55 protein-coding genes and 3 tRNA genes (1 of these 58 only partly in view) are annotated in these 55652 nt (G+C 61.6%); 35 read left to right on the top strand and 23 right to left on the bottom strand.

Features of this window, described 5'->3' with window-relative positions:
* On the top strand, positions 1–1345 hold the 3' portion of the coding sequence (locus ATN84_RS12460; protein WP_068881918.1) for a molybdopterin oxidoreductase family protein. The gene continues 761 nt to the left of window position 1, outside the view; the window shows 1345 of its 2106 coding nt (coding positions 762–2106); its start codon lies beyond the left edge, outside the window; it ends in the stop codon at positions 1343–1345.
* Positions 1346–1598: 253 nt separating this feature from the next.
* Here the strand turns inward: ATN84_RS12460 and ATN84_RS26845 are convergent, their stop codons facing one another.
* Positions 1599–1739: a helix-turn-helix domain-containing protein gene (locus ATN84_RS26845; RefSeq protein ID WP_201026360.1), complete on the bottom strand. Its 141-nt coding sequence runs from the start codon at positions 1737–1739 to the stop codon at positions 1599–1601.
* Between the two features lie 63 nt (positions 1740–1802).
* Between ATN84_RS26845 and ATN84_RS12455 the strand changes: the two genes are divergently transcribed.
* Positions 1803–2156, top strand: coding sequence for a PadR family transcriptional regulator (locus ATN84_RS12455; protein WP_068881917.1), 354 nt, complete (start codon positions 1803–1805; stop codon positions 2154–2156).
* Positions 2140–2829 carry a hypothetical protein gene (locus ATN84_RS12450; RefSeq protein ID WP_068881916.1) on the top strand — a complete coding sequence of 230 codons (690 nt, stop codon included), beginning with the start codon at positions 2140–2142 and terminating at the stop codon, positions 2827–2829. The genes ATN84_RS12455 and ATN84_RS12450 overlap by 17 nt, the downstream gene beginning before the upstream one ends.
* Positions 2830–2906: 77 nt before the next feature.
* Here the strand turns inward: ATN84_RS12450 and purN are convergent, their stop codons facing one another.
* Complete coding sequence (gene purN, locus ATN84_RS12445; protein WP_068881915.1) at positions 2907–3551, bottom strand: phosphoribosylglycinamide formyltransferase; 645 nt, start codon at positions 3549–3551, stop codon at positions 2907–2909.
* Positions 3552–3553: 2 nt separating this feature from the next.
* Positions 3554–4630, bottom strand: coding sequence for a phosphoribosylformylglycinamidine cyclo-ligase (gene purM, locus ATN84_RS12440; RefSeq protein WP_068881914.1), 1077 nt, complete (start codon positions 4628–4630; stop codon positions 3554–3556).
* A gap of 268 nt (positions 4631–4898) precedes the next feature.
* Here purM and ATN84_RS12435 point away from each other — a divergent pair, with 268 nt between their 5' ends.
* Positions 4899–6083, top strand: a complete 1185-nt coding sequence (locus tag ATN84_RS12435) for an AI-2E family transporter (RefSeq protein ID WP_201026359.1) — start codon at positions 4899–4901, stop codon at positions 6081–6083.
* 43 nt (positions 6084–6126) lie between these two features.
* Positions 6127–6822, top strand: a complete 696-nt coding sequence (gene hdaA, locus ATN84_RS12430) for a DnaA regulatory inactivator HdaA (RefSeq protein ID WP_068881913.1) — start codon at positions 6127–6129, stop codon at positions 6820–6822.
* A 95-nt stretch (positions 6823–6917) separates the two neighbouring features.
* Here hdaA and ATN84_RS12425 read toward each other — a convergent pair whose 3' ends face one another.
* From ATN84_RS12425 to ATN84_RS12410, 4 genes are all read right to left on the bottom strand, one after another.
* Complete coding sequence (locus ATN84_RS12425; protein WP_153020194.1) at positions 6918–7586, bottom strand: hypothetical protein; 669 nt, start codon at positions 7584–7586, stop codon at positions 6918–6920.
* Positions 7587–7814: 228 nt separating this feature from the next.
* Positions 7815–8525 carry a hypothetical protein gene (locus ATN84_RS12420; protein WP_068881911.1) on the bottom strand — a complete coding sequence of 237 codons (711 nt, stop codon included), beginning with the start codon at positions 8523–8525 and terminating at the stop codon, positions 7815–7817.
* A gap of 117 nt (positions 8526–8642) precedes the next feature.
* Positions 8643–8918: a hypothetical protein gene (locus ATN84_RS12415; protein ID WP_068881910.1), complete on the bottom strand. Its 276-nt coding sequence runs from the start codon at positions 8916–8918 to the stop codon at positions 8643–8645.
* A 124-nt stretch (positions 8919–9042) separates the two neighbouring features.
* Positions 9043–10203, bottom strand: a complete 1161-nt coding sequence (locus ATN84_RS12410; protein WP_082766262.1) for an acyl-CoA dehydrogenase family protein — start codon at positions 10201–10203, stop codon at positions 9043–9045.
* 147 nt (positions 10204–10350) lie between these two features.
* Here ATN84_RS12410 and ATN84_RS12405 point away from each other — a divergent pair, with 147 nt between their 5' ends.
* Positions 10351–11043, top strand: coding sequence for a winged helix-turn-helix transcriptional regulator (locus tag ATN84_RS12405; protein ID WP_068881909.1), 693 nt, complete (start codon positions 10351–10353; stop codon positions 11041–11043).
* 109 nt (positions 11044–11152) lie between these two features.
* Here the strand turns inward: ATN84_RS12405 and ATN84_RS12400 are convergent.
* The 4 genes from ATN84_RS12400 to ATN84_RS12385 all read right to left on the bottom strand — a co-directional run bounded on the left by ATN84_RS12400 (position 11153) and on the right by ATN84_RS12385 (position 13164).
* Positions 11153–11229: transfer RNA gene (locus ATN84_RS12400), tRNA-Arg, on the bottom strand.
* A 47-nt stretch (positions 11230–11276) separates the two neighbouring features.
* Positions 11277–11582: an ETC complex I subunit gene (locus tag ATN84_RS12395; RefSeq protein WP_068881908.1), complete on the bottom strand. Its 306-nt coding sequence runs from the start codon at positions 11580–11582 to the stop codon at positions 11277–11279.
* Positions 11583–11607: 25 nt separating this feature from the next.
* A tRNA-Pro gene (locus ATN84_RS12390) sits at positions 11608–11684 on the bottom strand.
* A 298-nt stretch (positions 11685–11982) separates the two neighbouring features.
* Positions 11983–13164 (bottom strand): cystathionine beta-lyase, encoded by a 1182-nt coding sequence (locus ATN84_RS12385; protein ID WP_068881907.1) that lies wholly within the window; start codon positions 13162–13164, stop codon positions 11983–11985.
* A 157-nt stretch (positions 13165–13321) separates the two neighbouring features.
* Between ATN84_RS12385 and ATN84_RS12380 the strand changes: the two genes are divergently transcribed.
* The 6 genes from ATN84_RS12380 to ATN84_RS12355 all read left to right on the top strand — a co-directional run bounded on the left by ATN84_RS12380 (position 13322) and on the right by ATN84_RS12355 (position 18778).
* Positions 13322–14110 carry a phosphatase PAP2 family protein gene (locus tag ATN84_RS12380; RefSeq protein WP_161939569.1) on the top strand — a complete coding sequence of 263 codons (789 nt, stop codon included), beginning with the start codon at positions 13322–13324 and terminating at the stop codon, positions 14108–14110.
* Complete coding sequence (locus tag ATN84_RS12375; RefSeq protein WP_068881905.1) at positions 14107–14424, top strand: hypothetical protein; 318 nt, start codon at positions 14107–14109, stop codon at positions 14422–14424. Before ATN84_RS12380 ends, ATN84_RS12375 begins: the two co-directional genes overlap by 4 nt.
* Positions 14425–14463: 39 nt before the next feature.
* Positions 14464–15495: an amino acid ABC transporter substrate-binding protein gene (locus tag ATN84_RS12370; protein ID WP_068881904.1), complete on the top strand. Its 1032-nt coding sequence runs from the start codon at positions 14464–14466 to the stop codon at positions 15493–15495.
* A gap of 111 nt (positions 15496–15606) precedes the next feature.
* Complete coding sequence (locus ATN84_RS12365) at positions 15607–16800, top strand: amino acid ABC transporter permease (protein ID WP_068881903.1); 1194 nt, start codon at positions 15607–15609, stop codon at positions 16798–16800.
* A 1-nt stretch (position 16801) separates the two neighbouring features.
* The gene (locus ATN84_RS12360; protein WP_068881902.1) at positions 16802–17959 is read left to right on the top strand and encodes an amino acid ABC transporter permease; all 1158 of its coding nucleotides are present in this window, start codon (positions 16802–16804) and stop codon (positions 17957–17959) included.
* A gap of 12 nt (positions 17960–17971) precedes the next feature.
* Complete coding sequence (locus tag ATN84_RS12355; protein WP_068881901.1) at positions 17972–18778, top strand: amino acid ABC transporter ATP-binding protein; 807 nt, start codon at positions 17972–17974, stop codon at positions 18776–18778.
* 126 nt (positions 18779–18904) lie between these two features.
* Here the strand turns inward: ATN84_RS12355 and ATN84_RS12350 are convergent, their stop codons facing one another.
* Positions 18905–20125, bottom strand: coding sequence for an FAD-dependent monooxygenase (locus ATN84_RS12350; protein ID WP_068881900.1), 1221 nt, complete (start codon positions 20123–20125; stop codon positions 18905–18907).
* Between the two features lie 65 nt (positions 20126–20190).
* The gene (locus ATN84_RS12345) at positions 20191–20445 is read right to left on the bottom strand and encodes a zinc-finger domain-containing protein (protein ID WP_068881899.1); all 255 of its coding nucleotides are present in this window, start codon (positions 20443–20445) and stop codon (positions 20191–20193) included.
* Positions 20446–20674: 229 nt separating this feature from the next.
* On the opposite strand from ATN84_RS12345, the gene ATN84_RS12340 reads away from it, so the two are divergent.
* On the top strand, positions 20675–22903 hold the full coding sequence (locus ATN84_RS12340) for an RNA degradosome polyphosphate kinase (RefSeq protein ID WP_201026358.1): 2229 nt from the start codon (positions 20675–20677) through the stop codon (positions 22901–22903).
* Positions 22900–24420 (top strand): exopolyphosphatase, encoded by a 1521-nt coding sequence (gene ppx / locus ATN84_RS12335; RefSeq protein ID WP_068881898.1) that lies wholly within the window; start codon positions 22900–22902, stop codon positions 24418–24420. The genes ATN84_RS12340 and ppx overlap by 4 nt, the downstream gene beginning before the upstream one ends.
* 62 nt (positions 24421–24482) lie before the next feature.
* Here the strand turns inward: ppx and ATN84_RS12330 are convergent, their stop codons facing one another.
* Both ATN84_RS12330 and rnd read right to left on the bottom strand, forming a co-directional pair.
* Positions 24483–24764 (bottom strand): CopG family antitoxin, encoded by a 282-nt coding sequence (locus ATN84_RS12330; RefSeq protein ID WP_068881897.1) that lies wholly within the window; start codon positions 24762–24764, stop codon positions 24483–24485.
* Between the two features lie 19 nt (positions 24765–24783).
* On the bottom strand, positions 24784–25938 hold the full coding sequence (gene rnd, locus ATN84_RS12325) for a ribonuclease D (RefSeq protein ID WP_068881896.1): 1155 nt from the start codon (positions 25936–25938) through the stop codon (positions 24784–24786).
* 250 nt (positions 25939–26188) lie between these two features.
* Here rnd and aspS point away from each other — a divergent pair, with 250 nt between their 5' ends.
* A complete protein-coding gene (aspS, locus tag ATN84_RS12320) occupies positions 26189–27979 on the top strand; it encodes an aspartate--tRNA ligase (RefSeq protein ID WP_068882026.1) in 1791 nt (596 codons plus the stop codon).
* A 171-nt stretch (positions 27980–28150) separates the two neighbouring features.
* Here aspS and ATN84_RS12315 read toward each other — a convergent pair whose 3' ends face one another.
* Entirely contained in the window at positions 28151–29353 is a 1203-nt protein-coding gene (locus ATN84_RS12315; RefSeq protein ID WP_068881895.1) for a hypothetical protein, read from the bottom strand.
* Between the two features lie 265 nt (positions 29354–29618).
* Here ATN84_RS12315 and parC point away from each other — a divergent pair, with 265 nt between their 5' ends.
* On the top strand, positions 29619–31871 hold the full coding sequence (parC, locus tag ATN84_RS12310) for a DNA topoisomerase IV subunit A (RefSeq protein ID WP_068881894.1): 2253 nt from the start codon (positions 29619–29621) through the stop codon (positions 31869–31871).
* A 210-nt stretch (positions 31872–32081) separates the two neighbouring features.
* Here parC and ATN84_RS12305 read toward each other — a convergent pair whose 3' ends face one another.
* From ATN84_RS12305 to hemB, 4 genes are all read right to left on the bottom strand, one after another.
* A complete protein-coding gene (locus tag ATN84_RS12305; RefSeq protein ID WP_068881893.1) occupies positions 32082–32981 on the bottom strand; it encodes a DMT family transporter in 900 nt (299 codons plus the stop codon).
* A gap of 105 nt (positions 32982–33086) precedes the next feature.
* The gene (locus tag ATN84_RS12300; protein ID WP_068881892.1) at positions 33087–33833 is read right to left on the bottom strand and encodes an arginyltransferase; all 747 of its coding nucleotides are present in this window, start codon (positions 33831–33833) and stop codon (positions 33087–33089) included.
* A gap of 125 nt (positions 33834–33958) precedes the next feature.
* Entirely contained in the window at positions 33959–34429 is a 471-nt protein-coding gene (locus tag ATN84_RS12295; protein WP_068881891.1) for an RDD family protein, read from the bottom strand.
* Between the two features lie 132 nt (positions 34430–34561).
* Positions 34562–35602, bottom strand: a complete 1041-nt coding sequence (gene hemB, locus ATN84_RS12290; protein WP_068881890.1) for a porphobilinogen synthase — start codon at positions 35600–35602, stop codon at positions 34562–34564.
* Between the two features lie 191 nt (positions 35603–35793).
* On the opposite strand from hemB, the gene ATN84_RS12285 reads away from it, so the two are divergent.
* The 12 genes from ATN84_RS12285 (at position 35794) to ATN84_RS12230 (ending at position 48390) form a co-directional block, all read left to right on the top strand.
* Positions 35794–36846, top strand: a complete 1053-nt coding sequence (locus tag ATN84_RS12285; protein ID WP_068881889.1) for an enoyl-CoA hydratase/isomerase family protein — start codon at positions 35794–35796, stop codon at positions 36844–36846.
* The gene (locus ATN84_RS12280) at positions 36843–37265 is read left to right on the top strand and encodes a DUF6163 family protein (protein WP_068881888.1); all 423 of its coding nucleotides are present in this window, start codon (positions 36843–36845) and stop codon (positions 37263–37265) included. The genes ATN84_RS12285 and ATN84_RS12280 overlap by 4 nt, the downstream gene beginning before the upstream one ends.
* A gap of 168 nt (positions 37266–37433) precedes the next feature.
* Complete coding sequence (ldtR, locus tag ATN84_RS12275) at positions 37434–37949, top strand: transcriptional regulator LdtR (RefSeq protein WP_153020213.1); 516 nt, start codon at positions 37434–37436, stop codon at positions 37947–37949.
* 350 nt (positions 37950–38299) lie between these two features.
* On the top strand, positions 38300–39583 hold the full coding sequence (locus ATN84_RS12270) for a L,D-transpeptidase family protein (RefSeq protein ID WP_068881886.1): 1284 nt from the start codon (positions 38300–38302) through the stop codon (positions 39581–39583).
* A 169-nt stretch (positions 39584–39752) separates the two neighbouring features.
* The gene (gene glyA / locus ATN84_RS12265; RefSeq protein WP_068881885.1) at positions 39753–41072 is read left to right on the top strand and encodes a serine hydroxymethyltransferase; all 1320 of its coding nucleotides are present in this window, start codon (positions 39753–39755) and stop codon (positions 41070–41072) included.
* Positions 41073–41321: 249 nt separating this feature from the next.
* Positions 41322–41804, top strand: a complete 483-nt coding sequence (gene nrdR / locus ATN84_RS12260) for a transcriptional regulator NrdR (protein ID WP_068881884.1) — start codon at positions 41322–41324, stop codon at positions 41802–41804.
* Positions 41805–41808: 4 nt separating this feature from the next.
* Positions 41809–42927, top strand: coding sequence for a bifunctional diaminohydroxyphosphoribosylaminopyrimidine deaminase/5-amino-6-(5-phosphoribosylamino)uracil reductase RibD (gene ribD, locus ATN84_RS12255; protein WP_068881883.1), 1119 nt, complete (start codon positions 41809–41811; stop codon positions 42925–42927).
* On the top strand, positions 42927–43541 hold the full coding sequence (locus ATN84_RS12250; RefSeq protein WP_068881882.1) for a riboflavin synthase: 615 nt from the start codon (positions 42927–42929) through the stop codon (positions 43539–43541). Before ribD ends, ATN84_RS12250 begins: the two co-directional genes overlap by 1 nt.
* A 204-nt stretch (positions 43542–43745) precedes the next feature.
* The gene (locus tag ATN84_RS12245; protein WP_068882025.1) at positions 43746–44207 is read left to right on the top strand and encodes a 6,7-dimethyl-8-ribityllumazine synthase; all 462 of its coding nucleotides are present in this window, start codon (positions 43746–43748) and stop codon (positions 44205–44207) included.
* A 4-nt stretch (positions 44208–44211) separates the two neighbouring features.
* Positions 44212–44715, top strand: coding sequence for a transcription antitermination factor NusB (gene nusB, locus ATN84_RS12240; protein ID WP_068881881.1), 504 nt, complete (start codon positions 44212–44214; stop codon positions 44713–44715).
* The gene (locus ATN84_RS12235) at positions 44712–45935 is read left to right on the top strand and encodes an MFS transporter (RefSeq protein ID WP_068881880.1); all 1224 of its coding nucleotides are present in this window, start codon (positions 44712–44714) and stop codon (positions 45933–45935) included. The genes nusB and ATN84_RS12235 overlap by 4 nt, the downstream gene beginning before the upstream one ends.
* A gap of 313 nt (positions 45936–46248) precedes the next feature.
* Positions 46249–48390 carry a sodium-translocating pyrophosphatase gene (locus ATN84_RS12230; protein ID WP_068881879.1) on the top strand — a complete coding sequence of 714 codons (2142 nt, stop codon included), beginning with the start codon at positions 46249–46251 and terminating at the stop codon, positions 48388–48390.
* A 99-nt stretch (positions 48391–48489) separates the two neighbouring features.
* Here ATN84_RS12230 and ATN84_RS12225 read toward each other — a convergent pair whose 3' ends face one another.
* The gene (locus ATN84_RS12225) at positions 48490–48993 is read right to left on the bottom strand and encodes an outer membrane protein assembly factor BamE (RefSeq protein WP_068882024.1); all 504 of its coding nucleotides are present in this window, start codon (positions 48991–48993) and stop codon (positions 48490–48492) included.
* A 100-nt stretch (positions 48994–49093) separates the two neighbouring features.
* Here ATN84_RS12225 and ATN84_RS12220 point away from each other — a divergent pair, with 100 nt between their 5' ends.
* From ATN84_RS12220 to ATN84_RS12195, 6 genes are all read left to right on the top strand, one after another.
* Positions 49094–49654 carry a ubiquinol-cytochrome C chaperone family protein gene (locus ATN84_RS12220; RefSeq protein ID WP_068881878.1) on the top strand — a complete coding sequence of 187 codons (561 nt, stop codon included), beginning with the start codon at positions 49094–49096 and terminating at the stop codon, positions 49652–49654.
* 26 nt (positions 49655–49680) lie between these two features.
* Entirely contained in the window at positions 49681–50235 is a 555-nt protein-coding gene (locus ATN84_RS12215; protein ID WP_068882023.1) for a YceD family protein, read from the top strand.
* A 200-nt stretch (positions 50236–50435) separates the two neighbouring features.
* The gene (gene plsX, locus ATN84_RS12210; RefSeq protein ID WP_068881877.1) at positions 50436–51506 is read left to right on the top strand and encodes a phosphate acyltransferase PlsX; all 1071 of its coding nucleotides are present in this window, start codon (positions 50436–50438) and stop codon (positions 51504–51506) included.
* A gap of 51 nt (positions 51507–51557) precedes the next feature.
* Positions 51558–52529 (top strand): beta-ketoacyl-ACP synthase III, encoded by a 972-nt coding sequence (locus ATN84_RS12205; protein ID WP_068881876.1) that lies wholly within the window; start codon positions 51558–51560, stop codon positions 52527–52529.
* A gap of 117 nt (positions 52530–52646) precedes the next feature.
* The gene (locus ATN84_RS12200; RefSeq protein WP_068881875.1) at positions 52647–52967 is read left to right on the top strand and encodes an integration host factor subunit alpha; all 321 of its coding nucleotides are present in this window, start codon (positions 52647–52649) and stop codon (positions 52965–52967) included.
* A gap of 227 nt (positions 52968–53194) precedes the next feature.
* Positions 53195–53734, top strand: coding sequence for a MerR family transcriptional regulator (locus ATN84_RS12195; RefSeq protein ID WP_068881874.1), 540 nt, complete (start codon positions 53195–53197; stop codon positions 53732–53734).
* A 16-nt stretch (positions 53735–53750) separates the two neighbouring features.
* Here the strand turns inward: ATN84_RS12195 and ATN84_RS12190 are convergent, their stop codons facing one another.
* The gene (locus ATN84_RS12190) at positions 53751–54038 is read right to left on the bottom strand and encodes a hypothetical protein (protein WP_068881873.1); all 288 of its coding nucleotides are present in this window, start codon (positions 54036–54038) and stop codon (positions 53751–53753) included.
* A 206-nt stretch (positions 54039–54244) separates the two neighbouring features.
* Here ATN84_RS12190 and ATN84_RS12185 point away from each other — a divergent pair.
* Positions 54245–54321: transfer RNA gene (locus tag ATN84_RS12185), tRNA-Pro, on the top strand.
* Between the two features lie 73 nt (positions 54322–54394).
* Here ATN84_RS12185 and ATN84_RS12180 read toward each other — a convergent pair.
* Entirely contained in the window at positions 54395–55516 is a 1122-nt protein-coding gene (locus tag ATN84_RS12180) for a helix-turn-helix transcriptional regulator (RefSeq protein ID WP_068881872.1), read from the bottom strand.
* Positions 55517–55652: the final 136 nt, after the last annotated feature.

Raw genomic sequence — 55652 nt, 5'->3', positions numbered from 1 at the left:
TCCGAAGGGGCTGGAGCGCCACCTGCAGACCCGCACGCCGGAATGGGCCTCCGCCATCACGGGTTTGCCGGTGGAGGAGATCGAGGCTTTCGCCCGTCTGGTTGGCACGACGAAGCGGACCTTCTTCCGGCTGGGCTATGGCTTCACGCGCCAGCGCAACGGCGCGGTCAATATGCACGCCGCATCCTGCATCCCCGCCGTCACCGGTGCATGGCTGCATGAGGGCGGCGGCGCTTTTCACTCCAATGCCGGCATTTTCCGCATGGACAAGTCGGAGATCGAGGGCAAGGCGTTCAAGGATCCTGATATCCGCTATCTCGACCAGTCAAAGATTGGCCGCGTGCTGACCGGTGACAAGGAAGCGTTGAACGGTGGGCCGCCTGTCACGGCCATGCTGATCCAGAACACCAATCCGGCCAATGTCGCACCGGAACAGCGCCTTATCCGCAAGGGCATGCTGCGCGAGGATCTGTTCATGGTTGTCCATGAGCAGTTCATGACCGACACGGCCAAGCTCGCCGATGTGGTGCTGCCGGCCACCATGTTCCTGGAGCATGACGATATCTATCGCGGCGGCGGCCAGCAGCACATCGTGCTGGGACCGAAGGTCGTCGACGCGCCGGGCGAGGCACGGCCCAATCTCTTCGTGCTCAACGAGCTGGCGAACCGCCTCGGCGTCGGCCATATGCCAGGCTTCGGCCTCGATGAGCGGACGCTGATCGACAACATGCTGCGCGTGAGCGGTCTGCCGGGCTTCGATGAATTGAAGGAGCGCCGCTGGCTCGACGTGCAGCCGGATTTCGACCGGGCGCATTATCTCAACGGCTTCAACTGGCCGGACCGCAAGTTCCGCTTCAAGCCGGACTGGACCGGCAGCCCGTCGCCCAACAAGCCGCCGCGCTCCATGGGCCCGCAGGGGCCTTACGCCGATCTGCCGGAATTCCCCGATTACTGGCAGGCGATCGAGGTGGCGGATGCGGAGCATCCCTTCCGGCTCGCCACATCGCCCGCGCATAATTTCCTGAATTCGACCTTCACCGAAACGCCGACCTCGCGCGCCAAGAACATACGCCCGGAGTTGCTGATTCATCCGGACGATGCGGCGTCGTTGGGCATCGCCGATGGCGATCGGGTGGAAATCGGCAACCAGCGCGGCGAGCTGGTGCTGTATGCCAAGATGCAGGACAGCCAGCGTCGGGGCGTGGTGATTTCCGAAGGCATATTCCCGAACTCAGCCTTCGAGCGCGGCGAGGGCATCAATATCCTCACCGGCGCAGACGCCGCCGCCCCCTATGGCGGCACGGCGTTTCACGACATCAAGGTCTGGGTGAGAAGGGCGAGGTAGGGTCTGCTGAAGCGGTGATCGCTTGTTCCCCCAGTGGCAGATGGGACCGTACAGACAGGATCCAGTGACAAGCACTGGGATGACGGAATGGTTGGCTGCTCAGCTAATCTCCAACCTTTCCGCAGGAGAGGTCGTTGTCGTTAGGTAAAGCACCTCCACCCGTCATCCCGGTGCTTGTCACTGGGATCCATTCCTCTACCTTTCCCCTATCGCAGCAGTTCAGAATGCAGGTCAAAATTGGCTGCGCTAAGAATTAGCCCACCAGATCGTCGAGAGTGATGTTCAGCGCAATCTTCCGCATCGTCTCGAGTGCACCCTCCCGCCTTACCGTCTCGATCTGCGAGAGATAGGCGGGTGCGATGCCGGCGGTGTGGTAAAGGGATAGGGCTTGCATACCTAGAACTAAATGGTATATACCTTGAACTGAAAGGTATGCAAAACCATGAGGTGAACATGCATGGCAAGTCCCAAAACCAACCCGAATTTCATGAACGGCGTTCCGGAACTCCTGATTCTGAAACTTATCGCGAAGCAGGAAATGTACGGCTATGAAGTCGTCCAGGCGATCCGCCTCCAGACCGAGGAGGCCATCCTGCTTGGAGAAGGTGTGATCTATCCGGTCCTGCACGCGCTTGAACGCGACGGGGCGTTGAAGTCGCGGCGTCAGACCGTGAACGGCCGCCGCCGCATCTATTACTCGATCACCCCGGAAGGGCAGCGCCGTCTGTCGGATCTCACATCGAACTGGGCCAGGCTGACCAAGGCCATCCAAACCGTCATCGTTGGAGGACAACATGCCGAAGCCGTTTGAACCCCTCAGGGAGCGCCTGCTGCGCGCCGGCGTCGCCCCTCATCATGTGCGGCGTTATATTCTGGAGCTTTCGCAGCACTTCGAGGATCTGCGCACCGATCTCGAGCAGGAGGGATATGCCAGGCCGAAAGCCGAGGCGGTAGCCCTGAACCGCATCGGGCGCATTGATGACCTGGCGCAAGCCATGATCGATCAGCCTCGCCTGCGCTCCTGGAACGTCCGGGCGCCTTGGGCGACGCTGGTTCTCGGATCATGCCTGGCGTTCGCCGCAGGCATCATGGCGGCGCTCATGCTGTTGGCGTCCTTCGGTCCTTCCGTGCCTTCGTCCTGGGCTCCGCAAGTTGCGAGCGGCACGGCCTTCTTCTGCAATTTCCTCCTGCCGCTTCTGTGTGGCTGGACGGTCGCCGTGGTCGCCATAAGGCAGCGCATGGATTCGTTCTGGCCCGTTGTCGCGCTTGGCGTTCTCGCGCTGGTGAGCAGCGCAATTCAGGTCGGCGTGACGATGTCCGGAGGCCATGGTGAAATCGGCGTTGGAGCCGGCGCAAGCCTGGATACCGTTGTCCTGCTGGCCCGAAACTTGGTCCTGACCTTGATCCCTTATCTCATCTGGCGCAAGTGGACGGAAACGGCCCGCGGCATCATGTGGGCAGATAGTAGCTCGCGCGGCGGATAATCTCCCGCACGCCTTCTCTCCCAAGCATCCGGGGCGCTCTGCATGCACATGCGGGGCGCTTCGGCTTTTCCGATGCTTTAAAATGCGCCGAAGGAGGTCTTGTCGTCCTCAATGAGCCCGGAATAGACGATTCCGCCGTTCACCATCCGCACTTTGCCCTCGGCCACCAGTTTTAGCGCCAGCGGATAGAGCTTGTGCTCCACTTTCAACACCCGTGCGGAAAGCGTGTCTTCCGTATCGCCCGGCTTCACCGGCACCACGCCTTGCGCGATGATCGGGCCGCCATCCATTTCGGCGGTGACGAAATGCACCGTGCAGCCATGGACGCGCATGCCGGATTCGAGCACGCGGGCGTGGCTGTCGAGGCCCTTGAAGAGCGGGAGGAGGGAAGGATGGATATTGATCATGCGCCCCTCCCATTTCCCGACGAATTCCGCCGACATCAGCCGCATATAGCCGGCGAGGCAGATGACATCGGGCGCGATGCGGGCGAGCGCGGCGTTGATCGCCTCCTCATGCGCGGCGCGGGATGGATAGTCCTTCTGCGGCACGGCGACAGCCTCGATGCCATGGCTTCGCGCCACCTCGAGCCCTGCAGCATCCGGCTTGTTGGAGATGACGGCGACGATTTCGGCGGGATAGGCCGGGTCCTTGCAGGCCTCGATCAGCGCGGTCATGTTCGACCCGCGCCCGGATATCAGCACGGCGACGCGTTTTTTCATGATCAGAGCGCCAGCGTGCCGCGATAGACGACGCCCGCGCCGTCGCGCGGGATCATTTTGCCTAATGTCATCACCGTTTCGCCTTCGGACGACAGGATCGCAGCGATTTCCGCCGCCTTTTCCGGTGCCGCGACCACGATCATGCCGATGCCGCAATTGAAGGTGCGCAGCATTTCATCGCGCTCGACCCCGCCCGTCTTGGCAAGCCAGGAGAACACAGCAGGCACGTTGATAGTCGAAAGATCGATTTCCGCCGCAAGGCCCGCGGGCAGGACGCGCGGGATATTGTCGGGGAAGCCACCGCCCGTGATATGCGCCAGTGCCTTGATACCATCACTGGAGCGGATCGCCGCGAGCAACAGTTTCACATAGATGCGCGTCGGCGTCAGCAGTGCTTCGCCCAGTGACTTGCCGGACGCAAACGGAGCATCGGCGTCCCAGCCGAGGCCGGAAAGTTCGACGATGCGGCGCACCAGCGAAAAACCGTTGGAATGCACGCCTGAGGAGGAAAGCCCGAGAATGACGTCTCCAGCCGCGATATCGCCGGCAGGAAGCAGGCGGTTGCGTTCCGCAGCACCTACCGCGAAGCCGGCGAGGTCATAGTCGCCATCGCGGTACATGCCCGGCATTTCCGCCGTCTCGCCGCCGATCAGCGCCGCGCCTGCCTGCCGGCAGCCCTCGGCGATGCCGGCGACGATCGCCGCGCCCTGATCGGGATCGAGCTTGCCCGTCGCGAAATAGTCGAGGAAGAAGAGGGGTTCCGCGCCCTGCACCACGAGATCGTTGACGCACATGGCGACGAGATCGATGCCGACCGTATCGTGCTTGCCCGCGTCGATGGCTATCTTCAGCTTGGTGCCGACGCCATCATTGGCCGCGACCAGCACCGGATCGGTGAAGCCCGCCGCCTTCAGGTCGAACAGGCCGCCGAAACCGCCGATCTCGCCATCGGCGCCGGGGCGGCGCGTCGAGCGGACGAGCGGCTTGATCTTCTCCACCAGGAGATTTCCGGCGTCGATATCGACGCCCGCCTCAGCATAGGTCAAACCATTCTTGCCGGTATTGCTCTGGCCAGTCATCGTTTAACTCCCGGTGCGCCATCCCGCTGGCAGGATATGCGAAAACGCATAAAACTTGTTCGGGGGCGCAATGGCACGAGTTTGCCCGTCCCGCAAGGCCGATATGGCCGCGCCCGCCAGAAAAGCACCGTTGATTTACCTGCGCGGTGCGACAAACGCCCGGCATGACCCCATATGTAACGGCGACAACTCTTGACCCCGGCTCCGGCAACAGCCTATCTCATCACATGGCCCGATTGAGGCTCAAACGAACGGTAGCTTTATCAGCATGGCGAAGACACCGGTAAAGACCAGGCCTGAGCGCGACATTCACGTTGACGTGCAGGTCAATACCCTTGCCGCCAATGTGCGCCGCCAGGCCGTGTTCTGGCTCGGCGCCATGGCGGTGTTCGTGCTGTTCCTGGTGGTGTTCAGTTCCATCCTCCTGCCTTTCGTGGCGGGGCTGGCGCTGGCCTATTTCCTCGATCCGGTCGCCGACCGCCTGGAGCGGCTCGGCCTGTCGCGTCTTGCTGCGACGGTGGTGATCCTGGTTCTCTTCCTGATCGTGCTGGTCCTGGCGGTGATGATCATCGTGCCGGTGCTCGCAACGCAGCTGACCGACTTCATCGCCCGGTTGCCGGGCTATATCACCCAGCTCCAGTCGCTGATCGCCGATCGGGATTCGCCATGGCTGAAGAAGGTCATCGGCGTCGACAGCTCCGTCATCCAGGACAATCTCAGCACGCTGCTTCAGCAGGGAGCGGGCTTCCTCTCGACGCTTTTCCAGTCCCTGTGGAATTCCGGCAAGGCGCTGATCGATATCGCAGCGCTTTTCGTCGTCACTCCGGTGGTCGCCTTCTACATGCTGCTCGACTGGGACCGCATGATCGAGCGCATCGATTCCTGGATCCCGCGTGATCATCTGCACGACGTGCGCCAGATCGCGCGCGAGATGGATGCCGCGATCGCCGGCTTCATCCGCGGGCAGGGCACCGTCTGCCTGATCCTCGGCACCATCTATGCCGTCGGCCTTACCATCGTGGGCTTGAATTTCGGCCTGCTGATCGGGCTTTTCGCCGGTCTCATCAGCTTCATCCCCTATATCGGCTCGCTCGTCGGCCTGGTGCTGGCGATTGGCGTGGCGCTGGTCCAGTTCTGGCCGGACTGGATCATGGTCAGCGCGGTCGCCATCGTCTTCTTCATCGGCCAGTTCATCGAGGGCAACATATTGCAGCCCAAGCTCGTCGGCTCGTCGGTCGGCCTGCATCCGGTCTGGCTGATGTTCGCGCTCTTCGCCTTCGGCTCCTTCCTCGGCTTCACCGGCATGCTGATCGCCGTTCCGGCGGCCGCCGCCGTCGGCGTGCTGGTGCGCTTCGCATTGGGCCGCTATCTGCAGTCGCCGATGTATCGCAGCCGCCACGCCGAGATCGAGCATGTCAAGCGGGTGAGGGAACCGGCCGGAGACGCCGAATGAGGAGATTTGCGTCCGTCCCGGCGGGCATTTTGGACGATAGCGCATGACCGCTCTGCCCCGTCAATTGCCGCTGGAGCTCGGCCATCAGCCGGGCTATGGCCGAGAGGACCTGATCGTCGCGGCATCGAACCGCGCCGCCGTCGATATCATCGACCGCTGGCCGAACTGGCTTTCGCCCGTCACCGTGCTCGCCGGACCGACCGGTTCCGGCAAGACGCATCTGGCTGCGATCTGGAAGGCCACCTCGGACGCCGCCATCCTCGATGCCGGCCGGATCGGGCCGGACGCCCTGGAAAAGGCGTCCGCCGGCCCGGTGCTGATCGATGATATCGGGGCGGCGCCTTTCGACGAAACCGGCCTCTTCCACCTGATCAACACGGTCCGCCAGTCCGGCACCTCGCTCTTGATGACATCGCGCCGCTGGCCGGCCAACTGGCCGGTGACGCTGCCGGATCTGGCGTCACGCCTGAAGGCTGCGACGGTGGTCGAGATTTCCGAGCCCGACGACGCGCTTCTCACGGCCGTCATCTACAAGCTCTTCGCTGACCGGCAGCTTCTGGTTGAGCCGCATATCGTCAGCTATCTCGTCAGCCGCATCGAGCGCTCGCTTGTCGCTGCCAACAGGATCGTCGACCGCCTCGACCGAGTGGCCCTTGAGCAGAAATCCCGCATCACCCGCCCGCTCGCCGCCGGCGTCATCGCCGCCTTCGAGGAAGGGCAGGGCGAGGGCGGGGATTAGGGCGCGCAGATAGCGGTGGAAAATAGCGCTTCTTCACACCCCCTCTGGCCTGCCGGCCAGAGGGGGTATTCAGCCAGAGCCGCCGGAACCTTAGATCACCACCTATGAGCGTAATTCGCTCCGAAGCTCTGGGTTCCGTTGTCGGAGGTGATGTCGTTCACCGATGTCGTGAGGTTCACCTTGCCGAAGATCTTCTGCTCGGCGCTGATGCTGGTGCGCCAGCGCGGATCGGCGTCCGTCCGCCGCGTCCGGGCGATAAAGACGGTTCGGCTGTCGTCGAATGAAAGCCGCAGCGCCTTCGTCGTCTGCCAATGGCTCTCCTTCGTCGCCGAGCCGCTGTACCATACTGAATAATTGTCATTCACATGCGCAGTCACACCGTTGGCAACCGACCATTGGCGCCGCGTCGCCATGCCGATGCTGCCGCTGCCGTTCTCCGTGCCCAGCCGCAGGTTGAGGTCGGCGCCGTCCCAACCGGCAAGATCGGAGGCCGGCAGCTTGACCCAGCTCCACAATGCCGATGGCGGCGCTTCCGGCGCGCCGGTGAGGTGCGGATCCTGCGCCTGGCCGGCAAAGCCGATCTCCGTGCCGACGGCGGTCTCCCATTCGAGCGGCAGCCGCGCGCCGAGCCGCATCACATAGGCGCCGCTCGCTGTCTTCTTCGGCGTGGCGATCACGGTGTCCGCAGCCCATGCCGAACCAGGCCCGAAAGCCAGGAAAATCGCGGCCGTCGCCGCAATGACAGAATGCTGAAGATGCCTCACGCCCAATTCCTCGTCCGGATTGCCTGAAATCCGTGTTCTCCCCGTAAGCGGAAGAGCCCCAAGATTGCTCCGTCGCTTCGGCTGGTTGGAAAACGCGCAAAACGCCATCGGTCCCGCTGCAGCCCTGCGGCTACGGAGAGATCACGTCAGATTTGCGCACGTAATGTTTCGGTGATTTATACTCTGTGAGGATATGCTAATCAACCCCGGCCGGGGAAACAAACAGGCTTATTTGTTTCCCACCGGCATCGGCGGCAGGGCAGGGGCCGATATGTCGGGTCTGATCGGGTTCCTGAGGATCGAGCCCGTTATGAAAGAGCGCGGCTGCGAGGCGGCGAGCCTGTCTTCGTGTACCCAGCCGATCATGGTGGTGGACGGCACGACGACGCGGTGCCATTTGCCTGTTTTGCCGTAGGAGCGCATTTCGCGGCCCTTTTCGACCGTGCCGACGGCCGCCGCCTTCTCCCAGGCGTGCTCGCGGATCGTGATGCGCTCCCTGGCATAGATGACGGAGGGCGTGGTGTTGGGCGCGGCGCGGCCGACCGGGATGTTCTTCACGGCGGATTTGGCCTCGTCCGGCTTGACGAGCGAGGCCGGCGGCTTCACCGCCGCCATTTGCGTGGTGGTGCTGCGTGATGGAGCAGGCGCCGGGCGAACCGGAACGGGAGGACGGGGGATATCGGCCTTGGCAGCTGCTGTCTTCGGCTGCTCCCTGTTGGCCGGGGCCTTGTTCGCGACCGTCTCCTTCGGCCTTGAGACCTTCGGGCTCGTTTCCCGTTGTGGCAAGAGCTGGCTGAAGATGCGGGAGAAATCGGTTTTCGGGTTCTTATCCTGATAGGCCGCCCACCAGCCGGCGGCGCCCATGGCCACGATGACGGCAAGGGCGATGCCCGATCCCGAGAAGGACGAGCGCTTGGATGAACGTCTTTTCCTGGCCATGTGATGATTCCCGCCGGTTCGTGCGACAAGGGCCGGGTGGGCCGATTCTTTCAACGGGGATACGCTATCAGCCGTTTCTTCGCATTTGGTTACCGGCGGGAGGTGGCCAGGCCCCGATCATGCGCCCTCTTCCTCAAGGTGTTTTGCGCCGATGGCCTGATAGAGATCGAACAAGGCCGCATGGGCCTGATCGGCGAGGGCATAGAATTCCGGATCGTGCAGGATTGTCGGGTGGCAGAGGAGATGGCGGCCGACCGAATCCAGAAGGATGGATGTCGCATGCAGCGCTTCGTGACAGCCGAAGCTGCCGGGCATGAAATCTTTCGGGTCATGGCTTTCCGCGTCAGCGAGCGCTTCCTGCCGGGCTTTTTCCAGTTCATCATTCGTGGTCATGATATCTCCGCCTAAATAGATTAATCCAATCCATGCTGGCGCAGACACTAACAGCTGTTTCTTCGCATCTGGTTACCGGCGGAAGATGGCCACGAATGCAGTCACCGCACCGTGGCCTCTGCAATCAGAAGATTTGCGTGACCGGCTGGCCGAAGGCCATGGCACCCGTATAGCGGGCCTGGGGGCCGCTCTGGAGCGGATGAAAGCGGGCAGCCTGAATATCCCGAAAGCGTCTCTCCAGACCGTTTCTACGATAAAAGCCGGTACCTCCCGCAAGCTCGAGCGCCAGTTCGACGGTTCGGATCGCATTTTTGGCAACCAGTGAACGGCCTATCATCACCTCGTTTACGGTATCGGCGGAGGGCACGTTCAATTCTGCCGTCTCGACCATCCAGCGATGGGCGAGGCGAGCGGCCCGCAGCGACGTGTCCATGCGCCCGGCAAGATCGAGGCTGTGATTGGTTTGGGCCTTGTTCTTCGCCAGCTCTATCGCGAGATCGCGCGCGCTCTCCGCCACGCCCAGATAGACGGCATAGATGAGGGGAAACGCAATCGTTGCGATGATCTGGAATACCGGGTGCCACTCGCCGGCCCTGCGCGAGAAGGCCACCCCGGCATCGGGAACGAACAGGTCGTCGATCACCACGTCATGGGAGCCGGTGCCGCGCATGCCGAGCGCCCGCCAAGTCTCCTGAATGGTGACTTCGGCTGCCGCCAGGGGTGCGCCGAAGTGGATGACCATCGGGCCTGCGTCGGAATCTTCGCAGACGGCGCCGGTCATCAACAGGTTGCCCGCCGGCGCGCCGGATGTAAACGTCTTGCGCGCGTTGATGCGGTAGCCACCCTCGACCTTGGTCGCACGGCCGGATCCGCCGATCCAGTCGGATCCGCCACTCGACAGGAGAATGATCCGCTCCGTCGCGACCCGTTTGAGCAATGGCTCGACTGCCGCGACCTGCTGGTAGCGCCAGCGCCACGCGGGAATCGCCACCTGATGGGTGTGCATCGAAAAAGCCAAAGCGGTGGATCCGCAAGCATGGGCCATGATGCGCAGCATCTCCGCCAGCTGCGCCACTTCCGCTCCCGCTCCGCCCAATTCACTGGGCACGCCGGCCTCGACCAGCCCCACTTCCTTGAGCAGAGCGTAGTTCTCCGCCACGAATGTGTCGCTTTCGTCGACTGTCGCTGCTCGCTCAGTCAGGATGGGGGTGATCTCCCGCACTGCATTGGTCACACTGAACGGGGGCGAAGCTGCGGCTAAGGTATCTGCGGATGCGATGCTCATGATGTTCTCCTCCACAATGAGATTGACGAGGAGCATAATTCATCCTGCCGCTTCCATGATCCAGTTCAGGAACTGTACTGGCCCGCCGCTCTGTCCAGGCCGGCGATTCTGCGCTATTCTCAAGCATTGGTCGTGGAGGAGGTCTTCATGGCAGACAGAGGCGGATACGGACAGTTCTGCCCCGTTTCTATGGCATCGGAAATAGTTTGTTCGCGCTGGACGACCCTCGTCGTTCGCGAACTGCTGTGCGGAACCACGCGCTTCAATGATCTACGCCGCGGCGTGCCCCGCATGTCGCCCGCACTGCTTTCCAAGCGGCTGAAGGAACTGGAGCGCGCCGGAATCGTGCAGACCGTCCGCAGCGCGAATGGCATCACGGAATATCATTTGTCTGAAGCGGGCGAAGATCTGCGGCCCATCGTTCTCGGCCTCGGATTCTGGGGGCAGCGATGGGTGGAATCCAGGCTTTCGCTGAAGAACCTCGATCCCTCGCTGTTGATGTGGGATATCCGCCGCCATCTCAATCCGCAGCCGCTTCCACCGAAGCGTTGCACGATTCAGTTCCAGTACCCCGAACTGCCGCGCACGAAACAGAACTGGTGGCTTGTCGTCGATGCAGGCTCGGTCGATCTATGCGGGTTTGATCCCGGCTTTGAGATCGATCTCCTCATCACGACCTCGCTTCGTACCATGACTGCCATCTGGATGGGCTGGACGGTGGTGCGAAGGGAGATCGAGGGTGGAAATCTTGAACTCGACGGCGATCCCAAGGTCGCGAGAGCGATACAGCAATGGCTTGGCTTCAGCATCTTTGCCCACGAGCCGCGCCGGGTGCCGTGAATATGATGCCGGCAGGGAGAGATGCTCGGGACGGGGACCGGTGGAACCGAAGATCAACGCCCATGTCCACAGAGAACCGTGCCCAACAAATTCTGATGGGAAGAAAAAATGGCGATCCCGGCAGGACTCGAACCTGCGACCATCGGCTTAGAAGGCCGGTGCTCTATCCATCTGAGCTACGGGACCGATGGGACAAGCACTACACGCTTGCGGCAAGCCGTTCAATGCGCTGATCAGTGCGTCCAGGGCTGCTGGCGGTCGTATTTGAAATTGTCGGAATAGGAGACCTTGCGGCGCTTCGCTTCTTTCGGCTCATCGAGGCGATAGGCGATGCCGTTCCTTTCGGCATAAGCGACGGCTTCTTCCTGGGTGTCGAAGAAAAGCCTGATCTGGCTCTTCATGTCGCCGGAAGAGGTATAGCCCATCAGCGGCTCCACCTTGCGCGGCGTCTCAGGTTCGAACTCCAGAAGCCACGATTTCGTTTTTGCCTTGCCCGACTGCATGGCAGTCTTGGCGGGACGATATATGCGTGCGACCATGTCCAGACACCCTTGAGTGCGAAAATGGTCGGAGCGGCAGGATTCGAACCTGCGACCCCCTGATCCCAAATCAGGTGCGCTACCAGGCTGCGCTACGCTCCGCCACCTTGGCGAATGTTGATTTCCCTAGAGATTTCAGCCCATCGGCGCAAGAGGGAAAACGATGTTGGCCGCAGAAAGTGGAAAGACCACAACGCCGACATGTTCCACCAACGGAAAATCCCACGCTGAGGCCCGGCGTTGGGAGGATGATGGACGCCGGGCCTCGCGCTGGCACGTCCCCCAGCGATGGTGCAATCCTGGACCGAGTCGCGGTCGCCGCGCTACTCCAATAAGTTGCCAAGGATGCGATCGGTTGTGCGGAAGCGGAATGCGCTGACACAAACAGGCGACAATACCGCTATTCGGCTGTAGCGGCTGCCGCGAGCCCCTTCTGCAGGTCCGCGATCAGGTCGCCCGTATCTTCCAGTCCGATCTGCAGCCGGATCACCGGTCCGCCATAATCGGCCCTGCTCACCGTGCGGTCGGCAAGGCTGACATGCACCGCCAGGCTCTCGAAGCCGCCCCATGAATAGCCCAGGCCGAATATCTCCAGCGCGTCGAGGAAGGCATGCGCCTTCTTCTTGGCTCCTCCGTCGAGCACAATCGAGAAGATGCCCGACGCGCCGGTGAAATCGCGCTTCCAGATCGCATGGTCAGGATGGCTTTCAAGCGCCGGGTGCAGCACCGAGGCGACGCCGGCTTGGGTCTCGAGCCAGCGCGCGATCTCGAGCGCGCTTTTCTGGTGCGCCTCGAGCCTGATGCCCATCGTGCGCAGGCCGCGTAGGATCTGGTAGACGTCATCTGGCGCGGCGCACATGCCGAGCGTGCCATGGCCCTCCAGCAGTCTTGGCCAGCAGCGCTCATTCGCCGAAACCGTACCCAGGAGTACGTCCGAATGGCCGGAAGGGTATTTCGTCGCCGCGTGGATGGAGATATCGACGCCATGGTCGAGCGGCCTGAAATAGAGGGGTGTCGCCCAGGTATTGTCCATCATCACGATGGCATCGGCTTCATGCGCTTTCTCCACGATCGCCGGAATGTCCTGCATCTCGAACGTGTTCGAGCCGGGCGATTCGGTGAAGACGACCTTCGTGTTGGGGCGGATCAGTTCGGCGATGCCGGCGCCGATGCCCGGATCGTAATATTCCACCGTGATGCCGAGCCGCGTCAGCATCGTATCGGCGAAATGCCGCGTCGGATTGTAGATCGAATCGACGAACAGCACATGGTCGCCGGCCGACAGGAAGGTGAGGAGAGGGACGGTGACGGCCGTAAGGCCCGAGGGGACGAGGACGGTGCCGGCCGATCCTTCCAGGGCGTCGATCGCCTGGGCGAGCGCGTCGCTCGTCGGCGTGCCGCGCGTTCCATAGGTGTATTTCTGGTTCCGAGTCGCCATCGTCTGCGCATCAGGAAAAAGCACCGTCGAGGCATGAACGACCGGCGGATTGACGAAGCCGTGATAGTCGCGCGGATCATTGCCGCAATGGGTGAGAAGCGTATTGATGCCGAACGGCTTTTTCTTATCCCGGTTTTTTTCCATCAATGATTCTCCTATGCGGCCCTGCGCGACCCATTTAGTGACAAAATCCAATGACAAGCCACGGCCGTCGATAATCCCGCCGCGCCGTTCTTGCAACACTTGACGGGGTTCCATGCCGGACCAGGCTCAAAAGCCAGAAGTGACGATACGGAAGAACATGACCATCTTCAGAGCCAATCTCCGCACTGCATTCCACTCACTCGCCCAGGGCCTGCGCTCTCCAGCGCCATCCGACACGCCGTATCCATGGACATGGTGGATGACGGTGGCGATTGTCCTGCTGGTTCCCGTCCTTTATTTTCTGCATCCCTATGACGGAGCGATCCTGCGCGCCGCCTCGTCCAGTGAGATGCCGGGGCTGTCCCTGTTGCGGGACCTGACGGATGTCGGCAGAACCCTGTTCTACCTCGCGATCGCCTTCTGCATTCTTCTGTGGACCACGGGCAGGGACCGGCGGACATTGGAGGGGCGCCAGAAGGCACGGCTTTATACGCTGGAGAGCCAGACCGCATTCGCATTCGCCGGCATCGGGTTAAGCGCAGTCATCGTCTATATCATCAAAATCGCCGTCGGGCGGGCCAGACCGGCCCTGATCGACACGCTCGGCCCCGCTTTCATCGAGCCTTTCCACGGCGGTTATCTCTATGTCAGCTTCCCCTCCGGCCATTCCGCGACGGTGGGGGCGGTCACGATCATTCTGGCGCTCTGGTTCCCCCGCTGGCGGCTGCCCGTTCTCGTCGCCACCCTTGCGCTCGCCTTCAGCCGCATAGCGGTGGCCGCCCATTATCCGACCGACGTGGTGGCCGGCTTTTCCATAGGCTTCCTGTTCACGCTTTTTCTGGCCCGTTTTCTGGCGAACAGGAATCTGGGATTCTCGATCGATCCCGGGCGAATGCTGCCGAAACGCCATGTCCTGACCGCGGAGAGGTGGGAAAATTCGCCTTGATCGGCGTGAAGATCGGTGAATTTCTCTATGAGAGCGATTCGCTTTTTCAGATTTTCATCTTAAGAGGGTGCTGCTTTGGTTGTAGAGGCGCCAAAAGCCTTGACCGGAGCCGAATAATCGCCTTCGATGAAAACGTGAATGGGAGCACGGCAGACATCTTGATGACCGGTATCCGCTACGCCATCGGCCCGAAAATCGGGATCGGTTTCGGAAAGTCCGATGCGTGGTTTAAAAAACTGGAGCGTTCTTGCGTGTCCGAATGGACATGCGGCGTTCCGGGACAGGATGCCGGACTTCTGCATGGTGCCCTTTAAACGGGAACACAAAGGCAACACAAAAAGGGTAGTAGCCAAATGAAAAAGACTGTTCTTCAAGGCGTCCTCGGCGCAGCAGCGCTTGCATATGCCGCCACGGCGGCCTCTGCGGGCACGCTGGACGATGTAAAGGCCAAGGGCTTCCTGCAGTGCGGTGTCAATACCAGCCTTGCAGGCTTCTCCGCTCCGAATGACAAGGGGGAATGGTCGGGCTTCGACGTCGATTATTGCCGCGCCGTCGCCGCCGCGATCTTTGGCGATGCTACCAAGGTCAAGTTCACGCCGCTCAACGCCAAGGAGCGCTTCACCGCGCTGCAGTCGGGCGAGATCGACGTCCTGATCCGCAACACGACCTGGACCATCAGCCGCGATACCTCGCTCGGTCTCGATTTCACCGGCGTCAACTATTATGACGGCCAGGGCTTCATGATCAACGCCAAGAAGCTGTCGGGCATCAATTCCGCGCTGCAGCTTTCCGGCGCATCGGTCTGCGTCCAGTCCGGCACGACGACCGAGCTGAACCTGGCCGATTACTTCCGGGCGAACAAGATGGAGTACAATCCCGTCGTGTTCGAGAAGGTGGAAGAAGTCAACGCTGCCTATGATGCCGGCCGTTGCGATGCCTACACCACCGACCAGTCGGGCCTTTATGCGACCCGCCTGACGCTCTCCAATCCCGACGATCATGTCGTTCTGCCGGAAATCATCTCCAAGGAACCGCTCGGTCCCGCCGTCCGCCAGGGCGATTCACAGTGGGCCGACGTCGTCAGGTGGACCCATTATGCTCTGCTCAACGCCGAGGAATTCGGCATCACGCAGGCCAATGTCGATGAGATGAAGAACTCCGACAATCCGGAGATCAAGCGTCTGCTCGGCACCGAAGCCGATACCAAGGTTGGCACCGATCTCGGCCTGACCAATGACTGGGTCGTCAACATCGTCAAGGGCGTCGGCAATTACGGCGAGCTCTTCGAGCGCAATATCGGCTCTGCAAGCCCGCTCAAGATCGCCCGCGGCCTCAATGCCCAGTGGACGAAGGGCGGTCTGCAATACGGCATGCCGGTCCGCTAAGGGCGCGGATCCACAAAAAAGTATGAACGAAGACGGGAGGGTGGCGAATAGCCATCTTCCCGAACAATCGTGCTATAATGATAAATGGGAATAAGAACAAACGAGGGGTACATGGCGTCTCAGGATATTGCAGGATCCGGCCGTGAAAGCCCGGGCGTATCTTTTCTGTACGACCCGAAAATCCGCGGCATACTCTATCAGGCCGTGGCCTTCATCGCGATCATCTCGCTGATCTATTGGATCGCCAACAACACGGTCACCAATTTGCAGCGTGCCAATATCGCTTCCGGCTTTGGCTTCCTGAAAGGCCGCGCCGGTTTCGATATCAGCCAGTCGCTGGTCCAGTATACGAGCGATTCCACCTACGGGCGGGCGCTCTATGTCGGCTTCCTCAACACGCTCTACGTGGCCGCCATCGGCGTTGTCACGGCCTCCATCGTCGGCTTTCTCGTCGGCATAGGACGGCTTTCCCATAACTGGCTGATCCGCAAGATCTGCCTGGTCTATGTCGAGATATTCCGCAACATTCCGCCGCTTCTCGTCATCTTCTTCTGGTATTTCGGCGTGCTTTCGGTGCTGCCGCAGGCGCGCGAGAGCCTCTCCCTGCCTTTTGGCAGCTATTTGAACAATCGCGGCATTTTCCTTCCCTCCATCATCTGGGGGGACAATGCCGGGCTGATCGGCATCGGCTTCGTCGTCGGGCTGGTACTTTCCTTTTTCGTGGCTCGCTGGGCGCGCAAGCGGCAGATGGCGACCGGGCAGATATTTCCCGTCTATCGCACGGCCGCGGCGCTCATTCTCGGGCTACCACTGCTCGCCGCCATCCTCACGGGCTTTCCGGCGACGCTTGACTATCCCAAGCTCGGCACCTTCAACCTGTCGGGCGGCATGCAGGTGAAGCCGGAATTCCTGGCGCTCTATCTGGCACTCTCCTTCTATACCGCCGCCTTCATCGCCGAGATCGTGCGTGCCGGCATTCTGGGCGTCAGCAAGGGACAGACCGAGGCTTCCCACGCGCTGGGCTTGCGCCCCGGGCCGACGATGCGCCTCGTGGTGATCCCGCAGGCGTTGCGCATCATCATTCCGCCGCTGACGAACCAGTTTCTGAACCTGACCAAGAACTCGTCGCTGGCCATTGCCATAGGCTATCCCGATCTCGTGGCCGTGGGCGGAACGATCCTCAACCAGACGGGTCAGTCCGTTGAGGTGGTGGCCATCTGGATGGCGATCTATCTCAGCCTCAGCCTCGTTACATCGGGCTTCATGAACTGGTTCAACGCCAAAATGGCACTGGTGGAGAGATAAGATGGCAAATCCTGATCTCAGCTTTGTGCGCGCCGAAATGGCAGGCGTTCAACCTCCGCCGCGTAGCGAGCGCGGCCTTGGCAGCTGGCTGCGCACCAACCTGTTCGCCACGCCCGTGGATGCCGCACTGTCGGCTCTCGCTATCCTTTTTCTGGCCTGGTTTCTGCCGCCGGCCATCAACTGGCTTTTCGTCAATGCCGTTTGGACAGGCCCCGATCGCACCGTCTGCAGCACGGTCGCCCAGGGCGGCATCCAGCCGGACGGCTGGTCCGGAGCGTGCTGGGCATTCGTCAATGCCAAGTTCCAGCAGTTCCTTTACGGACGCTACCCCTTCGGCGAGCGTTGGCGCGTTGATCTGACGGCAGTGCTCTTCGTGGCTCTGCTGGTCCCGCTGCTCATCCCGCGTGTGCCGCACAAAAGGTTGAATGCGCTTCTGTTCTTCGTCGCCTTTCCGGTTGTCGCCTTCTTCCTTCTCGTCGGCGGCTCGTTCAATCTGAGCTTTGTCGAAACGCCGCTTTGGGGCGGCCTCCTTGTGACGCTGGTTCTCTCCTTCGTCGGTATCGCCGTTTCCCTGCCGCTCGGCATCCTTCTGGCGCTGGGCCGTCGTTCGAACCTGCCCGTCATCAGGCTGCTTTCCATCATCTTCATCGAGACGATACGCGGTGTGCCGCTGGTGACGGTGCTGTTCATGGCCAGCGTCATGCTGCCGCTGTTCCTGCCGCCGGGCGTTACCTTCGACAAGCTGCTCAGGGCCCTGATCGGCGTCGCCCTGTTCGAGACCGCCTATCTGGCGGAGGTCATCCGCGGCGGGTTGCAGGCCATTCCGAAGGGGCAGTTCGAGGGGGCGGATTCGCTGGGCCTGAGCTATTGGCAGAAGATGCGGCTGATCATCCTGCCGCAGGCGCTGAAGCTGGTCATCCCCGGCATCGTCAACTCCTTCATCAGCCTTTTCAAGGATACGAGCCTCGTCTACATCATCGGCATGTTCGATCTGCTCGGCATCGTCCGGCAGAATTTCTCCGATGCGACCTGGGCCTCGCCTCAGACCCCGGCGACCGGACTGATCTTCGCCGGATTCGTCTTCTGGATTTTCTGTTTTTCGATGTCGCGCTACTCTATCTTTATGGAGAACAGGCTCGACACCGGCCACAAGAGATAAGGGAACATTTCAATGAAAGCACAACAAAGCGTCGTCGACCCGGAAGACATCCACGTCGACCACTCCCGAATGCAGGTTTCCTCCACCGATGTGGCGGTCGAGATCATCAACATGCACAAATGGTATGGCGATTTCCACGTGCTGCGTGACATCAACCTCAAGGTGATGCGCGGCGAGCGCATCGTCGTCGCCGGGCCCTCCGGCTCCGGCAAGTCCACCATGATCCGCTGCATCAACCGGCTTGAGGAGCACCAGAAGGGCAAGATTCTCGTCGATGGCATCGAATTGACCAACGATCTGAAGAAGATCGACGAGGTGCGTCGCGAGGTCGGCATGGTCTTCCAGCACTTCAACCTCTTCCCGCATCTCACGATCCTTGAGAACTGCACGCTCGCGCCGATCTGGGTGCGCAAGATGCCGAAGAAGAAGGCCGAAGAGATCGCCATGCACTATCTGGAAAGGGTCAAGATCCCCGAGCAGGCGAACAAATATCCGGGCCAGCTCTCCGGGGGCCAGCAGCAGCGCGTGGCGATCGCCCGCTCGCTCTGCATGAATCCGCGCATCATGCTCTTCGACGAGCCGACTTCGGCGCTCGACCCCGAGATGATCAAGGAGGTGCTCGACACCATGGTCTCGCTCGCGGAAGAGGGCATGACGATGGTCTGCGTCACCCACGAGATGGGCTTCGCCCGCCAGGTCGCCAACCGCGTCATCTTCATGGACCAGGGCCAGATCGTCGAACAGAACTCGCCTGCGGAATTCTTCGACAACCCGCAGCACGAGCGCACCAAGCTGTTCCTCAGCCAGATATTGCATTGAGTGATCAGTGAGTAGTGAAATAGTGAAATAGTGAGTAGGGCTTGCCGAGAAGCGCATCGGCTATTTTTTCCTACTCACTACTCACTACTCACTACTCACTACTCACTACTCACTACTCACTACTCACTAAATAAACCCCGTCCCATCATACCCATAAAGCCAATCGAGATCGGCAATAAACCGCTCCGGCGGGCGCGACCGCAGCAGCATGTTACGGCCGAGCGCCAGCGGTCCGGCGGCGTGATAGGCGAAGCGGTTGAGCGATCCGCGCCGGGCGACGCTGGCGATCCGCGCCAGCCGCTCCTCGTTGAAGCGGGAAAGCGCTGCCGGCCAGTCCACCGCATCGCCGCCAAGCGCCGCCGCAAGCGCGCAGGCGTCCTCGATCGCCATTGCCGCGCCCTGCGCCGCGAAGGGCGTCATCGCATGCGCTGCATCGCCGAGAAGCACCGTTCGTTCATTCAAGAGGAAGCGTGGACGATCGATCTGGAAAAGCGGCCAGAACGTCCATTGCTCCGCCGCTGCGCCGATGACGGCGTGGATCGCCGTATGCCAGCCGGAGAAGGCGGCGGCAAGCGCGAGGCTGTCGCCCCTGGAGGACCACTCCCGGCCCGGGTCGCGCCCCTTGGTGATCGCAACGAAATTGAAGAACTTCCCGGCCTTGACGGGATAGACGATGAAATGCACGCCACGCCCAAGCCACGCCGAAACGCTGTTTACCTCCGGCAGAGCGGCCCGGAGCGCCTCGGGCAGCGCTTCGGCGGCCAGGCTCGCCCGCCAGGCGATATAGCCGGTAAAGGCGGCGCTTCGATCATGCTCCACCGCGGCGCGGCGTGCCGACCATACGCCGTCGCAGGCGAGAAGCATCGTGCCGTGATGCTCCTCGATGCGGTCTCCGGCATCGATCCGTACCGTCGCTCCGTCTTTACCGGCCTCATGCGAGATCACGTTCGAGCCGAGCCTGATCGAAATCGCGGGATGGGCATGGACCGCAGCGATGAGCGCGGCCTGGAGATCGGCGCGATGGCAGACGAGATAGGGCGCATGCCAGCGGGTTTCGGCCGCATCGCCGAGCGCCATGCGCAGAAGGGTGGTGCCGCGCGCGCCGTCCTGCAGGTAGAGGGCGTCAGGCGTGACCGCCTGCGGCAGGAGACGGTCAAGCACGCCGAGGCGTGTGAGCAGGCGGGTGGCGTTGGGGGCAAGCTGCAGGCCGGCGCCGACTTCCGATAGCCGCGGCGCCTTTTCGAAGATGATGATCTCGAAGCCCTTTGCGGCAAGCGCCAGCGCCGCCGTCAGCCCCGCAACACCTGCTCCCGATATGATGATCTGTCTGACGGCGGAAGCTGTCATGGTCTATGGAAGCCGCTTGGTCGAACGGCCCTTTCCTCGGCGCCGAAACCGCCGCGCCGCGACAATCAGGCGGCTTTGTTGTCCGCTTCGACGTAAAGGCAGCCGGCCGGCTTCGTTTCCGTCTGGTGAAGATCGGGATTGTAGCGATAGAGCGTCGAGCAATAGGGGCAGACCATCTCCGTCCCGTCGCCCATGTCGAGATAGACATGCGGATGGTCGAAAGGCGGGTTGGCGCCGACGCACATGAACTCCTGGACGCCTATCTCGATGACCTGATGGCCGGTATCATTGTGGAAATGAGGAATGGCATGATCGGACATGTCGTGCTCCAGTGTCCATTTTCAATTTACCTGTGATCCGGTCCGAAGCGGTTTCTTCCCCGGGATCGTGCTATAATCAGCGCGTGTGTTACCGCGATTGATATGTTTTCGGAAGCGGTTTTATCGATTCGCAAGACATTTCAAATCAAGTGCTATCAAACTGTCATAAGACTTTCATAGGTTCTGTGGCTGATCCGGGTATACCGGACGGAACCGGAGTGTGGGTGAGATGAACGAAACGAACATGACAGCGATAGAGAAAGCCGCAACCAGGATCGAAGCGGAGGCGGCCGCCGCGCCGGGAGAGCGTTCTCTCCTGGAAAGTCCCGATCGTTTCGTCAATCGCGAATTCTCCTGGCTGCAGTTCAACGCTCGTGTGCTGGAGGAAGCCCGCAACGGGAAGCAGCCGCTGCTGGAACGCCTGCGTTTCCTCTCGATTTCCGCGGCCAATCTCGACGAGTTCTTCATGGTTCGGATCGCCGGCCTTGCGGGGCAGGTGCGCGCCGGTATCGCCACGCGCAGCGCCGACGGACGGACGCCGCAGGAGCAGCTCGAATTCGTGCTGGAGGAGGTCGGCAAGCTCCAGGCGGCGCAGCAGGAGAACCTGCACGGTCTGCTTCAGGAGCTGTCTCGCGAGAATATCGAGATCGTCAAGCCGGATGCGTTGCGCAAGAACGAAAAAATCTGGCTGGAGGACCATTTCCTCGAGACGATCTTCCCGGTCCTGACCCCGCTGTCGATCGACCCGGCGCACCCGTTTCCTTTCATCCCCAACCTTGGCTTCTCGATCGCGCTGCAGCTCGCCCGCCGCGCCGACAACCAGCCGATGACGGCGCTGCTGCGCCTGCCCGTTGCCCTCAAGCGTTTCATCCAGCTTCCAACCGAGAACGGCCACTACAGGTTCATCTCGCTGGAGAATGCGGTGAGCCTTTTCATCGGCCGGCTTTTCCCGGGCTATGAAGTGAAGGGCGCCGGCACCTTCCGCATCATCCGCGACAGTGATATCGAGGTCGAGGAAGAGGCGGAGGATCTGGTGCGCCTGTTCGAGAGCGCGCTGAAGCGCCGCCGCCGCGGCCAGGTGATCCGCATCGAGTTCGACAGCGAGATGCCGGAGCCGCTGCGCGTCTTCGTCGCCACCGAGCTTGCCGTGCCGGAAAACCGCATCAGCGTCTTGAAGGGCCTGCTGGCGCTCAGCATGATCTCCGAGATCGTCTCCATTCCGCGCGACGACCTGAAATTCGTGCCCTACAATCCGCGTTTCCCGGAGCGCATCCGCGAGCATGGCGGCGATTGCTTCGCGGCCATCCGCGAGAAGGACATCGTCGTTCACCATCCCTACGAATCCTTCGATGTGGTGGTGCAGTTCCTGCGTCAGGCGGCCGCCGATCCCGACGTGCTGGCCATCAAGCAGACGCTTTATCGCACTTCCAATGACAGCCCGATCGTCCGCGCGCTGGTCGACGCGGCGGAGGCAGGGAAGTCGGTGACGGCGCTGGTCGAACTGAAGGCGCGTTTCGACGAGGAGGCGAATATCCGCTGGGCGCGCGATCTGGAGCGGGCGGGCGTCCAGGTCGTCTTCGGCTTCATCGAGTTGAAGACGCACGCGAAGATGTCTCTGGTGGTCCGCCGCGAGGATGCGAAGCTCAGGACCTATGTGCATCTCGGCACCGGCAATTATCATCCGATCACCGCCCGCATCTATACCGATCTCTCCTTCTTCACGACGGACCCGGATATCGCGCGCGACGTCTCGCACATCTTCAATTTCATCACCGGCTATGCCCAGCCGACGGAGAAAATGAGCATTGCCGTGTCGCCGCTCACCTTGCGTGACCGCATCCTCAAGCACATCGACGATGAAATCGCCCATGCCAAGGCCGGCCGCCCCGCCGCCATCTGGATGAAGATGAACTCGCTCGTCGATCCTCAGATCATCGATGCGCTCTATCGCGCCAGCATGGGCGGCGTGGAAATCGACCTGGTGGTGCGCGGCATATGCTGCCTGAGGCCGAAGGTTCCGGGCCTTTCCGACAATATCCGGGCCAAATCCATCGTCGGGCGGTTCCTCGAGCACAGCCGCATCTTCTGTTTCGGCAACGGCCATGACCTGCCTTCGGAGAAGGCGATCGTCTATTTCGGCTCGGCTGACATGATGCCGCGCAATCTCGACCGCCGCGTGGAGACGCTGGTTCCCATCACCAACGCGACGGTGCATCAGCAGGTGCTTTCGCAGATCATGCTCGCCAACATCATTGACAACCAGCAGAGCTACGAACTACTTGCCGACGGTACCTCCCGCCGGATAAAACCTGCCGAGGGAGAAGAAGCCTTCAACGCGCAGGAATACTTCATGACCAATCCAAGCCTGTCGGGTCGCGGCAAATCGCTGAAATCCTCGGCGCCTCGCCTGATCGCCCATCGCAAGCGCGCCCGAGCCGAGAGAAACCGGACCGCATGAGTCTTTCCTTGGCTCAGGGGCGCCTGAAAGGGCGTCAGCCTGTCGCTGTCATCGATATCGGGTCAAACTCGGTCCGTCTGGTCGTCTATGAAGGCATCGTCCGCTCCCCGACGGTGCTTTTCAACGAGAAGATCCTGTGCGGCCTCGGCAAGGGGCTGGCCAGGACCGGCCGTCTCAACGACAAATCGGTCGACAGCGCATTGCGCGCGCTCAAGCGTTTCCGTGCGCTTGCCGAGCAGGCCGGCGCCTCGTCGCTGCACGCGCTCGCCACCGCCGCCGCGCGCGAGGCGGAGAACGGCCCCGCCTTCATCGCTGAGGCGGAAGCCGTGCTGGGCGAGCACATTCAGGTGCTCTCCGGCAAGGAGGAGGCCTATTACTCCGCGCTCGGCATCATCTCAGGCTTTCACAATCCGGATGGCATCGCTGGCGATCTCGGCGGCGGCAGTCTGGAGCTGGTCGATGTGCGCGGCCATACGATAGGCGACGGCATCACGCTGCCGCTGGGCGGCCTCCGCCTGCAGGACCTTTCCAACGGTAAGCCTGCCGAAGCGGCCAAGATCGCGCGTACGGAGCTCGCCCGGGCCAAGCTCCTGGATAAGGGGGAGGGGCGCATCTTCTATGCCGTCGGCGGCACCTGGCGAAATCTCGCCAAGCTGCACATGAGCGCCAAGCACTATCCGCTGCATATCATGCACGCCTATGAGATCGATCCGCACGAAGCGCATAATTTCCTGCTTCGCGTCGCCAAGGGCGATATCGACCATATGCGTGGCATCGAGGCGGTATCGAAGAGCCGCCGGCAGCTGCTCTCCTACGGATCGACGGTGCTTCTGGAAACCGTGCGCCGGATGAAGCCCTCGAGGATCGTCTTTTCGGCGCTCGGCGTGCGCGAGGGCTATCTCTATTCGCTGCTCTCCAAGCAGGAGCAGCGGGCCGATCCGCTGCTTGCCGCGGCGGAGGAGACAGCCATCCTGCGCGCCCGCTCGCCGCGTCATGCGCATGAGCTGGCCGACTGGACGGAAAAGGCCTTCGAGATACTCGGCTTCGACGAGACGGAGGACGAGGCGCGCTACCGCCGCGCCGCCTGCCTGCTCGCCGATATCAGCTGGCGGGCGCACCCCGATTATCGTGGATCGCAGGCGTTGAACCTCATAGCGCATGGTTCCTTCAGCGGCATCGACCACCCCGGCCGTTCCTATGTGGCGCTCGCCAATTATTTCCGTCACGAAGGGGTGGTGGATGATGCCGTGGCGCCCGAGATCATGGGCCTCGCAACACCACGCTTACGCGAGCGGGCGAAGCTTCTGGGCGCGCTGCTGCGCGTCGTCTATCTCCTGTCGGCATCGATGCCGGGCATCATCCCCCGCCTCAAATGGCGCGAGACGGAGAACGGCGGCCTTGAGCTCCTGGTTCCTAAGAGCCATGCCGAGCTGGTGGCCGGCCGGCCGGAAGGCCGCCTGCAGCATTTGGCCAAGCTCATCGGGCGCGAGCTGCATCTGGCGGTGGGGGAGGGGTAACGCCAGGAGAGAGCTCGTTTCGCCTCTGGCTTCGCTGTCCTTTGGCTACCTTATTGGCCGACTCAGGATGATCTGGCGATGTCCTTCTCGATCAACGGCTGGATGTAGCGTGTAAAGGGAACGCCCTTTGCGGCTGCCTTCGCCTTGACCGCGTCGAGCAGGTTCTGCGGAATTCGCATGTTGAGCGCTGCCGCCTTCTTCTCGAATTCGTAGCTCACCGGTTCCGCCGCGTTCCAATCATACTGGGACAGATCGGCTTGTTCGACAAAAGCCTCCGCCGCTTCATCCGTTGGCAGGCTTGGCCATGGCTTGCGTATACAAGCGCAATACGCCCCACACTTCATGGGCGAAGCCCTTTTACCCTCAATCCAGCTCCACCGCCGTGATCCGCCGGTTCTCGAACTTGATGCCGATTTCACCGCTGATGAGCTTCAGCGCCTTTTCGCCGAACACTTCGCGGCGCCAGCCGTGAAGTGCTGCCACCTCGGCCTTTTCCCCCTGGGCTGCAATCTTGTCGATATCATCGGAATTGGCGACGATCTTGGCGGCGACGCCATATTCTTCGGTGACGAGCTTCAACAGCACCTTGAGAAGATCGGCCGCCGCGCCCGCGCCTTCCGGCGAATGCGATTGCTTGGGCAGCCGCGGCATCTGGTCCTTCGGCATGGAAAGCGCTTCATTGACGACGGCGATCAGCCCGGCTGCCTGGCCCGAGCGCTCCCAGCCCTTCGGAATGGTCCTGAGGCGTCCCAGCGCCTCGGCGTCGGTCGGCTGCTGCTGGGCGATCTCGTAGATGGTGTCGTCCTTGATGACGCGGCCGCGCGGCACGTTGCGCTCGCGCGCCTCGCGTTCGCGCCACGCCGCCACCGCGCGCATGACCGCCAGTTCCGGCGGCTTGCGCAGCCTGGATTTGAGCCGCTTCCATGCATCGTCGGGATGGAGGTCATAGGTTTCCCGCGCGGTGAGGATATTCATCTCCTCATTGACCCAGTCGGCGCGGCCTTCCTTCTCAAGCTCCGCTTTCAGGTGGAGATAGATGTCTCTGAGATAGGTGACGTCGGCCAGCGCATATTCGAGCTGCTTTTCCGAAAGCGGCCGCCGCCGCCAATCGGTGAAGCGGGAGGATTTGTCGAGATGCGCGCCGGTCACCCGGTGGACGAGCTGGTCATAGGAGATCGCATCGCCGAAGCCGCAGACCATGGCTGCGACCTGGGTGTCGAACACCGGATGCGGGATGAGATCGCCCAGATGGAAAATGATCTCGATATCCTGCCGCGCGGCGTGGAAAACCTTCATCACCTTCTCGTCGGCCATAAGCGCGAAGAAGGGCTTGAGATCGAGATCGGGCGCCAGCGCATCGACCAGCGCCGTATGATCGGGAGACGCCATCTGGATGAGGCACAGCTCAGGCCAGAATGTTGTTTCCCTGATGAATTCGGTGTCGATGGTGACGAAATCGGATTTCGAAAGGGCGGAAACGGCCTCTTCGAGGCCCTGGGTCGTCGTAATCAGCTTCATGAGGTTTGTATAAGGGGATTACGTGAGCAGGGGAATAGGGGAATAGGGGAATAGGGGAATAGGGGAATAGGATGGACCTCCTCGGAGGAATCAGCCACCAACTCCCTTACTCCCTTACTCCCTTACTCCCTTACTCCCTTACTCCCTTACTCCCTTACTCCCTTGACAAATCCCGGTCAAAATGCGCTTGTCCGCCCGAATTTTCGGCGTGGCAACGCGCTTCATTTCCATAATTTCAGAGGCAGACATCATGCACCGTTACCGCAGCCACACCTGCGCAGCACTTCGCAAGTCGGACGTCGGCTCGACCGTCCGCCTGTCGGGCTGGGTTCATCGCGTCCGTGACCATGGCGGAATTCTCTTTATCGACCTGCGCGACCATTACGGCCTGACGCAGATCGTCGCCGATCCCGATTCGCCGGCCTTCAAGGTTGCCGAAACCGTTCGCGGCGAATGGGTGATCCGGGTCGACGGCGAGGTGAAGGCCCGCACGGAGGAAACGGTCAACCCCAACCTGCCGACGGGCGAGGTCGAGATTTTCGCGCGTGAGATCGAGGTGCTGTCAACGGCGAAGGAACTGCCGCTGCCGGTGTTCGGCGAGCCCGATTACCCCGAGGATATCCGCCTCAAATACCGCTTCCTCGACCTGCGCCGCGACACGCTGCACAAGAACATCATGAGCCGCACGAAGATCATCGCCGCCATGCGCCGGCGCATGGGCGAGGTGGGCTTCACCGAATTCTCGACGCCGATCCTGACCGCGTCGTCGCCGGAAGGCGCGCGCGACTTCCTCGTGCCGAGCCGTATCCATCCCGGCAAGTTCTATGCGCTACCGCAGGCGCCGCAGATCTATAAGCAGCTCATCATGGTCTCGGGCTTCGACCGCTATTTCCAGATCGCGCCCTGCTTCCGCGACGAGGACCCGCGCGCCGACCGCCTGCCGGGCGAGTTCTACCAGCTCGACCTGGAAATGAGCTTCGTCGAGCAGGAAGATATCCTGAAGACGATGGAACCGGTGCTGCGCGGCGTGTTCGAGGAATTCGCCGAGGGCAAGCCGGTCACGAAGGAGTTCCCGCGCATTCCCTATGATGAGGCGATGCGCAAATACGGTTCCGACAAGCCTGATCTGCGCAATCCCATCGTCATGGAGGCGGTGACGGAGCATTTCGCCGGTTCCGGCTTCAAGGTCTTCGCCAACATGATCGCCAGCGACCCGAAGGTCGAAATCTGGGCTATCCCCGCGAAAACCGGCGGTTCACGCGCCTTCTGCGACCGCATGAACTCCTGGGCGCAGGGCGAGGGCCAGCCCGGCCTCGGCTATATCTTCTGGCGCAAGGAAGGCGAGGCGCTGGAAGGCGCCGGCCCGCTCGCCAAGAACATCGGCCCGGAACGCACCGAGGCGATCCGTACTCAGCTTGGCCTCGACGACGGCGATGCCTGCTTCTTCGTCGCCGGCGACCCGAAGAAATTCGTCGCCTTCGCCGGCGCCGCGCGCACCCGCGTCGGCGAGGAGCTGGATCTCGTCGACCGTGACCGCTTCGAACTGTGCTGGATCATCGATTTCCCGTTCTACGAATGGAACGAGGACGAGAAGAAGATCGATTTCGGCCACAACCCGTTCTCCATGCCGCAGGGCGGCATCGAGGCGCTGCAGAATGCCGATCCGCTGTCGATCAAGGCCTTCCAGTACGACATGGTCTGCAACGGCTTCGAGATCGCCTCGGGCGGCATCCGCAACCATCTGCCCGACACGATGGTCAAGGCGTTCGAGATCGTCGGTTTCGACCGCGACACGGTGGAAGAGCGTTTCGGCGGCCTCTATCGCGCCTTCCAGTATGGCGCGCCGCCGCATGGTGGCATGGCGGCGGGCATCGACCGCATCGTAATGCTGCTGGTCGGCGCGAAGAATTTGCGTGAGATCACCATGTTCCCGATGAACCAGCAGGCCTACGACCTGTTGATGAACGCGCCGTCCGAAGCGACGCCCGCGCAATTGCGCGACCTTCACATCCGGCTCGCTCCGGTTAAGAAGGACGCCTAGCAAGCGATTCAGATGATTATGAAAAAGCCCGGCAGTGATGCCGGGCTTTTTTTGTTGAGATCAGGTGGGGATCGGTACGCCCCCTCTCTTGCGATTTGCTAACACTTGGCTTCGCTAAGATGTTGAAATCGCTTTCTCTCCCGCAAGGGAGAGATAAAGCTGCTGCATTGCCTACTTATTCGCCGTCACCGTCACATTGAGCAGATCCGGCAGCTTTTCGGGCTGCGCCGAGCCGGTGGCCATGAGAACGGCGACAGGGACAGGCGCGGACGGCGTTGCCCGGATTTCCAGAGACTTCGGATTGTCGATATAGGTGCTGACCGCCTGCGTCACCTGGGCGGCGAATGCGGCATTCTTCAACTGCCCGGCAAAGAGCGGCAGCACCGCCTTCACCTGGTTGGTGAGCGTCGCGCGGTCGCTGCCCTGCTGGTTGGCGAAATAGTCCAGGAGCTTGTTGGTGAGCGAAGCGTCATCGAAACGGATCGACGCGCCGTTTACCGTCAATTGCTGCATCAGGCCGAGCATTGCCAGCCCCGCCGCGTCGCTGTCCGGATTGTCGGAGAGGGTCGCCTGCGCCTCCTGTATTCCCTTGATGAAATCGAGCGTATAGCCGCCGAGGTCGAAGGTCATGCCGAGCGTGCCGCCGTCATCCATGACGAGGTTGAACTGATCGAGCTTGAAGCGCCCGTCCGGGACCGACCAGCTTCCCTTGGAATCGATATGGCCGTTGATCTTCTCGTAGCCGAGCGCCGTCAGCGTCTCCTTCGCCTTCGAAGGCTCTGCCTTGCTCAGATCGATCGCGATCTTGTCGACATCCCAGGTGTAGTCGATGGGAGAACCCTGCTTGAAAGGCGAGATCGTCGCCACGATGTCCTGCATCGTCGCGATGTTGTTACCGGCCTGATTGACGGTGATCTCGTTGATCTCGGCTTTCTGGTAGTAGAGGATGCTGGCCAGCGGATCGCTCGATCCCTTGGGCGCCAGATGGAGGTTTTCCATCTCCATGCCCTTGATCGCGATGTTCGTCCCCTCGAAGGAGAGAGTCATATCGGGTATGTCGGCCTGGCCGATATCGTAGCCGCCGTCGGACGCATCGGAGACATTGTTGAGCGCGACATCGCCGAGATCGATGGATTTTTCCTGCGCCGCCGTCCCCGGCGCTCTGACCGATGCGCCCTTCAGAACAACCGTCGAGCCGTTGGTTTCCACGCTCTGATAGGCGAGTTCGCCGCCCTGTGCCGCGTAGAGTTCCTTCAGGCGCTCCGCCACGGCATTGCCGTCGAATGCGAAGGCCGATCCCGCCATCATGAGCGACAGGGCGGACGCCGCAGCAAGATTGCGTGCCGTTGATTTCAGCATGGATATGACGGGCATTGGGGGCTTCCTCTTTGGTCGGTAGGCCGTTTTTCTACAGTATCGGCCCCGGAATCGGAATTGATTTTCGGCAATTAGAGTGCGCATTCGATTGCCTATAAAGTTCAACAACGACACAAACTGCGCCGATTGCTGGGTGCGGCGTAACGGGCGGTACGGAGAAAACAGGTCGAATTGCGGTGGATTATGCGGAAAAACACCGCCCCGTGCCTCTGATTCCGCATAATGGCTTGCCGCAGAATCACCCTCTTGCTAACCCCATTCCATGGGAAAAAGCCTGATTCCGCCGGGTGGCGGCGACGACAACAACATAGAACCGGTCGACCTGAAGTCGGCGCTGGAAGAGCGCTATCTCGCTTACGCGCTTTCGACCATCATGCACCGGGCGCTTCCCGATGTGCGCGATGGCCTGAAGCCGGTGCACCGCCGCATCATGCACGCGATGCGGCTCCTGCGCCTCAATCCCGATCAGGCCTATGCGAAATGCGCCCGCATCGTCGGCGACGTGATGGGCAAGTTCCATCCGCATGGCGACCAGGCGATCTATGACGCGCTGGTGCGCCTGGCGCAGGATTTCGCCGTGCGTTATCCCTTGGTCGACGGGCAGGGCAATTTCGGCAATATCGACGGCGATAACGCTGCCGCCATGCGCTACACAGAAGCGCGCATGACCGATGTGGCGACGCTGCTTCTTGACGGCATCACCGAGGACGCGATCGATTTCCGCCCCACCTATAATGAGGAGGATGAGGAGCCGATCGTCCTTCCCGGCGCCTTCCCCAACCTTCTGGCGAACGGCTCTTCCGGTATCGCGGTCGGCATGGCGACCTCCATTCCGCCGCACAATGCGGCCGAGCTCTGCGATGCGGCGCTGCACCTGATCAAGAAGCCCGACGCCACCGTCGAAGAACTGGTCGCGATGGTGCCGGGACCGGATTTCCCGACCGGCGGCATTCTGGTCGAACCGGCGGAGCAGATCCTGGAGGCCTACAGGACCGGGCGAGGGGCCTTCCGCCTGCGTGCGCGCTGGCACAAGGAGGATGGCGGCCGCGGCACTTGGGTCATCGTCGTCACCGAAATTCCCTATCAGGTGCAGAAATCGCGTCTGATCGAGAAGATCGCCGAGCTGCTCATCGCAAAGAAGCTGCCGCTGCTCGACGACATACGCGATGAATCCGCCGAAGATATCCGCATCGTGCTGGAGCCGAAGAACCGCTCGGTCGATCCTGAACTGCTGATGGAATCGCTGTTCAAGCTGACCGATCTGGAGAACCGCTTCCCGCTCAACATGAACGTGCTGTCGCATGGCAAGGTGCCGAACGTGCTTTCCTTGCGCGATGTGCTGAAGGAATGGCTTGAGCACCGCAAGGAAGTGCTGATCCGCCGCTCGCGCTACCGGCACGGCGAGATCGAGAAGCGGCTGGAGGTGCTCGGCGGCTATCTGATCGCCTATCTGAACCTCGACGAGGTGATCCGCATCATCCGCGAGGAGGATCATCCCAAGCAGCAATTGATGGATACGTTCAGCCTGACCGACAACCAGGCCGAAGCGATCCTCAACATGCGGCTGCGCTCGCTGCGCAAGCTCGAGGAATTCGAAATCCGCAAGGAGTTCGACGCCCTCACCGAGGAGAAGAAGCAGATCGAGGAGCTCCTCGCCTCCGATGCCAAGCAATGGCAGACGATCGGCTGGGAAATCGCCAATGTCCGCAAGAAGTTCGGACCCGATACGCCGCTCGGCAAGCGCCGCACCACCTTCGCCGAAGCGCCCAACCACGACGTCAGCGACATCCACCATGCGATGATCGAGAAGGAGCCGGTTACAGTGGTCGTCTCCGAAAAAGGCTGGCTGCGCGCCATGAAGGGGCATCTGGCCGATTTCTCGGCGCTGACCTTCAAGGAAGGCGACAAGCTCAAGCTCGCCTTCCATGCTGAGACAACGGACAAGATCCTGATCTTCACCACCGGCGGCAAGTTCTACACCATCGGCGCCAATACGCTGCCGGGCGGGCGCGGCCATGGCGAGCCTGTCCGCATCATGGTCGATATGGAGAACGATCAGGATATCGTGACCGCCTTTGTGCACAACCCCGCCGGCAAGCTGCTTCTCGCCTCCCACGAGGGCAACGGCTTTGTGGTGCCCGAAACGGAGACGGTGGCCAACACCCGCAAGGGCAAGCAGATCATGAATGTGAAGGCGCCCGACGAAGCCAAGATCTGCAGCCGCATCACGGGCGATCACGTCGCCATCGTCGGCGAGAACCGGAAACTGCTGGTTTTCGCCCTGGCCGATATCCCGGAAATGGGCCGCGGCAAGGGGGTGCGCCTGCAGAAATACAAGGATGGCGGCGTTTCCGACATCCGCACCTTCGCCATCGAGCAGGGCCTGACCTGGCAGGACGCCGCCGACCGGACCTTCACCCGCAGCAAGGACGAGCTTGCCGAATGGATCGGCGCGCGCGCCTCCGCCGGCCGGATGGTGCCCAAGGGCTTCCCGCGCTCGGGCCGGTTCTCCTGATCGGGGAATACCCCTGCAATCGTCATCATCCTCGGGCTTGACCCGATGATCCATTCCTGAAGGTCAAAACCGCATCCACGGTCTGATATGCACGCGCTGCATCGCCGTTCCGGAATGGATCATCGGATCAAGTCCGATGATGACGGAGGTGGGGCTGTGTCGGCACGGAATGGTCTGAAAATCGAGCGATTCCATCAAAGTGGGAAAGGTCTAAAGCGGATAGCGCGGCAGGTTGGTGCGGGCGCGGTGTGCATCGCGCAACTGCCAGAGCGAGTGCACGATGAGCGTGACGATCAGGATGAGCCCGCCAATCAGGCTCTGGCGGCTCGGCGCCTCGAGAAAGATGATCCACACCCAGATCGGGGCCAGAACGGTTTCCAGCAGATAGAACATGCCGACCTCAGGTCCGGAAATATATTTGGGGCCCGTTGCGAGGCAGAGGAAGGCGATCGGCATCATGATCGCGCCATCGAAGAGGATCCATTTCGGGTCGGCGATAGCATAGCCCGAATGGGTGAAGACCACGATCGCTGCCACCAGGAAGGGAATGCAGGTGGAAAGGATCGCCGTCAGCCCCATGTCCTCGCCCGTCGAGCGGCTGATGGTGATGGCCGAGGCCATCAGGAGTGCGGCCCCCACCGCGACCAGATCGCCCAGCCAGCGCCCCGACGAGATGCCTTCGCTGACGATGATCGCCACGCCGAGCAGCATGAAGGCCATCGCAATGAGCGTGGCCGGTTTCGGCCGCTCCTTCAGGAATATCCAGGAAAGGAGCGCCGCGAACATCGGGTTGAAGGCGAGAATGAAGACCAGATTGGCCGTCGAGGTCATGAATACGCCGGAGATGAAGGCGATGGAGGAAAGGCCGTAGAGAAGGCCGACGAGATAGCCCCTGCGTGACGGCACCAGCGGCCGTATTTTCCCGCTCATGAACGACCAGATAGCCCAGATGAGGAGCGCGGACGCGAAGGTGGTGAAACTGCGCACCATCAGGATCGACCAGGTGTTGCCGTCGGCAAGCTTGATCAGCGGAATGTCCACCGTGAGGAAGAGACCGCCGATGCCGGTGATGATCAGGCCTTTGCGATGGTCGAGCTGTGGCGCCGGCACGGACGGTTTCCTCTGAATTCGTGAAACAGAGCGTGCAGAATCGCAGCGCCCGTGCGTGTCTATCAAATTCGGATGGCCGACGTGAGTGGATTTCTGGGAATGGCGTCAGTCCCGCCGCTCCCAGCCCTTGGGGCCGAGATGCTCCTGCGGCTTGAAGCGGATCTTGTACTGCATCTTGCGCGATCCCTCGACCCAATAGCCGAGATAGACATGCGGCAGCCCCTGGGCGACTGCACGCTGGATATGATCGAGGATCATGAAGGTACCGAGCGAGCGGTCGGCAAGATCAGGATCATAGAATGAATAGACCATCGACAGGCCGTCCGACATCACGTCGGTCAGCGCGACAGCGAGCAATTCGCCTTCGCCCTTCTGGCTGATGAAGGAATCCGGTCCGCGGCGGCGGTATTCGATGATCTGCGTGCTGACATGCGTGTCCTCGACCATCATCGCATAGTCGAGAACGGTCATGTCGGACATGCCGCCCTTGCGGTGCCGCGCGTCGAGATAATGGCGGAAGAGCGAATATTGCTCGGTCGAAGGCTCGGCCCGGTGGCTATGGCCGATGAGATCGGTATTGCGCTTCCAGACGCGCTTCAACGAGCGGTCCATCTTGAACTCGTTCGCCAGGATGCGCACCGACACGCAGGCACGGCAGGTCTCGCAGGCCGGCCGATAGGCGATGTTCTGCGACCGGCGGAAGCCGCCCTGCGTCAGGAGATCGTTGAGCTCGTTCGCCTTGTCGCCGACGAGATGCGTGAAGACCTTCCGTTCGTACTGGCCTTCGAGATAGGGGCAGGCCGAAGGAGCGGTCAGAAAGAACTGCGGCGATTGTTGCGGTTGGTGAGTCATGCGACGTCCGGTACATGCAAAGCCCATCTCAGCATGAACCCGCCGCCGAAAACGTCAATAGAAATCAAACTGTCACCGGGTTTCATTGCTGAAATTTGAACGCCAGCCCCCTCCGAAGGCACGGATCAGTGGTCCGAACGGACCACGACGGTGCCCAGAAGCAGGTCGTGCAGGGTCCTCTTGCGGTCAAGAAAGAGCGTTGCCAGGAGAATCAGCGGCGTCAGGATCACATTGCCGGCCCAGAACAGCACGGAGTGGACGATCGCCAGCATGCTGTCGACCGGCTGGCCGTCGAGCCGCTCCAGCTTGACGCCCATCATCTGCATGCCCTTGGTCGCCTGACGCGGCCCGCCCATGGTGAGCGCGACATAGCCCAGCGCCACGAGCGGCAGCATGATGCCGTAGAGCATCCAGCCGAGGCCGAGCGTGGCGACGCCCAGAATGGCGATGATGACGGCGACGGGAATGCAGAGCAGAAGCACCAGCATGTAATCGATCAGGAATGCGAATATGCGGCGCGTCCGCACGCCCCTGTAGAGCCGCCGGTCATCGAGGCGCGAAGGAATGATTTCGCCGTTCATCACGTTGTCGGTCATCTCTGTTTCCCGTCAAAGCAAGCCCAGGAGAAGTGGAAACTGCTCCTTTAGTGCCGGCTCCACTATGAACCGACGAAGCGAAAATGGGAAATGAAGCCGGCATTTTCAAGAACGGGGCCGGCGTGCGGGATTTCAGCCGCGCGCCAGCTTCTCCGCAACTTCGACGGCGAAATAGGTCAGGATGCCGTCGCAGCCCGCGCGCTTGAAGGCGAGCAGGCTTTCCATCATCACCCGTTCCTCGTCGATCCAGCCATTGGCGCCGGCCGCCTTGATCATCGAATATTCGCCCGAGACCTGATAGGCATAGGTCGGCATGGCGAAGACGTCCTTCAGGCGGCGGACGATATCGAGATAGGGCAGGCCGGGCTTGACCATGATCATGTCGGCGCCCTCGGCCAGATCCTGTTCCGCCTCGCGCACCGCCTCGTCGCTATTGGCCGGATCGATGTAATAGGTCTTCTTGTCGCCCTGCAGGAGGCCCGACGTGCCGATGGCGTCCCGGTAGGGGCCGTAGAAGGCGGAGGCGAACTTCGTCGCATAGGACATGATGGCGACGTCCTGGAAGCCGTTCGTGTCCAGCGCCTCGCGGATCGCGCCGATCCGCCCGTCCATCATGTCGGAGGGCGCGATGATGTCGGCGCCGGCCTCCGCCTGCGCCAGCGCGCCGAGCACGACCATCTCCACCGATTCGTCGTTGACGATCACGCCATCGCGCAGGATGCCGTCATGGCCGTGGATGGTGAACGGGTCGAGCGCCGCGTCGGTGATGATGCCGATCTGCGGCACCTCTTTCTTGATCGCCCGCACGGTGCGGTTGATGAGATTATCGGGGTTGGCGATATAGGAGCCGTTCACATCGCGGAACTCCATGTTTTCGCGTGGGAAGGGCGCGATCGCCGGGATGCCGAGCTTGGCCGCCTTTTCCGCCTGCCGCACCGCCATGTCGACCGAATAACGCTCGACGCCAGGCATCGCATCCACCGGCTCGCTGTGATTTTCACCTTCGCACAGGAAGATCGGCCAGATCAGGTCGTCGACGGTCAGGCGGCTCTCCTGCACCAGCCGACGCGACCAGTCGGCCTTGCGCAGCCTGCGCAGACGTCGCCCTTGCGTGATTTCGTCCACGCTGCGGTTGGCGCCGGACTGCCTGATTTGGGAAAAAGCTTTGTTCATTATTCGTCTCCCTGCGAGACTATCTGGAATGTTGGGTGGGTTTATCACGGGAAGAATGGTGAAACCAAGCCGATTGACCGGCATGATCCCGAAAAGTTGCAGACTTTTCGGATAAGATCATGCGGCCAGGAAACGCGGCATTGACGCGGAGGCTTTCCCTTTCTACCCATTCCTTAAACGGGAGTCGGGACGTGGAAGTCGATTTTGGCGGACAGGGTGAAATCGTTTTCGAGCGGAGGGGATGTGCGGGGCTCATCCGCCTGACGCGTCCCGCCGCGCTCAACGCGCTGACGCATGGCATGATCAGAGCGCTTCGACGCGCCCTCGTCGCATGGGAAGCCGATCCGGAGGTCGCTTGCGTCGTCGTCGAGGGCGAGGGGCGGGCCTTCTGCTCGGGTGGCGATGTGATCGCCGCCTACAAGGCCGGCCGCAACGGCACGCCACCTTATGAATTCTTCTCCGATGAATATCGTCTCAACGCCCATATCGGCCGCTTTTCGAAGCCTTATATCGCCTTTCTCGATGGCATCGTCATGGGCGGCGGCGCCGGCATCTCGGTGCACGGCTCCCACCGGATCGTGACGGAGAACACGCTTTTCGCCATGCCCGAGGTCGGCATCGGCTTTTTTCCCGATGTCGGCGGCAGCGCCTTCCTGCCGCATCTGCCCGGCCATTTCGGCACCTATCTCGCCCTGACCGGCAGTCGGATCCGCCAAGGCGATTGCCTCGGCAGCGGGATCGCCACCCACGCCATCGCCGCCGAGGCGATCGATGGCATCCGCGCCCGGCTCATTGACACGGGCGATGTCGGTGCGGCCTTCGCCAAGACTGATACCCCCGATTTCGAGACCGATGCCGCCACGAGGGAACTGATCGCCCGGGGCTTCGGTGAACCGACGCTGGAAAGCTGCATCGCGGCATTGTCCAAATGGGCCAAGACCGGCAGCGAGACCGCGTTGAAGATTCTGTCGGTCCTGGAAAGCCGCTCGCCGACGAGCTTGCATGTCACCTTCCGGCAGATCGCCGAGGGCAGGGCGCTCGAGATGGACGACTGCATGAGAATGGAATACCGCATTCTCAACCGCATGCTCCAGGGCCACGATTTCTACGAGGGCATACGCGCCGCGTTGATCGACAAAGGCGATACGCCGCACTGGAAGCCAGCCGGGCTTGAGGACGTCTCGCCCGGCGATGTCGATGCCTATTTCGCGCCGCTGGGTGATGGAGAACTGACGCTGCCATGATGGAAGAGCAACTGCGTCAGCGTGTCGAGCCGTCCCTTGCCGAAACCGGCTTCGTCTGGCTCATGCGGCTTCTGGCGCTCTATTGCTTGGCGCTGGGCGTCGCCTACTGGATCAGGCTGATCGGCCTGCATCAGGGGCTGCTCTGGCGTTTCGACCTGATGCCGTGGCAATGGCAGGCGGCCTCGGTGTCGCTGGCGGTGCTGTTTCCGGTGGCGGCGACGGGTCTGTGGATGCGCGCGCCCTGGGGCCCGGTCATCTGGTTTGCCGCGGCCTTGATCGAGACGCTGATGTATACCGTCTTCGAGCGCATCTTCGCGGCCAACCCGATGGTCGCCGTCACCAATCTCCTGATCCTGCTGCTTTATATCGCGTTCCGGGTGGTCCTCTTCTTCCAGGCTCGTGCGCTGCGCAGAAGCTGAGCTCATTCGGGCTCAAGTAGCAATGTAATCGATTGTTAAGCCTGAAATTGCTTCTTCTCTGGTAAGCTCCTGTTAAGTCTGTGTTTTAATTCGAATTTTATGCGTGGCCGATATTGTCCCTCTCAACGGTGAGAAAAAAAGCACCGACACAACAGAGAGGCTAGAATGATGAACAACACCCAGCGCAAGACGGGCGCCGAACCGCGCCTGCAGAAAGAAGAAACAGCTCTTCGCACGCTCTATCTCGAGGCATTGCAGCTTGTCGAACGCCTGCACCGCCGGCTGCTCGATGTGGTCAAGGACGAGTTCGACCGCAACGGCCGCAGCGATATCAATGCCGTGCAGGCGCTCCTGCTCTTCAATATCGGCAATGCCGAGCTGACGGCGGGCGAACTGCGCAGCCGCGGTTACTATCTCGGATCGAACGTGTCCTATAATCTGAAGAAGCTTGTAGATATGGGCTTCATTCATCATCAGCGCTCCCGCGTCGACCGTCGTTCGGTTCGCGTCAGCCTGACGCCGAAGGGCGTCGAGGTTGCGGAACTGGTCGCCGGTCTCTACGAGCGTCACATTGCTTCGATCGAGCAGGTGGGCGGCATCCGCGCCGAAGAGTTCCAGAACATGAATAAGTCGCTGCAGCGCCTCGACCGTTTCTGGAATGACACCATCGCCTATCGCATGTGATCCGTCCCGCACCATGGCAGGAGCCATGGCTTGCGGATGTTGCAGAAACGTCACATGAGCGAAAGTCCGGCGCACGTGCCGGACTTTTTGCTTTCGTCGGGCCGCTTTCGCGTGTGTTGGCGGGCGTCGCGACATGATTACGCCATAAACGCGGGCATATCCGAAGAGAACGCGGAATTTCCGCATATCCGTCCCAAGGGAAAGTTTCTGCCCTATTACGTCCCCAATATGGAGTGCGGGCAGGCAGTTGCCGTTTGTTAACGTTAACCTTGGTAGTTTTGCAAACTACATCCCGTCCGATCGACGGCTGGAGAAATCTGCATACGATGAGCAATTCAGGGAAAACGCCAATGTCGAAGCTGCGGAAGAACCTCGAATCTTCCAAACTGGATCGCCGCCTGTTCCTGCGCGGCGCGGCAACCGCCGGATTATCGGTATTCGCCAGCGGAGCGCTCGCCCAACCCGTCATCAATGATATTCTGGCAGCACCGCGGCGCGGCAACTGGAACGACCAGTTCGATGCCCGTGCCTCGGGCGGCGAAAAGGTGGCTTCCAATCAGCCCATCATGAGCCTGGCGACGGCCGGCTATGTGCAGAACGCCATCGGGTATTATAGCAATATCGTTTCCCAGGGCGGCTGGCCGAATGTTCCCGGCGGCGCCAAGCTGCAGCTCGGCGTTACCGACCCGGCTGTTTCCGCCCTGCGCAAGCGCCTGATGATCTCAGGCGATCTTCCTGAAAGCGCAGGCCTTTCCAATGCGTTCGACACCTATGTCGATGCGGCGGTCAAGCGCTTCCAGAGCCGTCATGGCCTTCCGGCCGATGGCGTGATGGGGCAGTTCACCTATGCGGCGATGAATGTCAGCGCGCAGGTGCGGCTTGATCAGCTGCACATCAATCTGCAGCGGCTCAACGAGCTCGCAAATGTTTCCGATCCCCGTTTCGTCATGGTCAATATCCCCGCCGCGCAGATCGAGGCGGTGGAAAACGGCCGCGTCATGCAGCGCCACACCGCGATCGTCGGCAAGATCGACCGCCAGACGCCTCTCCTCGTTTCCAAGATTCACGAGGTCATCCTCAATCCATACTGGACGGCGCCGAAGTCGATCATCCAGAAAGATATCATTCCGCTGATGCGCAAGGATCCGACCTATCTGACGCGCAACAAGATCCGCCTCTATGACCAGCAGGGCCAGGAGGTTCAGCCGGAGACGGTCAATTGGACAACGGATGAGGCTGTGAAGCTGATGTTCCGCCAGGACCCCGGCAAGATCAACGCCATGTCCTCCACCAAGATCAATTTCCACAACGCGCATGCGGTCTATATGCACGATACGCCGCAGAAGACGTTGTTCAACAATCTGATGCGGTTTGACTCCTCGGGCTGCGTTCGCGTCCAGAACGTCCGCGATCTCGATGTCTGGCTGTTGAAGAATACGCCGGGCTGGGACCGCCAGACGATCGAGGCGACGATCAAATCAGGCGTCAATACGCCGATCCAGGTCGCCGATCCCGTGCCCGTGCATTTCATCTATGTCACCGCCTGGTCGACCGGCGACGGCGTGGTCCACTTCCGCGACGATATTTACGAGCGCGATGGCGCGTCGGAGCTGGCGCTCGGCACGAACACCTGAGCGGAAAAGACAGAATGAGCAAAAGGCCGTCCGAAAGGGCGGCCTTTTTCATTTATGACGGTTTTCGGCCACTGCTTTTCGCGGTCCGGCCATTGGCCTTGGCAAGCTAAATATGATAATGCGCCGTCATTCATTGACCTTTGACCGGCAACCCGGAGGGATAGCTATCATGTCGCAGGCGAACGCTGCCTCGGAACAGGCATTTTCGGAAAGATTCTTCAACGCCAGCCTTGAGGAAACCGACGCCGAACTGTTCGGTGCGATCCGCAACGAACTTGGCCGTCAGCGCCATGAAATCGAGCTGATCGCTTCGGAAAACATCGTTTCCCGCGCCGTTCTGGAGGCGCAGGGCTCGATCATGACCAACAAATATGCCGAAGGCTATCCCGGCAAGCGCTATTACGGCGGCTGCCAGTTCGTCGATGTCGCCGAGGAACTGGCGATCGAGCGGGCGAAGAAGCTGTTCGGCGCGGAATTCGCCAATGTGCAGCCCAACTCAGGCAGCCAGATGAACCAGGCCGTGTTCCTGGCGCTTCTGCAGCCGGGCGACACCTTCATGGGCCTTGATCTGAATTCCGGCGGCCATCTGACGCACGGCTCCCCCGTCAACATGTCGGGCAAGTGGTTCAACGTCGTCTCCTATGGCGTGCGCCGCGACGACAATCTGCTCGATATGGACGAGGTCGAGCGCCTCGCCAACGAGCACAAGCCCAAGCTCATTATCGCCGGCGGCACGGCCTATTCCCGCATCTGGGATTGGCAGCGCTTCCGCCAGATCGCCGATTCCATCGGCGCCTATCTCATGGTCGACATGGCGCATATCGCGGGTCTCGTTGCCGCCGGCGTCCATCCTTCGCCCATCCCGCACGCCCATGTGGTGACGACCACCACGCACAAATCTCTGCGTGGGCCCCGTGGCGGCATGATCCTCACCAATGACGCCGAGATCGCCAAGAAGATCAATTCGGCCGTCTTCCCTGGCCTGCAGGGCGGGCCGCTGATGCATGTCATCGCCGCCAAGGCGGTGGCGCTCGGCGAAGCGTTGAAGCCCGAATTCAAGACCTATGCCCGCAATGTGGTGGAAAACGCCCGTGCGCTCGCCGAGGTCCTGAAGCAGAACGGCCTCGACATCGTTTCCGGCGGCACGGACAACCATCTCATGCTGGTCGACCTCCGCCCGAAGAACGCCACCGGCAAACGGGCGGAAGCCGCCCTCGGCCGCGCCAACATCACCTGCAACAAGAACGGCATTCCCTTCGACCCCGAAAAGCCGTTCGTCACCTCGGGCGTACGCTTGGGTACGCCTGCCGGCACGACGCGCGGCTTCGGCATCGCCGAATTCCAGGAAATAGGCAATCTGATCTCGGAAGTGCTCGACGGGCTGAAAGCCGCCAATTCCGACGAAGGCAATGCCGCCGTGGAACAGGCCGTGAAGAACAAGGTGATGGCGCTCACCGACCGCTTCCCGCTTTATCCTTATCTGGGATGATAGGAGCGGTTAGCCGGGAGTGCCCCTCATCCGCCTGCCGGCACCTTCTCCCCGCACGCGGGGAGAAGGAAGGAGCGGCAACGTCTATGCCTCCCTCGCCCCGCTTGCGGGGAGAGGGTAAGGGTGAGGGGCAATGAGACAATCAAGCCATATGTGATCGCCTGCATCACTGCAGCCGGCAACTGCGTGGTTCATTCGGGCGCGGTTATACCATAATCTGACGCCCGAGAATCACGGCGAAAGAAGTTCATGCGTTGCCCATATTGCCAGTCGGAAGACACACAGGTGAAGGATTCCCGCCCCGCTGAAGACGGGGCGGTAATCCGCAGGCGCAGGGTCTGCTCGGTTTGCGGCGGGCGTTTCACCACATTTGAACGCGTTCAGCTGCGCGAGCTGCTGGTGGTCAAGAAAAGCGGCCGCCGGGTTCCCTTCGACCGCGACAAGCTGATGCGGTCTGTCGAGGTAGCGCTGCGCAAGCGCCAGGTCGACCCCGAACGCGTCGAACGCGCCATCTCAGGCATTGTCAGGCAGTTGGAAAGCTCCGGTGAGGCGGAAGTGGAGTCCGACGAGATCGGCCGTCTCGTCATGGATGCGCTGAAAGGCATCGACGATATCGCCTATATCCGCTTCGCTTCCGTCTATCGCAATTTCCGCGAGGCGAGCGATTTCCACAATGTCATTGACGAGCTGACCGCCAAGGACAGGCTTCCCGACGATTTCGCGGACGATTGAGCCGATGGCGGGGGCTTTACCGATCAGCGCGACGGACCTGCGGTTCATGGCCGCCGCCATCCGCTATTCCCGCCGGCATCTCGGCCTGACCGCCACCAATCCTTCCGTCGCGACGCTGATTGTCCGCGACGATGGCGACGGGCCGGTTATCGTCGGCCGTGGCGTGACGGCGGTCGGCGGCAGGCCACATGCCGAAACCCAGGCCATCGCCGAGGCCGGCGAAAAGGCGAGGGGGGCTACCGCCTATGTGACGCTCGAGCCCTGCGCCCATCATGGCCGCACGCCGCCCTGTGCCAATGCGCTGGTTATCGCCGGCGTGGCGCGGGTCGTCGCCGCCGCTACCGATCCGGACGACCGCGTTTCCGGCAAAGGATATGCCATTTTGCGCGAGGGCGGCATTGAGGTGATCGAGGGCGTACTGGCCGACAGTGCAGCCGAAATCATGGCGGGCTATCTGATTCGTTCTTTCAGGAAACGTCCGGAAGTGACTCTGAAACTTGCCCTTTCCGCCGACGGCATGATCGGCCGCAAGGGCGAGGGGCAGGTGGCGATCACAGGGCCGGTGTCACGGGCGCAGGTACATCTGATGCGGGCGGAGAGTGATGCGATCCTGGTCGGCATCGGCACGGCGCTCGCTGATGATCCGATGCTCACCTGCCGTCTGCCGGGGCTGGAGGGCCGCTCTCCCATCCGCATCGTGCTCGACAGCGAGCTGCGGCTGCCGCTTTCCTCCGCGCTGGTGCTCTCCGCCTCCGCCGTTCCCGTCTGGATCGCCTGCGATATCAATGCCGATCCGCGCAAGAGGCAGGCGATGATCGACGCCGGCTGCCGGATTCTGGCGACCGAGAGCATCAATGGTCGTATCGCCCTGCCGGAATTGCTGGAGGACCTGGCGGCGCAGGGTATCGCGACCGTCATGGTCGAGGGCGGCGCCAATGTCGCGGAATATTTCCTGAGCGAGGGGCTGGTCGACCGCATCGCGCTTTTCGAAGGCCCTGACGCGATCGGCGCGGAGCAGGGGGTTGCCGTGCCTGGCCTGCGTTCCCATATGGCCGGTTTCAGCCCATCCCGCGAGGCGCGTTTCGGCGCCGATCGTTTCACCGAATTCACGAGGAAGCCCTGATGTTTACGGGTATCGTTACCGATGTAGGCAAGGTCGATCGCGTCAAGACGCTGAACGAAGGCGTCCTTTTGCGGGTCGAGACGAATTACGACCCTGATACGATCGCGCTCGGCGCATCGATCGCTTGCTCGGGTGTTTGCCTGACCGTCGTGGCGCTGCCCGAAAAGGGCTCCAATACCAAATGGTTCGAGGTCGAGGCATGGGAGGAGGCGCTGCGCCTCACCACAATCGGCGAGTGGAAGCCCGGAACGCGCATCAATCTCGAACGTTCGCTGAAGCTGGGCGACGAGATGGGCGGCCATCTGGTCTCGGGCCATGTCGATGGCGAGGCCGAGATCATCGAGCGCAAGGAGGAGGGCGATGCCGTCCGTTTCCGTCTGCGCGCGCCGGAAGCGCTCGCCCCCTTTATTGCGCAGAAGGGCTCGGTCGCCCTCGACGGCACGTCGCTGACGGTCAACGGCGTCGACGGCAATGAATTCGATGTGCTTTTGATCCGCCATTCGCTGGAGGTCACCACCTGGGGAGAGCGCAAGGCGGGTGATAAGGTGAATATCGAGATCGATCAGCTCGCCCGATACGCCGCGCGGCTTGCGCAATATCCGAAAGAGGTATGACTTCTCCATCGTCATTCTCGGGACAAGCCCGGGAATGACGACGAGGGGAGTGACTCCTTAAAACAAGAGTGCTCTAAAGCAGCATGTCTGATTGCAATTAATTGCATCCTGCTCTAGAGCCATTGCCCAACGGCGGCCCTCCGATTTCCCGCCAGCATTTCAGCGTCGACCAAGCCGGTCCGCAAACCTGTCATGGAGTTCCTCATGCCCAAGAAGAAGGCGCGCGCGCCGCATCTGCTCATTGTCGAAGCCCGGTTTTACGACGATCTCGCCGACGCGCTTCTGAACGGCGCCACGGCGGCACTCGACGAGGCCGGCGCGACCTATGATGTGGTCACCGTTCCCGGCGCGCTGGAAGTTCCCGCCGCCATTTCCTTCGCGCTCGATGCTGCGGATGACGATGGAACCGAGTATGATGGCTATGTCGCGCTCGGCTGCGTCATTCGCGGTGAAACCTATCATTTCGATATCGTTGCCAACGAATCCTGCCGCGCGCTGATGAACCTCGCCGTCGAGGAAGGCCTTGCCATCGGCAACGGTATCCTCACCGTCGAAAATGAGGAGCAGGCATGGGTGCGTGCCCGGCGGGAAGACAAGGACAAGGGCGGTTTTACCGCCCGTGCCGCGCTCACCATGATCGAACTGCGCAAGAAACTCGGAGCCTGAAGCGATGGCTTCTTCTGCTGAAGGGCGACCTGCCGCCGCCCCGCGTATGGCCAACAAGCGTGGCGCCGCCCGCCTAGCCGCGGTGCAGGCGCTCTACCAGATGGACGTCGCCGGAACCGGCGTGCTCGAGGTGGTCGCGGAATATGAATCCTTCCGGCTCGGCAAGGAGGTTGACGGCGCGCAATATGTCGAGGCCGATCCGCAATGGTTCCGCGCCATCGTTTCCGGCGTCGTCACCGATCAGTTGAAGCTTGATCCGATGATCCGCGCGGCGCTGACCGAGGATTGGCCGCTCTCGCGGCTGGATTCGACGTTGCGCGCCATCCTGCGCGCCGGCTGCTGGGAATTGAAGGACCGCAAGGACGTGCCGACCGCCGTCATCGTCTCGGAATATGTCGATATCGCCAAGGCCTTCTATACCGAGGACGAACCGAAGCTCGTCAATGCCGTCCTTGACCGCCTGGCGCGCCAAATACGCGGCGAAGGCCGCGGCGCGAAGGGCGCGTGAGCGCGCGCGCGGCGGCCGAGAGAGAAGCAAAACGGACCGCCCTCATCCTGGCGGCGGCGCAGTCCGTTGTCGGCAGCGCCGCGCCCATCGCGATTTCCATGGGCGGGCTCGCCGGATATTATCTCCTCGGCCTCGACAAATCGCTGGCGACCGCGCCCGTAACCGGCTTCAATCTCGGAACGGCGCTCGGCATGCTTCCCGCCGCGGCCCTCATGCGGCTGGTCGGGCGGCGCTACGGCTTCATGTCCGGAGCCGGCGTCACGTCGATCGGCGGGCTCGTCGCCGCATTCGCCCTGTTTGACGGCAATTTCTGGCTGTTCGCCGCCGGCCTTATGCTGATCGGCGCCGGAAACGCTTTCGTCCAGCAATATCGCTTCGCCGCGACCGACAACGCGCCTCTTGCTTTCAAGCCCAGGGCGATTTCCTGGGTCATGACGGGCGGCGTCTTCGCCGCAATCATCGGCCCGACGGCTGTGATCTACACACGCGAGATGTTCGACCCCGTCATGTTCGCCGGCTCCTTCCTGGCGGTCGGCGTCATCGGCGTCGTGGGCATCTTCATCCATTCGCTGCTGCGCCTGAAGAACCATGTCGCGGCGGTGGTGGAGGACGACAGCCTGCCGGCGCGGCCGCTGCGCGCCATCATTGCCCAGCCGCGCTTTGCCGTAGCGCTGCTGTGCGCCATCGTCTCTTACGCCCTGATGAGCTTCGTCATGACGGGCGCGCCGCTCGCCATGGTCGGCTGCGGGCTTTCGACCGACGAGGCCACGCTCGGCATCCAGTGGCATGTGCTCGCCATGTTCGGGCCGAGCTTCTTCACCGGCCGCCTCATTGCCCGGTTCGGCAAGGAGACGATCGTCGCGGCGGGCCTTCTCCTGCTTCTCGCCTGTGCCGCGGTTGCGCTTGCCGGGGTGGAGCTGTGGAATTTCTGGCTTGCCCTGATCCTGCTCGGCGTCGGCTGGAATTTCGGCTTCATCGGCGCCACCACTATGGTGACCGATACCTATCGCCGCTCGGAGAAGGGCAAGATCGAGGGCCTGCACGATTTCCTCCTGTTCGGGACCGTCGCTGCCGCCTCACTGATGTCCGGCAAGACGCTGACGGCCTTCGGCTGGGATGCGCTGAACTGGATCGTCTTCCCCATCGCCACCGCCTGCCTTTTCGCGCTTGCTGCGCTGGTCCTGTACGAGCGGCGGCGTATCTCCGCTCCTGCGGAGTAACACCCTCCCGTCGTCATCCTCGGGCATGTCCCGAGGATCTGCCGAGGCCAGCCCCCGTCATTCCAGTGCCTGTCACTGGAATCCATGCCTCTATCTTTCCGCCGCGATAACGGTTCAAATGGCGCGTGGCAGCGATTTCATCAAAACAGGAATCCTCTGCATTCGCCGATAGTCTACTCCCAACAACTATATCTTGACGTCTGCTCTGCTGTTTCGCATCCTCCTGCCCGTGCGGCGGGAGGGGTATCTTCATGCTGTACTGAAAACTTAAGGCCCGGGAGGAGCTTTGGGCCCAAATATTTAGGGAGTTGGCATGGCAGTTCTTCTTCTCGTCATTGCCTGCGGTTTGCTTGCTGTCCTTTACGCCATCTGGGCGATCAAGTCGGTCCTTTCGGCCGATCAGGGCAATGCGCGCATGCAGGAAATCGCAGGTGCCATCCGTGAGGGTGCACAGGCCTATCTCGCCCGGCAATATACGACCATCGCTATTGTCGGCGTTATCGTTTTCATCGCCGTCTGGTTTCTTCTGTCGTCGACGGCGGCGGTAGGCTTTCTCATAGGCGCCGTTCTGTCGGGTCTGACCGGCTTCATCGGTATGCATGTCTCGGTGCGCGCCAACGTGCGCACCGCCCAGGCCGCCTCGCGCAGCCTCGCCGGCGGGCTGGAGATCGCCTTCCGCTCGGGCGCCATCACCGGTCTCCTGGTGGCGGGTTTGGCGCTGCTCGGCGTCTCCGTCTATTACTTCATCCTGACGCAATGGCTTGGCTATTCGCCCGCCGATCGCACGGTCATCGACGCGCTGGTTTCGCTCGGCTTCGGCGCCTCGCTCATCTCCATCTTCGCGCGTCTCGGCGGCGGCATCTTCACCAAGGGTGCGGATGTCGGCGGCGATCTCGTCGGCAAGGTCGAAGCGGGCATCCCCGAGGACGACCCACGCAACCCGGCAACCATCGCCGACAATGTGGGCGACAATGTCGGCGACTGCGCCGGCATGGCGGCGGATCTGTTCGAGACCTACGCGGTGACGGTTGTCGCTACCATGGTACTCGCGGCGATCTTCTTCAGCGGCAATGCGCTGTTCCAGGCGATCATGCTTTATCCGCTGGCGATCGGCGGTGTCTGCATCCTCACATCGATCGCAGGCACGTTCTTCGTCAAACTCGGCGCCAACAATTCGATCATGGGCGCGCTCTACAAGGGCCTGATCGTCACCGGCCTCTTGTCGATCCTCGGTCTTGCCATCGCCACGTCAATCACGATTGGCTGGGGCGAGATCGGAACGGTGGCCGGCCAGGCGATAACGGGAAGCAATCTCTTCATCTGCGGGCTGATCGGCCTCGTGGTGACGGGGCTGATCGTCGTTATCACCGAATATTATACCGGCACCAACAAGCGCCCGGTGAATTCGATCGCCCAGGCGTCGGTGACCGGCCACGGCACCAATGTCATCCAGGGATTGGCCATATCGCTCGAATCGACGGCGCTTCCGGCGATCGTCATCGTCGGCGGCATCATCGCCACCTATCAGCTTGCAGGCCTGTTCGGCACCGGCATTGCCGTGACCGCCATGCTCGGCATCGCCGGCATGATCGTCGCGCTCGACGCCTTCGGTCCCGTGACCGACAATGCCGGCGGCATCGCCGAGATGGCGGGGCTCGATCCGGAGGTGCGTAAGTCGACCGATGCGCTGGATGCGGTCGGCAACACCACCAAGGCCGTCACCAAAGGCTATGCTATCGGTTCGGCGGGCCTCGGCGCGCTGGTGCTCTTCGCAGCCTATTCCAACGATCTGGCCTATTTCGCCGCAAACGGGGCGACCTTTCCTTACTTTGCCGATATCGGTCAGGTCTCCTTCGATCTCTCCAACCCCTATGTGGTGGCCGGGCTGATCTTCGGCGGGCTGATCCCCTATCTCTTCGGCGGCATTGCGATGACGGCGGTGGGAAGGGCAGGCGGGGCGGTGGTGCAGGAGGTGCGCCGCCAGTTCCGCGAAAAGCCGGGTATCATGACCGGCAAGGACCGGCCCGATTATGCCCGCGCCGTGGACCTCCTGACCAAGGCGGCCATCCGCGAGATGATCATCCCGTCGCTGCTTCCCGTGCTGGCGCCGATCGTCGTCTATTTCGGCGTGCTGCTGATCTCGGGCTCCAAGGCTTCCGCCTTCGCTGCACTCGGCGCATCGCTCCTGGGCGTCATCGTCAACGGCCTGTTCGTCGCGATATCCATGACATCAGGCGGCGGCGCCTGGGACAATGCCAAGAAGAGCTTCGAGGACGGTTTCGTCGATGCGGACGGCATCAAGCATATGAAGGGTTCGGAGGCCCACAAGGCCTCGGTCACCGGCGATACCGTGGGCGATCCCTACAAGGATACGGCCGGCCCGGCGGTCAATCCCGCGATCAAGATCACCAATATCGTGGCGCTGCTATTGCTCGCGGTGCTGGCGCATAGTTGAGGGGAATAGGGGAGTAGGGAATGGGCAGTAGGGAGTAGGGGTGAAACAGGGAGGAACGTTTTCTATTCCCTACTCACTATTCCCTACTCCCGCCCTGAATTACCGTCCCGTCGTCGGCAGTCCGACAGGCGCTTTTCCGGCGCCGGCCAGGAGTTGGCCGAGGAAGGTCTGGTCCTTGCCGCCGGTCGGCGTGGTCCGCGAGATGAAATCGAACACCTTGCCGTCCTGCAGGCCGTAATTCGCGATCTGGCTCACCTTGCCGTCGGCGTCGAAATAGACGGCGAGGATGCGCCGTTCGATCGTCTTGGGCTGCAGGAACTGCGCCGGCCGATAGCGCTTTTCCGAGATATAGTAGAGGACTTCGTTGTCGAACGTCGCCGTGGTCGATGGCGTGCCGAGCGACAGGAGCACCTGTTCGCGGCTGGAGCCAACGGGGATGGAATCGAGCGCCTGCTCATCGAGCACATAGCCCTGGGTAAGCGTTTCGGCGGGATTGAGCGATGCCGCGGTGTTGCACCCGGTCAAACTGGCTGAAAAGAGAATGGTGGTTCCGACGAGAAGTACCTCTCTCGTTCTCGCACCCTTGAAAATCCGCTGCAACAACGACATCTCCATTTTCAATACCCGAACTGGCCCTTTCGCCATCGGGAGAACTTCGGTAAACCACCTTGCTTCTGGATGCAACAAGCTCGGTCCACCCCTGATGATTCTCAAATTGTTCAGCCGCAAAGCCAAGGCGAATGAGGCAATTACTCTTGGCCTGTATGAGGCGATCGTGGCAGCGGCGCGGCAGACGCGCTTCTATGCACGTTTTTCTGTGCCCGATACGCCGCTCGGCCGCTACGAAATGCTGTCGCTGCACGTCTTTCTCGCCCTCCATCGGCTGAAGGGCGAAAATGCGGCGCTTCGCGCCATCGCCCAGGAGATTGCCGACGAGTTCTTCAAGGACGTTGATCACTCCCTGCGCGAGCTCGGCATCGGCGATCAGGGCGTGCCGAAACGGATGAAGAAGCTGGCGCGCATGTTCTATGGCCGTGTCGGCGCCTATGAGGCGGCGTTCGCCGCGGATGACCGCGAAGCCTTTGCCGCGGCGCTGACGCGAAACATCCGCCCGGATCTGGAATTCTGGCCGGGTGCGGCGCCGGTGACCGCCTATGTTTTTGAGGCGCGGGAAGATCTGGCAAAGCTGTCGGATACGGAACTGGCGCAGGGGCATATCCGTTTTCCCGATGCGGAACGGTTGGCCGTTTCGCAAAGCGCCTGAGTGGAAGGCCGAAAAGAAGAATGAACATGAACGATACCCCAGCCCTGAAATTCCCGGTTTCCGTGCAGCACCTGCCGCAAAAGGGCGTCACGGTCACGATCAAGGCGGATGAAAGGGAGTGCGCGGCGCTTGCCCGGGATCATGGTCTCGAGGCGGTGAAATCTTTCGAGGCGAAGTTCCAGATCATGCCGTGGAAGAAGCAGGGCATAAAGGTGCATGGCCGGATCGACGCCGATATCGTCCAGGCCTGCGTCGTCACGCTCGAACCTGTCGACGCGCGGATTGCCGAGGATGTGGAAACGGTGTTCGTGCCGGAACACTCCAGGCTCGCCCGTATCCGGCTCGACGAAAGCGGCGAGATGCTGATCGACGCCGAAGGGCCCGATATGCCGGAAACCTTCTCAGGCGACCATATCGATATCGGCGCGGTGGCGGAGGAATTTTTCGAACTCGCCATCGATCCCTATCCCCGCAAGCCGGGTCTTCCCGAGCAGATATTGCCGCCGGATTCCATGGATACGGCGGTGGAAAAGCCGGTTTCTCCCTTCGCAAAGCTCGCCGATTGGAAGAAAAAGCCGTGATATTCGGCTTTGCACCATTGAAATTCCGGTTGTTTGTGACCGCAAAAACGCTATTTTCCCCGCACTCGCAGGGGCACCCGCGAGGATTGGCCGGCGCTGACGGCGGAGCATGTTCGGGAAACAACGGAAATTTCCCGGAACCATGCGTTGAATATAATAAAGCGGTGTGAAGCCGCTTGGCACCGGGACAGGATGACAGAGTGATCAGAATCTCGATCGACGCGATGGGAGGCGATTTCGGCCCCGAAGTTGTTATCCCCGGCGCGGCAATGGCGCTTGAGCGCCACCCGGACATACGCTTCGTCATCTATGGCCTGGCGGATCGGGTCGAGCCCGTGCTGGCGCGCTATCCCAAGGTACAGGCCGCATCGACCTTTCACGCCTGCGAGATCGCCATCCGCATGGATGACAAGCCCAGCCAGGCTCTACGCAACGGGCGCGGCAAATCCTCCATGTGGCAGGCGATCGAAGCCGTCAGGGACGGCGAGGCGGATGTCTGCGTTTCCGCCGGCAATACCGGCGCGCTGATGGCGATGTCGAAATTCTGCCTGCGCATGATGGCCGATGTCGAACGCCCGGCGATCGCCGGGATATGGCCGACCCTGCGCGGCGAGAGCATCGTGCTCGACGTCGGCGCGACGATCGGTGCCAACGCGCAGCAACTCGTCGATTATGCCGTCATGGGGGCGGGCATGGCGCGCGCCCTCTTCGAGATCAGGCGCCCCACCGTCGGGCTGCTGAACGTCGGCGTCGAGGAGGTCAAGGGCCTCGACGAGATCAGGGAGGCCGGGCAGATGCTCCGCGAGATCCCGCTTGGCGGTCTTGAATATTCGGGTTTCGTCGAGGGCAATGATATCGGCAAGGGCACGGTCGATGTCGTGGTGACCGAAGGTTTCTCCGGCAATATCGCGCTGAAGGCCGCAGAAGGCACGGCGAGGCAGATGGCGGAACTGCTGCGCGCCGCGATGAGCCGGACATTGATGGCGAAGATAGGTTATCTCTTCGCCAAAGGCGCATTCGACCGGGTGCGCGAGAAGATGGACCCGCGCAAGGTCAATGGCGGCGTGTTCCTGGGCCTGAACGGCGTCGTCATCAAGAGCCATGGCGGCGCGGATGCGGAAGGCTTCGCCGCCGCGCTGGAAGTCGGCTACGACATGGTGCGTAACGAGCTTCTGAAAAAAATCTCCGCCGATCTCAGCCAATTTCACGAGAGCCGCCCTGTTGCCGCCACTGTTGAGAGCGACGACGCTGGGGCCGAGGAACAGCAATAATCGCCAAGGCACTCGGCCCGGGAGCGGCCTTGTGCAGGACAGGAAAAAAGAATGATCAGATCCATCGTGAAAGGCGTCGGCGCGGCAATGCCCGCCCGCATCATGAAGAACGCCGATTTCGAGGGCATTGTCGAGACTTCGGACGAATGGATCGTCCAGCGCACGGGCATCAGGCAGCGCCATATCGCGGGCGAGGGGGAGACCACCGTCTCGCTCGGCGCCGCCGCGGCGCGCGCCGCGCTCGAGAATGCCGGTCTGCAGCCGCAAGACATCGATGTGATCGTCGTCGCGACCTCGACCCCCAACCATACTTTTCCCGCCAGCGCCGTCGAAATCCAGAAGGAGCTCGGCATCACGCACGGCTTCGCCTTCGACGTGCAGGCGGTCTGCAGCGGCTTCATATATGCCCTGACGACTGCCGATCTCTATATCCGCGGCGGTCTGGCAAAGCGGGTGCTGGTGATCGGAGCCGAAACCTTCTCGCGCATTCTCGACTGGAAGGACCGCACGACCTGCGTCCTTTTCGGCGACGGCGCGGGCGCGCTTGTGCTGGAAGCAGGCGAGGGCAAGGGGCTCACCTCCGATCGCGGCGTGCTGGCCGCGAATTTGCGTTCGGATGGTTCGCATACCGAAAAGCTCTATGTCGACGGCGGCCCCTCGACCACCCAGACGGTCGGTCATCTCAGGATGGAGGGCCGCGAAGTCTTCAAACATGCTGTCGGGATGATAACAGACGTGATTGAAGCCTCCTTCGCCGAGGCCGGCATCACGGCGGAGGATATAGACTGGTTCGTGCCGCACCAGGCAAACAAGCGTATCATCGACGCTTCGGCCAAAAAGCTTAGCATTGCAGAGGAAAAGGTGGTTATTACAGTCGACCGGCACGGCAATACATCGGCTGCGTCGGTTCCACTGGCGCTGGCGACGGCGGTCGCCGACGGGCGCATCAAGCAGGGCGACCTCGTGCTCTTGGAGGCGATGGGCGGCGGATTCACCTGGGGCGCGGTTCTCGTCCGCTGGTGAGGCGGCTTTTTATCGCTCCGACCGCGAGAGGCGGCTTGACCCCGCTGGAAATGATTGTGTAACGTCCCGTAACTTAACTATATTATCGTCGCAAACGCTAACAAAGCAGGTTCCGTCATGGGGGGAAAAACTGTCACGCGCGCTGATCTGGCAGAAGCTGTCTACCGCAAGGTGGGGCTTTCACGCACGGAATCGGCCGCGTTGGTCGAGATGATCCTCGATGAAGTTTGCGACGCAATCGTCAATGGCGAGACGGTCAAGCTCTCGTCCTTTGCCACATTCCAGGTCCGCGAGAAGAACGAGCGTATCGGGCGCAACCCGAAGACCGGTGAGGAAGTGCCGATCCTGCCGCGCCGGGTGATGACGTTCAAGGCGTCCAATGTGCTCAAGCAGCGCATCCTGCAGGCGCATCAGGGCCGCAAGCGCAATTCCGGCTGAAAACGCGGCATTTTCGCGTATTTTCATAAAACAACGGTTGGTAACCCGCTATCGGCGCTTGAAAGACCGGGCATAAATCGCTGATATTAAGGCGAATCGTACTCCCTGCAGCGCTGCACATCCCCAGGGATGCGCATAGGGCGCTGTAAGTTGATGGAGCGGCGCATCGCGCTTGGCGAAACCGGTTATAGGTTTCTGGCCGATGCTGTAGCCGGAAGGGGACGCGCATGGACAAGAGCCCGGATGCTTTCAGGACGATCAGCGAGGTGGCCGAGGAACTCAACCTCCCTCAGCATGTGTTGCGGTTCTGGGAGACGCGGTTTACCCAGATCAAGCCGATGAAGCGCGGCGGCGGGCGTCGTTATTACCGCCCGCTCGATGTCGAACTGCTGAAGGGCATCCGCCATCTCCTCTATGATCAGGGCTATACGATCAAGGGCGTGCAGCGCCTGCTGCGCGAGAACAGCTCCCAGTTCGTCATCGCGCTCGGCAATGGCGATCTGGCGGCCGTCGAGGCGATCGCGCGGCAGAAACAGGCGGCCGCTGCGAAGGAAGCCGCTGACGGAGAGGCGGATGGACACGAGGTCACGCCCGCGGGCATCGCCAAGCCGCAGCCGGGCCGCAAGCTCTTCGGCCTGTTGAAGGGCGAGGAGGACGGCCCGATCGGCGCCGACGACAAGCGCCTTTCCAAGGATAACCGCACGCTTCTGCAGGAAGCGCTTTTCGATCTTCTCGAGTGCAAGCGCCTGCTCGATCAGGTCCGCTGAGGCCCGCTTCATCGCCTCACATGATCGGCTTCGGCGGCGCCGGACCCGGCGCGGGTTCCGGTTGCGGGTCGGGTATCGGACGCGGAACAGGATCCGGATCGGGGAATGGCCCGGGCCCCGGCGGCGCTGGACGCGGCGGCTGACCGTTGACTGCATGCAGCGGTGGTTCGTTTTGCTCATCGGGATTGGGAACGGGCGCCTCGTCGGGTAGGATATCGGGCTCCGGTTCTTCGATCGGCTCTGGCGTCCATGCGGGCGGCATCGGCGGCTCCTGATCCGGAACCGGCTGCTTCGGATCTGGCATTTCGATACTCCTTTCTTTCCTGAAAACCCTGCTGGAAGCACATTGTTCCGCTTGAAACGGCCGCAAACCGGCCCCGTCAAGGCTCCGACGGACGGTGGAGGTCCGGTCAAAACCCTTTCGCTCCACACCATTCTTCCATTTTGTTCCCGATTTATGATTTTGGCCCTTGCGAAAAAACCACTGATAATCTACGGCTTTCCTCGGTTCGGAGCGTAGCGCAGCCCGGTAGCGCACTTGACTGGGGGTCAAGGGGTCGTGGGTTCGAATCCCGCCGCTCCGACCATTATCTTCTTGAAAAATCTGTAGAACTCGAACCGGCGCTTCGGCGCGGTCAGCTGTTAGGACGTCACCACGACCTAAGCTTGCCTGACGAGCCGCACCAGGTCGATCTGCCGGTTGACGCCCGTTTTTTCGAAAATGGCTTTGAGATATTGGCGGGCGGTGCCGACCGAGATGCCGAGATGCGAGGCCGCCTCCGCAAGCCTGTCGCCCCGGCATAGCCGCGCCGTCAGTTCCGCTTCCCGCTGCGTCAGCCGATATCGTGTTCGCATGGCCGCCGGAGACAGTTCGCATGTCTTTTCCGGTCCCGTGATCAGCAGGATTGCCGAAGCGCGGCCGTCGCGCATTTCTCCGGGAACGGCGCCGGCGGGCACCACCGAGACGATGAACGGCGATTGCGCCGGCGCGTTGGAGATCGCGAGCCGCATCTGCGCAAGCGCCGTCCCTTCGTCTTCGTTCCTGCCTTCGTCGAGAGCGGCGGCCACGCGGATTGCCGCCTGGAGACGAGCGTTTTCCGTCTCCTCCGTTGCACTGACGCCATCGCGCGAAATCCTGAGGCCGTTCGCCTCGCGCGCGATCGTTTCCGCCGCGCGGTTCAGATATATCGGGCGAAATGCGTGATCCAGCACGACCACGGCCTCGCTCAAGATGTCCAGTAGCCGGTAGGCGCTGGAAGCCGCGTGCTGCAGATCGGCGATGCGTCGCGCAATACGGCTTGCCGTGATGAGGTGAGGCGTCAGCATATCCATGACGTCCAGGTCGCCATCGCTGAAATCAGGATCCGTGACGGCGGATCGGCATGCGACGACGGAGACGGTCTCTCTTCCCTGGCGATGAAGGGCGATGGAGGCGAGTCCGCCATTCAGCGGCCGGATGATCTCCTGATAGATGGTATTGCGCTCGAACTCCTTCGGAGGGACGAGCGATGACATGCGTATGGCCGGGCCAGGGCGGAGCCGCCGCATCACCGCGTCGAAATCATCGCTTTCGGCAATATGATCGAATATCCCTAGGTCGATCCCGGCCAGGCGGCCGCAGGTCGAGGTACGGGCGGCATCCCCATCCGCAGAACAGCGCATAACGACATGCTCGGCTCCCACGCTGGTCCGCAGCGCGTCGAGAAGATGTCGCTCATCCCCACCCTCGGCCAGGCAATCATAGATCGCCTGCACCGCCCCGAGAACCTGGCCCGCTTTCATGCTCCCGTCCCCTGGATTAGGGGAGAAGAATGCCGTGAAATGGCGGAAAATGCAAGCTGTGGTAGAGTTGGTATTTCGCAATCTGTGATAGAATCTGGAGCGAAACGCATCGGTGAAGCGGAATTGACCATGCGGA

This window comes from Paramesorhizobium deserti (genome assembly GCF_001558695.1).
GTDB lineage: Bacteria > Pseudomonadota > Alphaproteobacteria > Rhizobiales > Rhizobiaceae > Paramesorhizobium > Paramesorhizobium deserti.
Note: the sequence above shows the minus strand (reverse complement) of the source record. Positions and strands in the feature narration are given on the sequence as shown.

What these genes read in the sequence shown, in the direction of transcription:
- ATN84_RS26845 (WP_201026360.1), bottom strand. Translation starts at nt 1,739, where the DNA reads ATGCAAGCCCTATCCCTTTACCACACCGCCGGCATCGCACCCGCCTAT.
- ATN84_RS12455 (WP_068881917.1), top strand. Translation starts at nt 1,803, where the DNA reads ATGGCAAGTCCCAAAACCAACCCGAATTTCATGAACGGCGTTCCGGAA.
- ATN84_RS12450 (WP_068881916.1), top strand. Translation starts at nt 2,140, where the DNA reads ATGCCGAAGCCGTTTGAACCCCTCAGGGAGCGCCTGCTGCGCGCCGGC.
- purN (WP_068881915.1), bottom strand. Translation starts at nt 3,551, where the DNA reads ATGAAAAAACGCGTCGCCGTGCTGATATCCGGGCGCGGGTCGAACATG.
- purM (WP_068881914.1), bottom strand. Translation starts at nt 4,630, where the DNA reads ATGACTGGCCAGAGCAATACCGGCAAGAATGGTTTGACCTATGCTGAG.
- ATN84_RS12435 (WP_201026359.1), top strand. Translation starts at nt 4,899, where the DNA reads ATGGCGAAGACACCGGTAAAGACCAGGCCTGAGCGCGACATTCACGTT.
- hdaA (WP_068881913.1), top strand. Translation starts at nt 6,127, where the DNA reads ATGACCGCTCTGCCCCGTCAATTGCCGCTGGAGCTCGGCCATCAGCCG.
- ATN84_RS12420 (WP_068881911.1), bottom strand. Translation starts at nt 8,525, where the DNA reads ATGGCCAGGAAAAGACGTTCATCCAAGCGCTCGTCCTTCTCGGGATCG.
- ATN84_RS12415 (WP_068881910.1), bottom strand. Translation starts at nt 8,918, where the DNA reads ATGACCACGAATGATGAACTGGAAAAAGCCCGGCAGGAAGCGCTCGCT.
- ATN84_RS12410 (WP_082766262.1), bottom strand. Translation starts at nt 10,203, where the DNA reads ATGAGCATCGCATCCGCAGATACCTTAGCCGCAGCTTCGCCCCCGTTC.
- ATN84_RS12405 (WP_068881909.1), top strand. Translation starts at nt 10,351, where the DNA reads ATGGCAGACAGAGGCGGATACGGACAGTTCTGCCCCGTTTCTATGGCA.
- ATN84_RS12395 (WP_068881908.1), bottom strand. Translation starts at nt 11,582, where the DNA reads ATGGTCGCACGCATATATCGTCCCGCCAAGACTGCCATGCAGTCGGGC.
- ATN84_RS12385 (WP_068881907.1), bottom strand. Translation starts at nt 13,164, where the DNA reads ATGGAAAAAAACCGGGATAAGAAAAAGCCGTTCGGCATCAATACGCTT.
- ATN84_RS12380 (WP_161939569.1), top strand. Translation starts at nt 13,322, where the DNA reads ATGACCATCTTCAGAGCCAATCTCCGCACTGCATTCCACTCACTCGCC.
- ATN84_RS12370 (WP_068881904.1), top strand. Translation starts at nt 14,464, where the DNA reads ATGAAAAAGACTGTTCTTCAAGGCGTCCTCGGCGCAGCAGCGCTTGCA.
- ATN84_RS12365 (WP_068881903.1), top strand. Translation starts at nt 15,607, where the DNA reads ATGGCGTCTCAGGATATTGCAGGATCCGGCCGTGAAAGCCCGGGCGTA.
- ATN84_RS12360 (WP_068881902.1), top strand. Translation starts at nt 16,802, where the DNA reads ATGGCAAATCCTGATCTCAGCTTTGTGCGCGCCGAAATGGCAGGCGTT.
- ATN84_RS12355 (WP_068881901.1), top strand. Translation starts at nt 17,972, where the DNA reads ATGAAAGCACAACAAAGCGTCGTCGACCCGGAAGACATCCACGTCGAC.
- ATN84_RS12350 (WP_068881900.1), bottom strand. Translation starts at nt 20,125, where the DNA reads ATGACAGCTTCCGCCGTCAGACAGATCATCATATCGGGAGCAGGTGTT.
- ATN84_RS12345 (WP_068881899.1), bottom strand. Translation starts at nt 20,445, where the DNA reads ATGTCCGATCATGCCATTCCTCATTTCCACAATGATACCGGCCATCAG.
- ATN84_RS12340 (WP_201026358.1), top strand. Translation starts at nt 20,675, where the DNA reads ATGAACGAAACGAACATGACAGCGATAGAGAAAGCCGCAACCAGGATC.
- ppx (WP_068881898.1), top strand. Translation starts at nt 22,900, where the DNA reads ATGAGTCTTTCCTTGGCTCAGGGGCGCCTGAAAGGGCGTCAGCCTGTC.
- ATN84_RS12330 (WP_068881897.1), bottom strand. Translation starts at nt 24,764, where the DNA reads ATGAAGTGTGGGGCGTATTGCGCTTGTATACGCAAGCCATGGCCAAGC.
- rnd (WP_068881896.1), bottom strand. Translation starts at nt 25,938, where the DNA reads ATGAAGCTGATTACGACGACCCAGGGCCTCGAAGAGGCCGTTTCCGCC.
- aspS (WP_068882026.1), top strand. Translation starts at nt 26,189, where the DNA reads ATGCACCGTTACCGCAGCCACACCTGCGCAGCACTTCGCAAGTCGGAC.
- ATN84_RS12315 (WP_068881895.1), bottom strand. Translation starts at nt 29,353, where the DNA reads ATGCCCGTCATATCCATGCTGAAATCAACGGCACGCAATCTTGCTGCG.
- parC (WP_068881894.1), top strand. Translation starts at nt 29,619, where the DNA reads ATGGGAAAAAGCCTGATTCCGCCGGGTGGCGGCGACGACAACAACATA.
- ATN84_RS12300 (WP_068881892.1), bottom strand. Translation starts at nt 33,833, where the DNA reads ATGACTCACCAACCGCAACAATCGCCGCAGTTCTTTCTGACCGCTCCT.
- ATN84_RS12295 (WP_068881891.1), bottom strand. Translation starts at nt 34,429, where the DNA reads ATGACCGACAACGTGATGAACGGCGAAATCATTCCTTCGCGCCTCGAT.
- hemB (WP_068881890.1), bottom strand. Translation starts at nt 35,602, where the DNA reads ATGAACAAAGCTTTTTCCCAAATCAGGCAGTCCGGCGCCAACCGCAGC.
- ATN84_RS12280 (WP_068881888.1), top strand. Translation starts at nt 36,843, where the DNA reads ATGATGGAAGAGCAACTGCGTCAGCGTGTCGAGCCGTCCCTTGCCGAA.
- ldtR (WP_153020213.1), top strand. Translation starts at nt 37,434, where the DNA reads ATGAACAACACCCAGCGCAAGACGGGCGCCGAACCGCGCCTGCAGAAA.
- ATN84_RS12270 (WP_068881886.1), top strand. Translation starts at nt 38,300, where the DNA reads ATGTCGAAGCTGCGGAAGAACCTCGAATCTTCCAAACTGGATCGCCGC.
- glyA (WP_068881885.1), top strand. Translation starts at nt 39,753, where the DNA reads ATGTCGCAGGCGAACGCTGCCTCGGAACAGGCATTTTCGGAAAGATTC.
- nrdR (WP_068881884.1), top strand. Translation starts at nt 41,322, where the DNA reads ATGCGTTGCCCATATTGCCAGTCGGAAGACACACAGGTGAAGGATTCC.
- ribD (WP_068881883.1), top strand. Translation starts at nt 41,809, where the DNA reads ATGGCGGGGGCTTTACCGATCAGCGCGACGGACCTGCGGTTCATGGCC.
- ATN84_RS12250 (WP_068881882.1), top strand. Translation starts at nt 42,927, where the DNA reads ATGTTTACGGGTATCGTTACCGATGTAGGCAAGGTCGATCGCGTCAAG.
- ATN84_RS12245 (WP_068882025.1), top strand. Translation starts at nt 43,746, where the DNA reads ATGCCCAAGAAGAAGGCGCGCGCGCCGCATCTGCTCATTGTCGAAGCC.
- nusB (WP_068881881.1), top strand. Translation starts at nt 44,212, where the DNA reads ATGGCTTCTTCTGCTGAAGGGCGACCTGCCGCCGCCCCGCGTATGGCC.
- ATN84_RS12230 (WP_068881879.1), top strand. Translation starts at nt 46,249, where the DNA reads ATGGCAGTTCTTCTTCTCGTCATTGCCTGCGGTTTGCTTGCTGTCCTT.
- ATN84_RS12220 (WP_068881878.1), top strand. Translation starts at nt 49,094, where the DNA reads ATGATTCTCAAATTGTTCAGCCGCAAAGCCAAGGCGAATGAGGCAATT.
- ATN84_RS12215 (WP_068882023.1), top strand. Translation starts at nt 49,681, where the DNA reads ATGAACGATACCCCAGCCCTGAAATTCCCGGTTTCCGTGCAGCACCTG.
- ATN84_RS12205 (WP_068881876.1), top strand. Translation starts at nt 51,558, where the DNA reads ATGATCAGATCCATCGTGAAAGGCGTCGGCGCGGCAATGCCCGCCCGC.
- ATN84_RS12200 (WP_068881875.1), top strand. Translation starts at nt 52,647, where the DNA reads ATGGGGGGAAAAACTGTCACGCGCGCTGATCTGGCAGAAGCTGTCTAC.
- ATN84_RS12195 (WP_068881874.1), top strand. Translation starts at nt 53,195, where the DNA reads ATGGACAAGAGCCCGGATGCTTTCAGGACGATCAGCGAGGTGGCCGAG.
- ATN84_RS12190 (WP_068881873.1), bottom strand. Translation starts at nt 54,038, where the DNA reads ATGCCAGATCCGAAGCAGCCGGTTCCGGATCAGGAGCCGCCGATGCCG.
- ATN84_RS12180 (WP_068881872.1), bottom strand. Translation starts at nt 55,516, where the DNA reads ATGAAAGCGGGCCAGGTTCTCGGGGCGGTGCAGGCGATCTATGATTGC.